We start from the raw sequence: 57,671 nt of genomic DNA, 5'->3' as shown, positions 1-57,671 counted from the left end.
TCTCCTCCCTGCCGGGCAAGCTGGCGGACTGTCAGGAACGTGATCCGGCAAAATCCGAACTGTTCATCGTCGAGGGTGATTCGGCAGGCGGCACCGCCAAACAGGGACGTGACCGGCGGTTTCAGGCGATCCTGCCGCTGAAGGGAAAGATCCTGAATGTCGAGCGCGCGCGCTTTGACCGTATGCTGGGGTCAGCCGAAATCGGGACGCTGATTACGGCACTGGGCACCGGCATCGGGCGTGGCGATGTGGAACATGGCGGCTTTTCGATTGAAAAGCTGCGTTACCACCGCATTGTCATCATGACTGACGCTGACGTGGACGGGTCGCATATCCGTACGCTGCTGCTGACCTTCTTCTTCAGGCAGATGCCCGAACTGATTGAAAAAGGATATCTGTATATCGCCCAGCCGCCGCTGTACCGCGCCAAGCGCGGCAATGACGAACGGTACCTGAAGGATGACGCGGCGCTGGAGTCCTACCTGCTGGACAAGGCGCTGGCCAATGCCTCGCTGCGTTATGCTGACGGGCGTGAGGTCGAGGGCGATGTCATGCGCGCCGATGTCATGTTCATCCGTGACGTGACCCGTGCGCTGTCGCGCCTGTCGGCGCGTGTGCCGGTGTGGGTTCTGGAACAGGCGGCCATCGCGGGCGTGCTGCGTGCCGATCCGCAGGCCGTGCCGGAACGGGTTGTCGACCTGCAGGCGCGGCTGGATGCGGTATCGCCCCCGACCGAACGGGGGTGGAAGGTTGCCGTCAGCGACAGCGGTCTGGAAATGGCCCGTAGCGTGCGTGGTGTGGGCGAAGTCTATCGCCTGGAGGCACAGGCGCTGCGCAGTGCGGAAGTCCGCTGGCTGGCGGACCGCCACGACCGTCTGGTGGCGGATTTCGCGGGGCCGGTTCATCTGGTGATCGATGGCAATGCACACGCCTTCAACGGGCCGGCATCGTTGTATGAACGGATTCTGGCGCAGGGCCGCAAGGGCCTGTCCATCAACCGCTTCAAGGGCCTGGGGGAAATGAATGACGAACAGCTGTGGGAAACCACACTCGATCCCGCCATGCGCACCCTGCTGCAGGTCAAGGTCGGGGATGTGGAAAACGCGGCGCAGGTCTTTTCCACCCTTATGGGGGATGTGGTCGAACCCCGCCGCGACTTCATTGTTGGCAATGCGCTGAAGGTTGCCAACCTCGACGTCTGACCCGGGCTACGCTGGTACCAGTTCATTGGCCAGATGAGCGACCTCGGAAATGGAATCGGCGCCAACCGTGGCCCCGGCTTCCATTTCGGGGCGCCCATATCCCCAGCGGGCGAAAATCGCGGGCACATGTGCCCCGATGGCCGTGGCCATGTCGTTATGGTGGTCACCGGTCATGACCGCGCGGTGCGGGTTGCCCTGCGCCATTGCAATTGTGCCCAGCAGGTGGCGCGGGTCGGGTTTGCGTACGCTGAAGCTGTCGCCCCCACCCACGGCCACGAACCATTTTTCCAGATCAAGGACACGCAGTATGTGGCGCGCGGCGGCAACGGGTTTGTTGGTGCAGACGGCCATGTGCCACCCTGTGGCGTGCAGGTCTTCCAGCATGCCTATCGTGCCGGGAAAGGGGCGGGACAGGTCGGTGGAATGAGGGGTGTAATCGGCCATGTACCATGCCGTGGCCTGCTCGGCATCAATGCCGGTGGCGGCCGAACCGGCATGGACCAGCAAACGGCTGACAAGGGCTGCAACGCCATCGCCAACCATGGGACGGACCTGTTCGGTGGCAATGGACGGCAGGCCGTAATGGGCCAGAAGCCGGTTGGCGCTGGCCGCCAGATCGGGGAGGCTGTCGATCAGCGTGCCGTCCATATCGAAAACGGCGAGGCGGGACGGGAGAGAGGTCATCATGAACGCCTTTGACGGTGTGAATGAAGTAGCAATCGGAAATTCTAAGTGATGGTATCGCACGCGCATAAGGGTTTGACAGGGTGTGCGGGTGCGGAGTACCCGCACACTGCCATGAATACCCAGACCGATACCGTAGTATCCGCCCCCGCACGCATCGTGTCGACCGCTGTCATCCTGGCGGCGGGGCGTGGTACCCGCATGAAATCGCAGCGGCCCAAGGTCATGCACCCGCTGGCGGGGCAGCCGATGCTGCGCTACCTGCTGGATAACGCGGCACAGGTCTTTGACCGGATTGTTGTGGTCGTGGGGCCGGACATGGATGATGTGGCAGCCCTTGCCGCCCCGCATCACGTTGTGGTGCAGATGGACCGCCTTGGCACCGGCCATGCCGCCCGGCAGGCCGAAGCTGCGTTCGGCACCGGGGATGTGGCGGTCCTGTATGGTGACAATCCGCTGATCACGCCCGGTACGATGCGGGCACTTCTGGACCAGCGCCGCAGTGGGGATACCGGTCTGGCCCTGCTGGCCATGGAACCGGCCGATCCCGCGCGGTACGGGCGCGTGGTGACGCGGGACGGGCGGGTTGAACGGATTGTTGAATGGGCGGACGCCACCGCGGATGAGCGGGCGATCCGGCTGTGCAACGCCGGTGTGCTGTGTGCCGATGCCGCTGATTTCCGTCGCTGGCTGAACGAAGTTGGCAATGACAACGCGCAGGGCGAATACTATCTGGGCGACGTGGTGGCCCGTGCCGTGGCGGATGGGCGTATCGTGCGGGCGGTCGTCGCACCGGAGGACGAACTGCGCGGCATCAATTCGCGTGCGGAACTGGCACAGGCGGAAGCATGCGTGCAGGCCCGGCTGCGACAGGCGGTCATGGATGGTGGCACCACGCTTGTCGCCCCCGATACCGTGTTCCTGTGCGTCGATACCGTGCTGGAACCCGATACGGTGGTGCACCCCAATGTGGTGTTCGGCCCCGGCGTACATGTAAAAACCGGCGCGGAAATCCATGCCTTTTCACATATCGAGGGGGCGACGGTCGGCCCGGATGCACAGATCGGCCCCTATGCCCGCCTGCGCCCCGGCAGCGACGTGGGGGCAAAGGCGCGTGTAGGCAATTTCGTGGAAATCAAGGCCACGACGCTGGGGGCGGGGGCCAAGGCCAATCACCTGACCTATCTGGGGAATGCTACGGTGGGCAGCGGGGCCAATATCGGTGCGGGTACCATAACCTGCAATTATGACGGTGTGTTCAAGCACCGGACCGAAATCGGCGCGGGCAGCTTCATTGGCTCGGATTCGGTTCTGGTGGCTCCCGTTCGGGTGGGCGCAGGCGTCATTACGGCGGCAGGCAGCGTGATTACCCATGACGTTCCCGATGATGCCATGGCCATTGGCCGGGCACGGCAGGCAAACAAGGCAGGACATGCCGCATCGTTTCGCGAACGGCTGAAGAACAGGAAGGAACGGGGCTGATGTGTGGCATAGTAGGGGTTGTCGGTAGCAATCAGGCCACGCCGGTCATTCTGGACGCCCTGCGCCGGCTGGAATATCGCGGCTATGATTCCGCGGGTATCGCCACGCTGGAAGAAGGCCATGTCGAACGCCGTCGCGCGGCGGGCAAGCTGGATCACCTGGCCACCCTCCTGGCGCGCATGCCGCTGCCGGGCGTGACCGGCATTGGCCATACGCGCTGGGCCACGCATGGCGCGCCCACCGAAAACAATGCCCATCCCCATGGGACGGAGCGCGTATCGGTCGTCCATAACGGCATTATCGAGAATTTCGAGGAACTGCGCCGTGAACTGGAGGCGGCAGGGCAGGTCTTCTCCACCGATACGGATAGCGAGACGATCGCCCAGCTGGTGGATTATCACCTGCAGCGCGGCCTGTCCCCGCAGGATGCGGCGCATGCCTGCCTCAGGCGGCTGGAAGGGGCCTACGCGCTCGCCATGATCTTTGCCGGGCATGACGGCATGGTCATTGGCGCGCGGCATGGCGCGCCGCTGGTGGTGGGCTTTGGCGATAACGAGATGTTCCTCGGTTCCGACAGCCTTGCGCTGGCGCCGCTGACCCGCCGGATCGCCTATCTGGATGACGGGGACTGGACCGTAATCACGCCTGCGGGCGCCGTCTTCTTTGACATGGCGGGCAACCCGGTCGAACGTCCGGTCAAGCTGACCGCGCTGATTGCGGCATCGGTCGGCAAGGATGGCTATCGCCATTATATGGAAAAGGAACTGCACGAACATCCCGTCGTGATCGGGCAGACCCTGCAGCGCCTGATCGACCCGGCGACGCGCCGCGTCATCATGCCCGACCTGCCATTTGACCTTGCCGCCATTCCTCGCGCAGTGCTGACGGCCTGCGGTTCGGCGTTCTATGCCGGCATGATCGGACGGTACTGGATCGAACAGTATGCGCGCCTGCCGGTCGATATCGATGTGGCGAGTGAAATGCGCTATCGCAATCCGCCGCTGGCCAGGGGTGGGCTGGGGCTGCTGATTTCCCAGTCGGGGGAGACGGCGGACACGCTGGCGGCCCTGCGTGGCATGCGGGCGGCGGGGCAGCATATCGTCTCGGTCCTCAATGTGGAACAGAGTACCATGGCGCGCGAAAGCGACGCCGTGCTGGGTACCGTGGCGGGGCCGGAAATATCCGTTGCCAGCACTAAGGCCTTTACCGCGCAGCTATCCGTTCTGGCCTGCCTGACCATTGCCTTTGGCCGTGCGCGCGGCCTGATCGGCGCGCAGCAGGAAGAAAGCATGGTGACCAACCTGCTGGACCTGCCCAGCAAGGCGACCGAGGTGTTTGAACGCCATGATGAAATCCGTCGTATGGCCGCCATCGTGGCCGAAGCACGGGATGTACTCTATCTTGGTCGTGGGTCCATGTTCCCCGTGGCGCTGGAAGGGGCGCTGAAGCTCAAGGAAATTTCCTACATTCATGCCGAGGCGTATGCGGCGGGGGAAATGAAGCATGGGCCGATTTCGCTGATCGACAGCACGGTGCCGGTGGTGGCGACCGTGCCGTCCGGCCCGCTGTTTGAAAAAACGCTGTCCAACCTGCAGGAAGCCAAGGCCCGTGGTGGTCGCCTGCTGGTGTTCACGGACATGGCGGGTGCGCCGCGCCTGCGTGAAATCGCGGAATGCGTGGTGGCAATTCCGACAGTGGATGAATTCGTGGCCCCGATCCTGCAGACGATCCCGGTGCAGATCCTGGCGTATGAGGTCGCGCTGCTGAAGGGCACGGATGTGGACCAGCCGCGTAACCTCGCCAAATCCGTGACTGTTGAATAGACACCCCGGGTATAACCGGCACACTTACCGTCAATAGCTATAATCGGGACAGGGGCACGACGCACATGGTAGCACAAACGGCAATCCCCCACGGGACGGGACCGTCTGTTCTTGTGCGGGGCGCGGGTGTGTCGGGCCTGACAGCGGCTGTGACGCTGGCCGAACGTGGCGCGCGGGTCAGTGTGCATGAATGCGGCGGGCGCGTGGGCTGGGGCGCGTCATGGAAGGCTGGCGGCATGCTGGCCCCTTGGTGCGAGGCGGAGTCCGCCACCCCGGAGGTCACCGCCCAGTCACTTGCGTCCCTTGACTGGTGGGATGCGCACGTTCCCGGCGTGGACCGCAATGGCACCCTTGTGCTGGCGCCGCCGCGCGATGTGCGCGAAATCATGCGTTTCGCCCGCAGGACATCACATTTTTCCACGATAGGCGAGGGTGAGATCGCGCAGATGGAGCCCGATCTTGCCGACCGTTTTTCCCGTGCGCTGTTTTTCGCGGGGGAGGGACATGTCAACCCGCGCGACGCCCTGAATGCCCTTGCCGCCCGGGTGGTGGAACTGGGGGGCAGCCTGCGGTTCAATGTGCCGGTTGACGCCGGTACGGCGGGGTATGACTGGGTGGTGGACTGTACCGGTATCGCGGCGCGTGACAGGATGACCGACATGCGTGGCGTGCGGGGGGAAATGCTGCTGCTGCGGTGTCCCGATGTCACGCTGCATCGCCCGGTGCGCATGTTGCATCCGCGCATTCCCATTTATGTCGTACCGAGGGCGGGGCATGTGTACATGGTGGGCGCGACCATGATCGAAAGCGAAAATGCCGGCCCCATGACCCTGCGGTCGATGGTGGAAATGCTGGGCGCGGTCTATGCCCTGCACCCGGCATTCGGGGAAGCCGAAATACTGGAGACCGGTACGGGTCTGCGTCCATCCTATCCCGACAACATGCCCGCCGTCAGGCGACAGGGACGGCATATCCATATCAACGGCATGTATCGCCACGGCTTCCTGCTTTCCCCCGTTCGCGCGGCCGAGGCGGCCGATATCGTATTTGGTGAAAGCTGATCCGACAGAAAGGGAGGATGGACATGCAGATTCTGGTGAATGACAAACACCACGACGTGACAGCCGCCAACCTTGCAGCATTGCTTGATGAACTGGGTTATGATGTCACGGCCCGCATCGCCACTGCGGTGGATGGCTGCTTTGTCGCGGCCGGCAGGCGCGCGACCCATTCCCTGCATGACGGGGCGCGGGTGGAAATTCTGGCCCCCATGCAGGGAGGATAACCGCAATGACCCTTTTCTATGGCACTGAACTGGCGTCGCGCCTGATGCTGGGCACGGCGCAGTACCCTTCGCCTGAAATCCTGAGTGACGCCGTCCGGCGGGCCGGGGCCGGGGTGGTGACCGTGTCGCTGCGGCGCGAGGCGGCAGGCAGTCGCGCGGGGCAGGCGTTCTGGACGCTGATCCGTGAACTGGATGTGCCCGTCCTGCCGAATACGGCGGGCTGTCATACCGTGCGTGAAGCCGTGACCACGGCGCAGATGGCGCGGGAGGTGTTCGGCACGGACTGGATCAAGCTGGAGGTGATCGGGGAATCCGATACGCTGCAGCCCGATATGTTCGCGCTGGTCGAAGCCGCCCGTATCCTGACGGAAGATGGTTTCAGGGTCTTTCCCTACATGACCGAGGATCTTGTCGGCGCTGAACGCCTGTTGCGCGCGGGGTGCGAGGTGCTGATGCCATGGGGGGCGCCTATCGGGTCGGGCAAGGGACTGAACAATCTGTTTGGCCTGCGTGCCCTGCGTGCCCATTTTCCGGACGTGCCCATGGTGGTCGATGCGGGGATTGGCGTGCCCTCCCACGCGGCACAGGCGATGGAATTGGGTTATGACGCCGTGCTGATCAATACGGCGGTGGCCAAGGCGGGCAACCCTGCGGAAATGGCGCGTGCCTTCGCCATGGCGGTGGAAGCGGGCCGCATGGCCTATATTGCCGACCCGATGGAAGAACGTGACATGGCCGTTCCCTCCACCCCCGTGATCGGGCAGGCGGTACTATGAGTTCCGTTCTGCCGTCACGCATCTATCCCGTCGTGGACGCCGCACACTGGGTTGGAAGCCTGGGGCAGGCTGGGGCACGGCTGATCCAGTTGCGGCTCAAGGACATGGCGATGGATGCCCTGCGTCATGAAATCCGCGAAGGCATCCAACTTGCCCGCGCGCATCATGTCTGCCTTGTGCTGAATGATTACTGGCAGCTTGCGATCGAGGAAGGGGTGGACTTCATCCACCTGGGACAGGAAGACCTGGACACGGCGGATCTGACCGCCATTCGTGCGTCAGGCCTGAAGCTGGGGGTCAGCACCCATAGTGATGCTGAACTGGAGCGCGCGCTGTCCGTCGCCCCCGATTATGTGGCGCTGGGGCCGGTCTGGCCCACAAAACTGAAGAAAATGCCGTGGGGGCCGCAGGGCACGGAAAAGCTGTCGATATGGAAACGGCGCATTGGCGATATTCCGCTTGTCGCGATCGGGGGGATTACCCTTGCGCGCGCGCCGCTGTGCATTGCGGCCGGAGCAGACTGTGTATCGGCGGTGTCCGATTTCATTCGCATGCCGGACCCGCAGGCACAGGTCCGGGCATGGCTTGCCGCCACGGCCCCTGTGGTCAGTGTGTGAAATACTGGAATATAATGTGATGCATCATGTGTTGTTGATGCAACGTTGGTGTGGCATTATTGATACGCAACATGCGGATATGCGAAGGAACGTCTTTTGCAGCCAGATGTTGGTTTTACAAGCTGGATTCTGTTGATCTGAAACGTATTGGACATAATCTGTTCATGGTCAGCCACTAGGATCGGTCTGTAAGCATGATATGGCCGGAAGTCGGGGATTTTGAATGGAGATAGCGGGTCTGGCAGCAATTCTGATGGCGATTGCCGTGCTGCTTGTCGTGGTCAGCGCGGTTCAGCCGCTTGCCCGCCGTCTGGAACTGTCCGAAACCGTTCTGCTTGCCATTGTGGGCATCGTGATCGGCGGTGCGGCCGACCTTGTACTGCGCAATTCCCATCTGGAAATCTTCAATGGCGCGGCGCAGACGCTGCTGGATTTCCCGCTTAACAGCGAAGCTTTTCTGCTGATTTTCCTGCCCATACTGGTGTTTCAGGGGGCGCTGGGCATTGACGTGCGCAGGCTGGCGCATGAAACCGCGACCGTACTTCTGCTGGCCGTGGTGGCGGTGGCGGTCTCAACTGCGGCCATCGGCTTCGCGCTGTATCCCTTTGCGGGCATGCCGCTGGCGGTGTGCCTCCTGCTTGGCTCCATTGTGGCGACGACCGATCCGTCGGCCGTGGCGGGGATATTCAAGGAAATTGGTGCTGCCAGCCGCCTGACCCGGCTGGTGGAAGGCGAGGCGTTGCTGAATGACGCTGCCGCTATTTCCATTTTCACCATCCTGCTTGGCTCCATTACGTCGCACCACAAGATCATGCTGGGCGGCGCGGTGCTGGAATTCCTTGTGTCCTTCATCGGGGCGCTGATCATCGGCATCGTCTTCGGCCGGTTGACCCTTATGGTGATTCCCGCGCTGGGGGCTGCCCCCGCGGCCGAGGTCACGCTGACGGTGGCGCTGCCGTACCTGTCCTATATCGTCTGTGATGAATTCCTGGGTTTTTCCGGCGTGGTGGCCACAGCTGCGTCCGGCCTGACGATTTCAATTTACGGGCCGTCCACTTTCCGGCCCCAGACATGGCGCTTTCTGAACGAGCTGTGGCAGCAGCTTGTGTTCTGGGCCGGGTCACTGGTGTTCGTGCTGGCGTCCATGCTGGTGCCGCGCCTGCTGGTGGGCATGACCAAATGGGACTGCGTGCTGATCCTGCTGGCAGCAGGTGCCGGGCTGCTGGCGCGCGGGGCGGTGGTGTTCGGCATGCTGCCCATCCTTGCCGCCACCAAGCTGTCCCCCCCCGTGCCGACCCCGTTCAAGGTGACGATGGTATGGGGTGGCCTGCGTGGTGCCATTACGCTGGCGCTGGCGCTGGCCGTGACGGAAAATGAACATGTTTCCAGCAGCATCGCCCATTTCATCGGGATCATCGCCACGGGGTTCGTGCTGATTACCCTGTTCGTGAACGGGATGTCGCTGCGGTACCTGGTGCTGTTCCTCAAGCTCGATCAACTGCCGCTGATCGATCAGGCGCTGCGTCATCAGATCCTTGCCATCGGGCTGGGTGAGGTCCGTGACCAGACGCGGGAGGTCGCGGGAGAACTGGGTTTTTCGAACAATGTCACCAATACGGTGGTCGAGGTCATAGACCGCCGCGTCCATTCGGAAGAACAGGCCAATACCTTCGACACGGCCCTGGGCGACCGACAGCGGGTGACGCTGGCGCTGATTGTCATTGCCAACCGTGAACGCTCCATCCTGCTTGACCTGTTCCGCATACAGGGGCTGTCGCGACGTGTGATGGAAACGCTGCTGCGGTCGGCCGAGGCCATGGTCGATGGTGCCCGACTGGAAGGGCGGTTTGGCTATGTCCGTGCCCTGCGCCGTCGCCTGCGTCCTTCGCTGCGTTTTCGTGTGGCGCAGGTGATCCATCACCGATTCAATTTCGATACGCCCCTCATGTATTGCATGATGGAACGGTTCGAGATGCTGATGATCGGCTATTTCGTCTCCCTGTCGCTGACCCGTTTCATGCGCCAGCGCATGGAGCCGACGCTGGGAACGCGTATCAGTGAAATCGTAGGTGAAGTGCTGGGTCGGCAGTGCAAGCTGCTGGATGAGGCATTGCAGACCCTGCGGCTGCATTACCATGGTTATTCCGAAGCACTGGAAAACCGCATGCTGCGCCAGATCGCGCTGCGGCTGGAAGAAGAGAAATACGATACCCTGATGTCCGAATCGCTGCTGAGCGAGGAACTGCACCGTGAACTGCACCGCGATGTGGAACACCGGCGTGAACAGCTGGATTTCAGACTGAAATTCAATATCCGGGCAGGGATTGAAAGCCGCATCCATAACTTCCCCCTGTTTGAAGGGGTGGCCGATGGCGTGCTGCATGACATTGCGATGAAGATGTCCATCCACTTTTCCTCTCCCGGTGAGCGGCTGTACCGCAAGGGGCAGAAGGTGCGCACGGTCTATTTCATCAGCGCGGGTCTGGCTGAAACCCATTATCCCAAGCACGACGTACGCTTTGGCGCGGGTGCGGTGCTGGGTGGGGAAGAAGCGCTGAAGGACGAGCGTGTCACGGCCACCAGCCGTTCCCTGCAGTTCGGGCATTTCATGACGATGAGCGCACGTAACTTCCGCAGGCTGGTGGAAGAATACCCGCGTATTGGCGATAATCTGGAACGTCTGGCACAGGCCCGCAGCAAGGGTGAACTGCCCGACGCCCAGCTTCTGCCGCAGGACGGACAGGATGCGCCGGAAAGCCCGCCATCATACGACGCCATTGACCTTGCCACCGCCCCCGTCACCCGCGCCATTCCGGTGCGTCAGGATAGTCAGGCGAGCGACGCCTGACCTATGCGGCCGGGTGCGCCTTGTGCGGGTAGGAGTCGGATCAGGGCAGTGACGCGCCTTCAGGTATGGACGGTCCTGATCCCGGGGGAGCAGAGGAACAATCGTCTTTCGTCTTTTTCAGAAAAACTGGCGTTTTGAGTGAAGCTTCCTGCAGGAGGCTTCACCAAAAAACCTTCTTTTCCCAGAGATCGGAAGCTGAGGACGGTAGGCCCATACGCCTGCTCTGACCGGTTCTGTGACAGCCATCTATGGTGGGTCGCAGACCCCGTTGCCCCCTGTTGTCCGGAGCGGATGGACCGCCTGTGTTCCGAAGGGCCGGTCAGGCTCTCCGGACCTTGCGTAGCATGCTTTAGAAAGCGCGAAGCAGCCGGTCGAGATATTCCAGTTCCTCTGGTGGACGGGTGCGGTCGGCATCGCGGCGGCGCAGTTCCTGCTCAATTTCACGCGCGCGTTCGCGGCTGACATTGTCAGGCACATGGGTGTCGTTATCCATGCCTGCATGGGTGCCACCGGTCTTGCGGCCCAGTGGGTCACGATCGCCCTTGCCCTCGGCCTGCTGGTCGGTGTCGTCCTCATCATCCTGGCCGCCGGGGTGGTTGCCGCCGCTGCCATGGCTGCCCTTGCCATTTTCCTGCGACATCATGGGCAGGAATACCGTCATGCCGCCATGCGTGCTCTGGTTACGCATGGACTGACGCATCTGCTGGTCGCCCTGCTGCAGGTCCGCCAGAACCTTTTTCTCGGCCGCCGCCGCATCTGGGTCCTTGCCCGCGCCCAGTGCTGCGCGCACGGCCTTCATGTCCGTCTGCGCTTTGTCCAGCGCGGGCATGTCCTTGCCGCTGGCCTGTCTGAATTCGCGTTGCAGTTCATGCAGCGCGCGGGACAGGGCATGCTGCATGGCCCGGTCGGCATGCTGCTGCGCCGTGTGGGCTTCCGGCGTCATGCTTTCCGGTGGCGGAGCGCTGGCCTGTGGCGGCTGGGGCGTACCGCCCGATGGCGTGATGCCAAGCTGGCGCAGCAGGTCGGCAGTGGACATGGAGGACAGATCGCCGCCTTCCTCATCCATATCGGTCTGGCGGCTGGCGGCGTCACGGTCCTGCTGGCGCTGGGTCTGGTCCATGCGGGACTGGGCATGGTCCAGCAACTGGGACTGGCGGCTGATCAGGTCACGCAGTGCGCGGCGCAGTTCCTTTGCCTGCTGGCGGGCCTGCATCTGCTGTGCCAGCTGCATCATGTCCTGTGGGGTGGCGTTGCGGATGCCGTTGGCCATGTCCTCCATCTGCTGCAGCTTCTGCATTGCATCGGCATTACGGCCATTGGCGGCGTCGTCCTGCAACTGCTGCATCATCCGGGCCATGTTCTGTTCACCGCGTGATGTCATTTCCGGCATGGCGGGAATGGCTGAATGGTCACGCATGGCCTGTTGCGCCAGCGCCTGCATCTTACGCGAAATCGCGTCCTTCAGCGCCTGCATGCGGTGCTGCAGTTCCGCCTGCTGTTCCGGTCCCTGTCCCCTGGAACCCATGTCGCGCATGTGTTCAAGCTGTTCGCGTACGGCATCCTGCGCCGCCTGAACGCCAAAGTCAGCCTGTTCGTTATTGATGTCCCGGCGGTTGTGTTCAATGTCCAGCGCAAGGAACCACAGCCGTCCGGTGGCCTGCGTAATGGCGTAGTCATCGGTCACGTCATCCGCATCGCCCAGCACGGCGGCCACGCTGGTCAATGCCAGCAGCAGGCCGACATGGTGGGTCAGCATGGTGTCGGCCTGACCCAGCGCCAGCAGTTCACGCGCTGCCTGTGCCCGGTTTTCGCGGTGCAGGGCCACGCGTTTGCGGATATCCAGTATCGCCTTGGCCAGCGGATTGCTGAAGGGCCGTGCCCCCATGCGCAGCCGGACCGGGACAGAGGTCGCGGTCATGCCGCTCGTGCTGGTGGCAACCAGGCGCGCGGTCACGTCCTCGCCCGCCCACGGATTTTGCGACAGGTCGGGTGTTGCCACGTCATCCGCAACGCGTGGGTGGCCATTCAGCGGGATCGGGACCGTCAGGACATCCTGCGGGCCGTCCGGCATGACCAGTTCCGCATGCATCGCGGCAATCCCGTAAGGCTGGGCCACGTGGTAGGGCAGGCGGGTGCGCCATTCACCTTCGCGGCTGCCGGGATCCTTGCCCCATGCAATCTCCGGCGCGGGATTGGGTGTTACGGTCAGGTTCCATTGCCCCAGCGTGCGTCCACGTCCGCGCAGGCGCAGCGTGCCACTGGCCAGAAGGGAGGCCTGCGCATTCCAGCTTGCATTGCCCAGGGCGTGAAAATCATGGGGACCGATTGCAGCCTGTGGTCCGCTGGCATGCATGCGCAGGGTGGGCCGGCCATTCAGCCCGTTCAGCGTGATGGTCAGTTGCGCGCCCGCGGGAACAGTGGCGCTGGTATGTGTTGCGTCCAGAAAGACCGGTGCGCCGGGTGCGTAGTCGGGCATGGTAATCCATGCATTGATCTGGGGCGCGGGGGTGTCGGCATCATCCGTGCCGGGCAGGAAGGCTGCCGTAACGCGGCTTGCGGCATGGTCGCCGCTCCATATCATGCCGCCAGCCAGCAGTATGGCAAGGACCGGGGTGGCCGCCCACCACGTGGCGCCACGCAGGTGCGGGCGCGGCCACCCACCCCGCAGGCGGCCCAGTGCCGCCGTGGTGCGGTGCAGGTGGACCTGCCACAGATAGGTGATTTCGGGCGTGATGGCGTTGGCGGGCCGGTCATGCAGCGTGCGCAGCGGCTGGCCGGTCAGGCCGGATGCCTGCTCCACCCGGCGGTCGGTCTCGGACGCGGTGGGGGGATGGATGCCACGCCACTGCCGCCACGTGGCGTAGAGCGTTCCGGCGCCTGCCCCGGTCAGGAGGGCGGCATGCAGGCTGTCGGGCATCTGCTGGGGCAGGCGCGTAAGCCCCAGCAGCGCAACCCCCATGGCGGCATCGACCGCAGGCAGCATGAGCGGCCATAGCTGTTCCACCCACAGGGCACGGCGCGCCTGCTGGCGGGCGCGGGCCAGGCGTCGCGGCAGGCTGCCGCCGGGCTGGGTGCTGTCCTGCCCGGCTGTCATAGGCCTCCGCCAGCGGGGAGGAGGGTTTCCTCCACCCACTCGGGAATACGGTCGGCTGCCCACAGATCCTCGGGCTGCTGGCGTTCGCGGATGACGGACCAGCGGTCGCCATCGACCATGACCTGTGCCGCCAGCGGACGGGCGTTGTAGGTGGAACTCATGACCATGCCATAGGCGCCACAATCCAGCAGCGCCACGCGCGCCCCGGCATCCATGTGCGGCAGGGTGCGGTCATGGCCAAAGGTATCACCGCTTTCGCATACCGGTCCCACCACATGCACCTGTTCGGTAGGGGCCGTGGCGGTCGTGGCGGACAGGGGCACGATACCATGCCATGCATCATACAGGCTGGGACGCATGAGGTCATTCATCGCGGCATCCAGCACAAGGAATGGCGGCATGCCGTCATATCCCGTCTTGCGCAGGATCACGGTGGACAGCAGCACGCCAGCGGGACCAGCAAGCCAGCGCCCGGGTTCAATGGCAAGCCGCGTGCCCAGGTCACCCAGTTCGGCATGGATGGCAGCGGCGAGGGCTTCGGGCGCACCTTCGGTTTCATCGCGATAGGAAATGCCCAGCCCCCCGCCACAGTCCAGGGCCTCGATCGCCAGCCCCCGCGCACGGATCGCGCGGACAAGGTCAGCGAGTCTGGCATAGGCGGTGCGGTAGGGTTGCATGCGCACGATCTGGCTGCCGATATGCATTGCCAGCCCGACGGGCCGGATACCCGGTAAAGTGGCCGCGCGGGCATAAAGTTCAACCGCCCGGTCATATGGAATGCCGAATTTGTTGGTGGCGAGGCCAGTCGTGATCTTGGCATGGGTGCCGGCATCGACATCGGGATTGATGCGCAGCGCCACGCGTGCCTCAAGCCCTTCGGCTTCCGCCACGGCTGAGAGAAGTTCAAGCTCCTCGGCACTTTCCACATTGATCTGCGCGATGCCCGCCTGCAGGGCAAGGCGCATTTCCTCCAGTGTTTTGCCAACGCCTGAAAACACGATTCTGGCCGCCGGGATGCCCGCCATCATGGCGCGGCGCAGTTCACCGCCGCTGACCACGTCTGCCCCGGCCCCTTCGGCGGCCAGCACGCGCAGCACCGCCAGGTGGTCGTTGGCCTTGACGGCAAAATGAATGGAAACCGGGCGACCTGTGGCCGCAAGAGCCGCGGCAAGCCTGCGGTACCGTGCGCGCAGGGTTCCCGCACTCATGACCCATGTGGGCGTGCCAAGGGCATCGGCAATGGCGTTGAGGGGAACGTCTTCCAGCACAAGTCCATCCATGGCATGCATGGATAGCGCCGGACGGACGGCCAGCAGGGCGGCAACGGACGGGTCCTGTCCACGACAGGTAGGGGTAGCATCAGCCATGATGTCCGCACGATACCGTCTTGCCCCGTTGCTTCCAAGGTGCTTGACGCATGAAAGAACGAGAAGGAGAAGCCGGTTATGAACAATGATCCCCTGATACAGGCTGCCGTTGATATCCGGCTGCGTGCCTATGCGCCGTATTCACGCTTTCTGGTGGGGGCGGCAGTGGAAACCACGGACGGCCAGATATATTCAGGCTGCAATGTTGAAAATGCGGCCTACCCCGAAGCTACCTGCGCCGAAGCGGGGGCCATCGCGGCCATGGTGGCGCAGGGCGGGCGGCATATCCGCCGTGTCGCAATATCTGGCGGCGTGGATACCGCCTGCCCCCCATGCGGGGGATGCAGGCAGAAGATCAGGGAATTCGCAAGCCCCGATACGCCCGTCACCATGGCGTCACCCACAGGGGAGATCCTGCTGGTCCGCACGCTGGCGGAACTGCTGCCGGACAGTTTCGGGCCCGATAATCTGGCCTGAATACAGGTATCAGCGCTGCGGGTTGGGGTAGGTCATGTAATAGTTCCGCGAACCCGCAGGCTGGTGCGGCGGCCCGATACGCCCGCACGCGCCAAGCGTGGAGGCGGCGACCAGCCCGAGCAGTGTCAGCAGCATGATGCTGCGCCCGCGCGTGCGAAGGTGGATGTTCATCTGTCGTTTCCTTCCGTCCCCAGGGTATCAAGCCAGCGCGCGGCCTGCGCACGCACGTTGCCTGCCGCCGTGCCGCCATGGCTGGTGCGCGAGGCGATGGAGGAATCGACATCCAGCACGGTGAAGATGTCGGCGGTGATGCCCGGCTCTTCCGCCTGCATTTCCTCCAGCGTCAGGTCAGACAGCCCCACGCCCTTCGCTTCTGCCTTGCCAACCAGGCGGCCGGTCACATGGTGGGCCGTGCGGAAGGGCACCTTCAGCACCCGCACCAGCCAGTCGGCCAGGTCGGTTGCGGTGGAAAAGCCCGATCCGGCATAGGCGCGCATCTGATCGGCATTGACGCTGAGGTCGCGGATCATGCCATCCATTGCCGCAAGGCTGAGGGCGGCGGCATCGGTCGCGGCGAAAACGGGTTCCTTGTCTTCCTGCATGTCCTTGGCATAGGCCAGTGGCAGGCCCTTCATCACGGTCAGCAGGCCAACCAGCGCGCCGGTAATCCGCCCGCCCTTGGCGCGGACCAGTTCTGCCGCGTCGGGGTTGCGCTTCTGCGGCATGATGGACGATCCGGTCGTGAACGCATCGGACAGGCGGATGAAGGAGAAGGGGGCTGAACACCAGACCACGATTTCTTCCGCCAGCCGCGACAGGTGCACGGCCATGATGGATAGCGCGGACAGGTATTCCAGCGCGAAATCACGATCCGACACCGCATCGAGCGAATTGGCCGTGGGGCGGTCAAAGCCCAGCGCCCGTGCCGTCATGACCCGGTCGATGGGGAAGGACGTGCCCGCAAGGGCCGCCGATCCCAGCGGGGATTCATTCAGCCTGCGCCGTGCATCCGCCAGCCTGCCGCGGTCACGCGCCAGCATTTCCACATAGGCCATCAGGTGGTGGCCAAAGGTCACGGGCTGCGCGGTCTGCAGGTGGGTGAAACCGGGCATGGGGGTTGCGGCATGTTCCGCCGCCCGCCGCGCCAGCGCACGCATGAGGGACGCGGCCTGCTGGTCCAGCCCGTCGATTGCGTCACGCACCCACAGGCGGAAATCGGTCGCGACCTGATCGTTGCGCGAACGCGCGGTGTGCAGGCGCTTTCCCGCCTCGCCAATCCGGTCGGACAGGCGGGCTTCGATATTCATGTGAATATCTTCCAGCGCCGTGCTGAATTCAAAGGTGCCCGCCGCGATTTCACGCCCGATCTGGTCCAGCCCCTCGGTAATGGCGCGGGCATCCGCATCGGAAATGATGCCGGTTTTCGCCAGCATGGCGGCATGGGCCTTTGACCCGGCGATATCCTGCCGCCACAGGGCCTTGTCAAAACCGATCGAGGCATTGATGTCCTGCATGATCGCCGCCGGCCCCCCGGCAAAGCGGCCGCCCCATTGTGCGTTCGCCTTCTGCGCGTCGTGATCGGTCGGCGTTTTTGCGTTCCCCGGCATCCTGTGTTCCAGCTACCCCAAGTGTGAAAAGGATCGTGTCTCGTGCATTGTGGCATAATGCCATCACATGCGGCGCACCCTACCCATCTGGCGCGGCAGATACAATCGTTCGCGTGGCGGGCTGCCCGTCCCGTGTGGTGGATGGGCGGCAGGGGTCTTTCACTCCCGCGGCGGGACCTGTAACATCAGGACGAACCCGCCCATGGCACAGGATGTCCCGCACAATGCAGCATACAGCCCTTGCGCAGGAGCCGTTACGGTTGCTGACGCAGGATGATCCGGCTCCCGTCATCCAGTATGGCACTTCCGCGCTTGATGGCGCCATGCCGCCGCCCGGCCTGCCGTTCGTACTGGTCAGTGATCATGCGGGGCGTGGCATTCCGTCTGCGCTGGGGGACATGGGGGTCAGCGCGGCTGATCACGCACGCCATATCGCCTGTGACCTGGGCATGGCCGAAACCGGGCGGCTGCTGGCGCGGGAACTGGACTGCGTGCTGATCGAACAGGCCTATTCACGCCTTGTAATCGACTGCAACCGCGCCCCGGGGCACCCGACGTCCATCGTGCGCGAAAGTGACGGGACGCGGGTTCCGGCCAACATCGACATCACGGCGGCGGAAGAAGGCAGCCGGGTGGAGGAAATCTTCCTGCCATACCACGACCGGATCAGCCGCGAGATCTCGACACGGCTGGAGGCCGGGCAGCCTGTGGTGCTGGTGTCCCTGCACAGCTTTACCGACCGCATGAATGGCATGGCGCGGCCATGGCATACGGGTGTGCTGCATAATCGCAATCCGGCCTTCGGCCTGCGGGTGCGTGACCTGCTGGCGGCGGAAGAAGGGCTGGTGGTCGGCAGCAATGAACCCTATGCCCTGACGGATGTCAGTGATTATACCGTGCCGGTCCATGCCGAAGGGCGCGGGGTACCCTATCTGGAAATCGAGATACGCCAGGACCTGATCGCCACTGCACAGGGGCAGGCGGAATGGGCGCAGCGCCTAGCACGTATCCTGCCGCAGGCATGGGAAGATTTCAGGCACTAGCCACCCCTATCAGCATATCCGGCATTTGATGGATTGGAAAACAATGGAACGCAGGCCACGCATTGACGGGCATACCCTGCTGGCCGGGGTGATCGGCTGGCCGGTGGCGCATTCGCGCTCGCCGCTCATGCATAATTTCTGGCTGGAACAGCGCGGGATCAACGGGGCATACGTTCCATTGCCCGTGGTGCCGGGTGCGTTCGATGTCGCGGTGCGGGGGCTGCAGGCGGCGGGCTTCCGTGGCGTGAACGTGACCATTCCGCACAAGGAATCGGCCTATCGGATCGTGGACCGTCTGGACCGTTCGGCCCAGCGTTCGGGATCGGTCAACACGCTGGTTTTCGCGCCCGATGGCAGGATCGAGGGATATTCCACCGATGGCGACGGGTTCGTGGCCAATGTGGAGGCGCATGGAATCCCGGTCAGAGGGGGGCGTGCCCTGCTGCTGGGGGCTGGCGGGGCCGCGCGTGCCATCGCCGCAAGCCTGCTGGACCGGGACGTGGACGTTGTCGTGGCCAACCGCACCCGCGCACGGGCGGACGCCCTGGCCGCGCAGCTTGCAGGCATTACCGTCATTGACTGGGCCGGGGCGGACGAGTTGCTGCCATCCTGCCGGTTTGTGGTCAACACCACGTCCATCGGCATGGAGGGAGGGGCGGACGCCACGCTTCCGCTGGACCTGTCGCGGGCGGATACCGGGCTGGTTGTCTGTGATATCGTTTATGTGCCGCGTCAGACCGCGCTGCTCAGGCAGGCGGCAGAACGTGGGCTGCGTACTGTCGATGGCCTGGGCATGCTGATCCATCAGGCCGGACTCGGGTTTGAAAAATGGTTTGGGGCGACACCGGATATCGGGCCGGAGGTTGAAGCCCTGCTGGATGCCGACCTGCATCGCGCGCACGCGGGCTGAACGGGGCTATCATGCGCGTACTGGGGCTGACGGGCGGGATCGGCATGGGCAAGTCCACGACGGCCGCCCTGCTGAAACGGGCGGGCATGCGGGTGTTCGATGCCGATGCTGCTGTTGCTGCCCTGCAGGCCCCGCATGGGGCGGCCCTGCCTGCCATCGGGCGGCTGGTGCCCGGTTCGGTGCATGACGGCGTGCTGGACCGCGCGGTGCTGCGGCAGGCGGCGTTGTCCGACCCTGTGGTCATGCGTGGTCTGGAGGGGATTATCCACCCGCTGGTGCGTCGGGCGCGTCAGCGGTTTCTGGCGCGCGCCCGGCGCGATGGCTGCCGGTGGGTCGTGCTGGATGTCCCGCTTCTGTTTGAAACCGGAACCGACCGGATATGTGACCGCGTGGTGGTGGTCAGCGCGCCAGCGTCCATACAGCGTCAGCGCGTGCTGCGGCGGGGGCGGATGACGCCGGCGCAGATCGATGCGGTCATTGCCCGCCAGATGCCCGATGCCGAGCGCCGACGGCGGGCCGACGTGATTATTGAAACCGGCCTGTCGCGCCACGAAACGGTGCGGCAGGTCAGGCGTTTGCTGTATGCACTGCGTGAAGGACGTCCCGCCGCATGGGCGGCAGCCGGGGGAAAACCTGCATGAAACGTACCATTCTGTTTGATACGGAAACCACAGGCCTTGATCCGCTCAAAGGGGACCGGGTGATTGAAATCGCGGCCCTGGAACTGGTGGGTGACCTGCCCACGGGGCGCAGTTTCCATGTCCTGATCGACCCGGAACGCGACGTGCCGGAAGAAGCGTCGCGTGTGCATGGCTTCACGCGGGCAGATCTGGAAGGAAAGCCGAAATTCGCGGAAATTGCCCCGGATTTTCTGGAATTTGTCGGTAATGACCCCCTGATTGCGCATAATGCCCGCTTCGATTTTGGCTTCATGAACGCGGAACTGTCGCGCGCGCGCCTGCCGGAACTTGATATGGGGCGGATGGTCGATACGCTGGATATGGCGCGGGAGCGTTTCCCGGGTATGCCCAACAGCCTTGATGCCCTGTGCCGCCGTTTTTCCATCGACCTGTCGGAACGTACCACCCATAACGCGCTGCTCGACTGCAAACTGCTGGCGGCGGTCTATCTGGAACTGACCGGAGGCAGGCAGCGCGGCTTCAGCCTGGCGGTGGATGATAATGGCGGGGGGATCGCCACCTATACCTATGCCCGGCCTGCCGGCCATGTGCCGGTGCGCGTCAGGCCTGATCCGGCAGAACTTGAAGCCCATCAGGCGTTTGTCGGACACCTGTCGGACCCGCTGTGGATCGCCTGAATGGGCGGTATGTAACAAAGGGAGTGGTCCCACCGGGACGTTTGGTCTAACCTGCCACGTATTATTCATACCTGACGTATTGAAACAGGAAGAGAGCATTGGCCACGGACGAGATTGTCGATCCCACGATTGCCCCTTCCGACCAGTTCAGACGCTTCCTGTTTCATATCGGCATTCCGGTGGCCGGTGTGGTTTCGGTCATTGCCGTCATTGCTGGTGTGGGGTGGCATTCCTACCGGACTGTTCGCACTGGCGCATTGACCCTGACGCATGACCTGCTGGTTAGCCAGCAGGATTACGTCGCAAAGGAAGTCAGTTCCTTTCTTATGCCTGCCTCTGCCGGGGCGATCGTGGCGCGCGACATGCTTGAACATGGCGCGCCGGAGGTGGAGCAGAAGATCTTCACCGGCTACAGCAGCACCATGATGCGGAATGTTCCGCAGATCCAGTCCTTCTACATTGCCGACAGCGACGGCAATTTCAGCACGCTGGAACATGGGGAAAAGCAGGGCGAGACCGCGCTGACCACCCTGCATGGCGTCGGCACGCCCCAGGCCATTTTCACCCATGAACTGCGTGACGACAACGGCAAGCTGCTGAAACAGTGGCAGACGCCTGCAGGGACGTACGATCCCCGCGGGCATGGCTGGTTTGCCGATACGGTCAAGGCAGGGCAGGAATTCTGGACCCGTCCCTATATGGTGGAGGTGACCAAGCAGGTCACCATCACGGCTGCGGTTCCGTACAAGGGCAGTAATGACAAGACGTATGTCTATGCCATCAACATGTCCCTTAATCATCTCAACAGTTTTCTCAATTCACTGAAAATTGGTGAAAGCGGTACCGCGATCCTGCTTGATCAGGACGGGCATGTCGTCGCTGGCCACGGCATGCAGGAAACGCAGACCAAGGCGCATGGCGATCCGTCCAAGATGACGCTGGATCCGGAAAAATTTCCGGTCATGACCAAGGCGTTCGATGAATATCGCGTCCATGGCTATGGGGCCCGCACGGTCAGGGTAAAGGGTCGGCAGTATGTCACCATTACCGCCAACCTGCCGGTTGGCAAGGATAGCTGGGTTCTGCTGCTGGTAGCACCCGAGGACGATTTTTCGCGCTTCGCCATGGCGGACGGGCGGCAGAACCTGCTGTTCTTTGTCCTGGTGGTGATCATGGCGCTGGGTTTCGGGCTGCTTCTGTTCCTGCAGGCGCGGCGCAGTGACCGTCTGCGCAACAGGATCCGCCAGAGCGAGGCCGTCGCCAACTACGAAAGCCACGCCCTGCAGTCGGTCGCGGCCTATCCCGACCTGTTCAATCCGGAGGACAATGCCCTTGTCCTGACCGAGACGCTGGCCGATCAGTCCCATGCCCGCCGCGCCGCCATATGGCGTATCCTGCACGATGGGCATACGCTCATGTGCATCGATTCCTATGACAGGCAGCAGGACGTGCATTCCGGTGGCTTCGAAATGGCGACCACGGATCTGAAAAAGTTCTTTGATGCCGTTTCCCATGGTGATGCGCTGGTCGCGACCAATGCATCGACCGATGACCGAACGACAGCCTTCTACCGCGTTTACATGCGGGCCTTTGGCAGCAGTTCGCTGTTCTGCAGCCCGATCCAGGGCAGTAGCGGTCCCGTAGGCGTCATTACGCTGGAAGATGCCCCCCGTGCGGAAATGGTCTCCCACTTCGTAGACATGATCGCAGGTGTCGCGGCGGCCCGTTTCTCCGCACAGCATTATACGGCGGTCGCCGCCGCGCGTGAGGAACTGGAATCGGAACCCGCCGCAGGCGAGGAGGAGCCCCAGGACCCCAGTCAGGGCTTCCTGCTGTCGCCCGGTGCGCTGTCCATTAACGGGCAGGCCGGCAGTGTGGACCTGACCAAGCTGGACGGGTTCTATCCTGCCGTCACCATCATGGTCATCAGCCTGTCCGACATGATCATGACGGCCCAGAATGATCCGGCTGCCAATATCAAGCTGATCGATACGATGGCCGGCACGCTGCAGGATATCGCCCACCAGTGCGGGCTGTATTCCATCCGCATGCTGGGGCACCGGGTTGTCTGTGTCGCGGGCTGTTCGCGTACGCCGGACAAGGGGGCGGTGTTCCGTATGGCGAATGCCGCGCTCATGATGCGTGAAAACGTGCTGGCCATGCTGTCGCAGGCCGACCTTGACCCGGTCTTCCGCATCGGCATCGACGTGGGACCGGTATTCGGCGGCATGCTGGGCAAGAACCCGCAGGCGTTCAACCTGTGGGGCGATGCGATGGGCATGGCCGAGATGATGGCGCAGGGCGCGCCGGATGTCGGCACGATCCAGGTGTCTGAAAATGTCTATCAGCGCCTGCGTCAGTATTTCCTGTTCCGTGAACGTGGCCGGTTCTTCATTCCCGGCATGGGGCTGACACGGACCTATGTGCTGGCCGGACGGCGATGACCGATACGTCACCCCCAGCCCCTGACCACACGGCACCGCAGACGAACCCGTTTTCCGGTCCGCAGCCGGACGATGCCGGTCGCTTTGTCCATCTGTTGCGCCGTTTCGCGCCTTGGCTTGCCGCCATCGGGCGCCTGACGCGCCACCAGATCCGGTTCACCCTGCTGGTGATCGGGGCGGGATGGGGCACGATCCGCGAAAGCCTGCGGCCCAATTCATGGCGCAGGCCGGTTATCTATGAATTCCGCGCATCACTGAGGCAGGTTGTCAGTGGCGGGTTCCTGAGCATCGTGGTCACCGCGACGCTGACGGGCCTCATGGTGGTGTCGCAGGCCGCGTACTGGCTGGGGTTCGCGGGCATGGCGCAGATGACGGGGTCCATCCTCGTATCCGTGCTGGTGCGTGAAATCTCGCCCATCCTTGTCGGTATCATCCTGATGGGGCGCAGCGGCATGCTGTCCCTGACGGAAATCGGCATGATGGTGCTGGGCGGGGAGGTGCGTGCCCTGCAGGCGCGTGGTATCGACCCGTTCCTGGCGCTGGTCATGCCGCGTACGTTCGCCTTCACGCTTGGTGGCTTCACGCTGGGCATGATCTTTGCGGTCGTGTCGCTGCTGATGGGGTTTGTCATCGCGCATTCCACGGGGGCGATCACGACATCGGTCTGGACGTTCTTTTTCAATGTCCTCGCGGCGATGACCACGTGGGATTACCTGATCATTCCGCTTAAATTCGTGCTGGTTGGCTTCTTCGTCGGGCTGGGGGCCTGCATTTCGGGGCTGACCGTCAGCAGTAATGATACGATGGCCACCATCATGCCACGCGGGTTCGCGCGCGGGATCATGCTGGTGCTGGTGGTCAACGTCCTCTTCATGCTGGATTTCTGACCATGACAGCCAACGCTCCCCTGCTGGAACTGCGTGATGCCGTCCCGTCATTCGAGGAAAGCGGGCTGATGCCCGCGCCCTATAACCTGCGTATCATGCCCGGTGAGTGCGCGGTGATCGACTGCCGTGATTTCGAACGCGCCGCCATGTTCGCGGACCTGTGTTCGGGCATGATTTCGCTGACGCAGGGCAGCATCAAGTTCATGGGACTGGACTGGAGCACACTGCGCGACCGGCAGCTGAACGCGCTGCGTGGGCGTATCGGCCGCATTTCGCGCAGCAGCAGCTGGCTCAACCTGTTTGGCACGCATCTCAATATCATGCTGCCGCACCTGTATCATACAACGGACCCGTTTGATCATGTGGTCCTGTCCGCCACGGAACTGGGGCACCGGTTTGGTTTTCCCGGGCTGCCCACATCGACGCCCGACCGGCTGTCGGGGGCGGACCTGGCGCGGGCGGCATGTGTGCGGGCCTTTGTGGGGCGGCCGGACCTGCTGGTGCTGGAGGATATTTCCGACACGCTGCCAGAGGAGAACATCCTGCCGTTTCTTGAAATGATGACCGCGGCGCGGGATCGCGGCTGTGGCGTGTTATGGTTCGTGCGGTCAGCAGCAGCGTGGCATGAATATCGCAAGGCGGTGAATATCCACATGCGCCTTCTTGATGAAGGTCTTTTTCCCATGCGGGTGGTGTAATGGTCCAGAAACAACAGTCAGACGGAATCCGGCAGCTTGTGCGTGTCCGTTACGCCGATGAATGGGTGGGGATACTTGTCCTTGTGTCCCTTGTCATCCTGCTTGGGGCGGTGATCGAAGCTGGCGTGCTGCGTGACTGGCTGACCCCTGCGGGCAAGCTGCGGATTGTCCTGCCTGAAAACGGGGTCAGTGGCCTGTCGGTCGGTGATGATCTTCAGGTGATGGGCATTCATGCGGGCACGGTGCGGCGCGTGCGGATCAACCCGGCGGGCGGCATGTACGCCATTGCTGAAATCGATCCCGATATCGAACCCTATATTCGCCGTGACAGCACGGCCATCATCCGCAAGCAGTTCGTCGTGGCCGGGGCCAGCTACATCGATATTTCACGCGGGACAGGGGACAAGCTGGACTGGAGCTATGCGGTGCTGAGCGCCACCAACGCCCCGAACCCGGCTGATACCATTACCCAGACCTTCAGTGACATCCGCGATCGTGTCATCCCGGTTCTGGATAACGCGCAGCACATGATGGCAACGCTGGACGCAACCATTACGGACATGCATGCGGGCAAGGGATCCATCGGGCGGCTCATGACCAATGATGACCTGATCCGCCAGGCGGAACAGATGATCACCAGCCTGAACGCGACGGTCAGCCAGTTGACGCCGATTGAAAAACAGCTTGCCGGCGTGATGGACAAGGCCAGCGCCAGCATGACCAACGTGCAGAAAGCGACAGGTGATCTGAGCAACGCCTCCCCGGCCATTACCCAGAACCTGAAGGATGCCAGCCAGCAGCTGCCAGTGCTGCTGGTGCAGGCACAGACGACTGCCAGCAGCCTGCAGAAGCTGGTCGATCAGATGCGTGGCCTGTGGATACTGGGCGGCAACGGCAACAAGACGGCGAAGCATGCCCATGCCCGTCTTCCGGCGCAGAAGGTGCAGCCATGAAAATGAAGAAGGAATACGCGACCCTCGGCCTTGCCCTGGTGCTGGCAGGATGCGGCGGGGGGCAGGCTGTCACCCAGCCGGGCGATACCACCCTGTCGCAGGATATGGATACTGCGAAGGATGCCGTGGGACTTGAGCGCCTTGCCGTGGCGGAACAGCAGTACCGCGCAGCTGGCCAACGCGCCGTTGCACGCGATGATGTCACGGCCATAGGCGATGCTGGCTACAACCTTGCGACGGTGCAACTGGATGAAGGCAAGCCACAGGATGCGCTGTCCACGGTAACCGCGACACGTTCGGCCCTGGCGATGCGTGGCCAGACGGGCGATGATTCCGGTCTGGATCTGGTGCAGGCAGGCGCGCTGCACCGGCTGGGGCGGGAGACCGAAGCTGCTGCAGCGGCATCACGCGCCGCAGGTGCGCAGGACACCGATATCGTCGAGAAAGCCCAGCTGATCCGGGGGCTGATTGCCGATGACAGCGGGGATCAGGCCACGCTGGCTTCTGTTGATGCCTATTTCGCCAACCTCACCGGAAAGCTCCCGGATAGCTGGACGGCGGATGCGAAGGAAATCGCTGCCCGTAACCTGCTGGTCACCGGTGGCAGCACGCAGACCGCAATGCAGGATGCAATGCAGGCGGCGACCATTCGCCAGACACAGGTGGATTACCGTGATATGGCCCGCGCCCTTGGCGTTGCCGGTCGTGCCGCGGCCAAGGCAGGAAATGCACAGGCCGCTGCCCAGCTTTATGCCCGTGCCAGCCAGAGCGCGCTGCAGGCGGGTGACAAGACGACAGCCGCCCAATGGGCAAAACTGGCGGGTACCACCTCTGCTGTTGATCCCTTTGCGCTACCCGCGACAGCAACGACGAAGAAAAAATAAGGGTCAGGCCACAGCCGTGGGCTGATCCGTTCATGGGCGGGCGTCAGGGCTGGGAAACAGTGGGCTGTTGGACCGCGCATCTGCCTGAAACACTTTTCCGTATGAGTCCGCACGCAGGTTTCAGGGCTGCGTCTTGACCCGTTCCGTATCCCGATCAATGTTGGGATATGGAACAGGAGCAGATGAAGGGCGTGCGGTTGCCGGTACTGGAAACACCACGTCTGTATTTACGGCCGCTGGGAATGGAAGATGTCCCTGCGCTGCAGCAGACCTTTCCCCGGTGGGAAATTGTAAAGTATCTGTCCCGTCGCGTTCCCTGGCCTTATGGGCCGGATGCAGCGTTAACTTATATACGGGATATTTCGCTGCCCGCCATGGCGTGTGGCGAACTGTGGGAATGGTCAATCCGTCCGCGCGTGGCTCCTGAAACGCTGATTGGCGTGATTACCCTGATGAAAAGTGAAAAAAACCCGCAGGGGGATAACCGGGGGTTCTGGCTTGCACCGGAATGGCAGGGACAGGGCCTGATGACCGAAGCAGTCGAGGCCGTAACCGATTACTGGTTCACCGTGCTGGCGCAGCCAGTCCTGCGTACTGCCAAGGCTGGGGAAAACCGGGCATCGAGCGCAATCTCACGCAAGACGGGCATGCGGCTGGTCGAGCGGTTTCACCGTGATTTCCTGTGTGGCGACCAATTGCCAGCCGAACGATGGGAAATAACCCGTGAGGAGTGGCTGACCCGAAAAAAACGCCTGAAGACAGTCTGACTATGGATCTAATGAACGTTTCTGGTGAAGCTTTTTTCAAAAAGATTCGGGAAATGGCGCCTTTTTGAAAAAGCGCTCCAGACTTTTATTATTTTTTATCAATTCCTTATTCGGAACGGTTACTTGGGTTCCCTCCGCATGGGAACCTGGCTTTGCCGGAACCATACACTGAACGCCTGATCGGTGGTCGCCAGATACGACCACCATCGCGTTTTCATTCTGCTGGCTGCAGGCGGGTATGGCGTGCCAGCAGTTTTGTGCTGGCACCGTTCAGGCCGATCAGCTGCACGTCCTTGCCCTGTGCCTCCATCTTGCCGATCAGTTCCTCCAGCATGCCGGCAGCCGTCATGTCCCATATATGGGCATGCGTCAGGTCGATCGTGATGTGACGGGCCGTATCATGCAGGTCGAACGCATCGGCAAACCCGTCGGATGATGCAAAGAAGACCTGTCCGTTCACGATATAGGTGCGTCGCGTGCCGTCATCGGACAGCGTGCTGCTGACCGACAGCATGCTGGATACCTGAAAGGCAAAGAACAGCCCGTTCAGCAGCACACCCACGGCCACCCCGGCGGCAAGGTCATGCGTACCAACGACGACAGCCACCGTTGCCAGCATGATGACGCTGGTGGTGCGTGGATGATGGACAAGGTCGCGCAGGGAGGACCAGGAAAACGTACTGGCCGAAACCATGATCATGATGGCCACAAGGGCGGCCACCGGCACCTGCGCAACCCACGGACGCAGCGCCACCATAAGCAGCAGCAGGAAAGCGCCCGCGACAAAGGTGGACAGCCGCCCCCGTCCGCCATAACGCAGGTTGCCCACTGTCTGTCCGATCATGCCACAGCCCGCAATCCCGCCAAACAGGCCGACCGCGATATTGGCAACCCCCAGCCCCATGCATTCCTGCCGCTTGCTGCTGTGGGTTTCCGTCAGGTCATCCACCACGCGCGCCGTCATCATGGATTCCAGCATGCCCACGCTGGCCATGGCCAGTGCATAGGGGGCGATGATGTTCAGGGTATCCAGTGAGAACGGTACATCTGGCCAGACCAGATGCGGCAGACTGTCAGGCAGGCGGCCAAGATCCGCCACCGTGTGCAGCGGCATGGGGCACAGCACGGATATGACCGTCAGGATCACGATGCAGATCAGTGGCGACGGGATGGCCGAAAAAAGACGGGGCAGGGTATAGATGATCGCCAGCCCCAGCGCGATCATGGCGTAGGTATGCCACGTCACATGCAGCATGTGCGGAACCTGTGCTGAAAAGATCAGGATCGCCAGCGCATTGACAAACCCGGTCCGGACCGGACGGGAAACATAGCGCATCAGCACATGCAGGCGCAGGAGGCCGAAGATGACCTGTAGCAGTCCACACAGAAGGGTTGCCGCCAGCAGGTACTGAACACCGTGGCCACGCACCAGGGCTGCCGCCACCAGCGCCACGGACCCGGCCGCGCCCGAAATCATGCCCGGCCTGCCGCCGGTAAAGGCAATGACCACGCTTATGACAAAGGATGCATAAAGCCCGACCGCGGGATCGACCCCGGCGACAAAGGAAAATGCAATGACTTCGGGGATCAGCGCAAACGTGCCGACCATGCCGGCCAGGGTATCACGCGTGATGTTGCCGAACCATTCCTGACGGTAGCGGGCGAGTGCAGACATGAAGGAAACCGGGCCTTTCAGGGCGAGGGGGTCATCAGGTATCGGACAAGGTCATGTCCGGCCGCCGCCACCAGCATTGCGGGGCGGGACGGGGGCAGGGCAGGACCGCCAGCGGGTCGCCACTGTAACGGACCGTGTTGGTGGGTGTTTCCTCGATTTCGATGCTGGCGCAGGTCAGCGCCCCGCCATCGGCTGCAAGGAAGGCATTGAGCTTGGCCATGAGCAGACAGGCCAGAAGCTCCGTCGTGGGGTCGCCCGGCGTGACCAGTATCCGCTGCGCGCGCTGGGGCTCGTTATGGGTAAACCACGCAAGCAGGGGATCATCTTCGGCCAGTTGCAGGGCATGATCGACATGATCGTCGATAAAACCGTGCCAGACACCCTTCGCGCGCTGGAAGGGCATGACCATGTTGGCGTGGCCATCCAGCGCTGCGGGGGCAGTGGCGCGCAGGTGTGCGCGGATATATTCATTATGGCCGTGGGGCAGGGCGCAGCGTTCGCTTTCACCGGCCAGCAGCCGGTGCGCCATGGAAAAGCGCCGGGTAAAAACCAGTTCAAACATGCTGGCGCGCCGCCATGAACTGCTCCCACCCTGCCTTGCGCAACTGGCAGGCGGGGCAGGTGCCGCAGCCGTGTCCCCATGCATGCAGCGTGCCGCGCGTGCCAAGGTAGCAGCTGTGGCTTTCACGGTTGATCAGGCGGACAAGCGCGTTACCGCCCAGCTGGCGGGCCAGTTCCCATGTCTGCGCCTTGTCGATCCACATAAGCGGCGTGTGCAGAACGTAATGGCTGTCCATGCCCAGGTTGAGCGTGACCTGCAGGGATTTGATCGTATCGTCGCGGCAGTCCGGATAGCCGGAATAATCCGTTTCGCACACGCCGGTCACGATATGGCGGATATGGCGGCGCGCGGCCAGGGCTGCCGCAAATGTCAGGAAAATCAGGTTCCGACCGGGCACGAATGTATTGGGCAGGCCGTTTTCATTCATCGTGATTTCGGCTTCGCGCGTCAGCGCCGTGTCCGAGACGGTGCCAAGGGCGGCAAGGTCGAGCGTATGGTCCGCGCCCAGGCGCTGCGCCCACTGGGCATTTTCCGTAGCCATTCCGTCCCGCAGCGCATCACGGCATTCCAGTTCGACCGCGTGGCGTTGCCCGTAATCGAACCCCAGTGTTTCCACCCGGCCAAAACGCGACAGCGCCCATGCCAGACAGGTGGCTGAATCCTGTCCACCGGAAAACAGCACCAGCGCCGCTTCGTTTTCAGGATGGGATGGGGGAGGGGGAACGCTCATGTCAGGGGATCCCGATCAGCTTGTGGGTCTGCAATGACAGTCGCCATTGCGGGTGGTGCATGCAGTATGTGACCGCATCAACGGTGTTCTGGGTCCTGAGGGCGTTGTCCATGGGTTGAAGCCAGAACTGCCGGAAATCAAGCCCTGCCACCTGGTCGGGCATCAGGTCGGGTTGGGGAAAGACCAGCTTCAGTTCATGCCCGCGCGTCTGGACCAGTGGCGCACCGGATTTCGGACTGACGCATATCCAGTCGATACCATCGGGCGCGGGCAGAGTGCCGTTGGTTTCCACCGCAATTTCAAAGCCACGCGCATGAACAGCCGCGACCAGCGCGTCATCCAGCTGCAACAGGGGCTCGCCGCCGGTAAAGACGACAAAGGCGGCATCCCTGTCCGGTGCCGGCCACTGCTGCGCAATGGCGTCGGCCAGATCGTCCGGGGTGGCGAAACGGCCCCCACCGGCACCATCCGTGCCAATGAAATCCGTATCACAGAAGCGGCATGTCGCCCGCTCCCGGTCGCGTTCCAGGCCGGACCACAGGTTGCAGCCTGTAAACCGGCAGAATACCGCCGTACGGCCTGCCTGTGCGCCCTCACCCTGCAGGGTGGGGAATATTTCCTTTACGGTATAGGACATGTTCCAGATTTCATACTGCACGCGGCCGGCAGCGGACCCCGCGTGGGAACTGCCCCAGCCGGTCCCGCGCCCGGCTGCGTCGGGTTCAGCCCTGCCTGTGTGATGTATGCATGCCCAGGCGGTCAAGCAACTGCCGGTCACGCAGGGCGGCGGGATTGGGTGTCGTCAGCAGGCGTTCGCCATAGAAAATGGAGTTGGCGCCAGCAAGGAAGCACAGTGTCTGGGCCTCATCGGTCATGTCCTCGCGGCCTGCGGCAAGACGCACGCGGCTGGCGGGCATGGTGATGCGGGCGGCGGCAATGGTGCGGACGAATTCGATCGGGTCGACCGTTTCGTCAGACCTGTCCGCCAGCGGCGTCCCCTCCACCCGGACCAGCATGTTGATCGGCACGCTTTCGGGGTGGCGGGGCAGGCTGGCCAGCGCCGCGATCATGCCAGCGCGGTCCGTGCTGTCTTCCCCCATGCCGACAATGCCGCCACAGCAGACATTGATCCCGGCATCGCGCACGTTTTCCAGCGTGTCCAGCCGGTCCTGAAAGGTACGGGTGGAAATGATGTCGCCATAATATTCGGGCGAGGTGTCGATGTTGTGGTTGTAGTAATCCAGCCCGGCGGACTTCAGTTTGTGTGCCTGCGTGTTGTCGAGCATGCCCAGCGTCACGCAGCTTTCCAGTCCCAGCGCCTTGACGCCTTCGACCATGGCGCACACGGTATCCAGGTCATGGTCCTTGGGGCTGCGCCATGCGGCCCCCATGCAGAAGCGCGCGGCCCCGGCAGCCTTTGCCGCACGGGCTTCCTTCAGCACTTCTTCCACCGCCATCAGGCGGCTGGCCTTGACGCCGCCATCTTCATGCATGGCGCTCTGCGGGCAGTAGGCACAGTCTTCGGGGCATCCGCCGGTCTTGATCGACAGCAGGGTGGAAATCTGCATTTCCGTGGGATCGAAGCGGGCGCGATGTACCGTCTGCGCCCGATAGATCAGGTCCGGGAACGGCAGGGCCATAAGGGCCGCGACTTCATCACGCGTCCAGTCTGTCCTTATGGGGGGCAGGCTGGTGGCCCCGGCGTGCATGGACAGGGTGTCCGGGCTGCTCCCATCGGGCATCGGTCTGGATCCTCTGGTGGTCAGGTGGAAAACGCTTCCGGCTGTGCCATACAAAACCGGCGATGACCATACTTTTATTATTATGGGGCCATCGCCGGAACGGGGGATCAGCCCAGCACGCGCGCCAGTGTCGTGCCCAGTTCGGCGGGGCTGGGGGCGACATGAATGCCCGCTTCACGCAGGACCTCGATCTTGGCGCTGGCGGTTTCGTGTCCGCCGGTAATGACGGCGCCCGCATGGCCCATGCGGCGGCCCGGGGGGGCGGTGGCGCCTGCAATGAAGCCCACCACCGGCTTGCGTGTGCCGCTGGCGCGGATCAGTTCGGCACCCTCGATTTCGGACGTGCCGCCGATTTCGCCGATCATGACGATGGAATGCGTATCCGGGTCCGCGATCATGCGTTCCAGCACATCGGTAAAGTCCATGCCCTTGACCGGGTCACCGCCAATGCCGACGCAGGTGCTCTGCCCCTGCCCGATGGCGGAGGTCTGGGCCACGGCCTCATAGGTCAGGGTGCCCGAGCGCGAGACGATGCCAACATGGCCCCGGCGGTGGATCGGACCGGGCATGATGCCGATCTTGCATTCATCGGGGGTGATGATGCCGGGACAGTTCGGACCGACCAGCAGGCTGTCGGAACGTTCAAGGGCGGCACGCACGCGCACCATGTCCTGCACCGGAATGCCTTCGGTAATGCACACGATCAGCGGGATACCGGCGGCGATTGCCTCAAGGATCGCATCCGCCGCACCGGCGGGCGGCACGTAGATGACGGAGGCGTCGGCCCCCGTGGCCTCACGCGCCTGCGCCACGGTGTCGAATACCGGCAGGCCAAGATGCAGGCTGCCGCCCTTGCCCGGCGTGACGCCGCCGACCATGCGGGTGCCATAGGCAATGGCCTGTTCGGTATGGAAGGTGCCCTGCGCGCCGGTAAAGCCCTGCGTGATCACCTTGGTGGACTGGTTGACGAGAATGGACATTCACTCAGGCTCCCGCATTACGGACGGCGGATACGATCTTGCGGGCGGCATCGCCCAGATCATCGGCGGGGATGATGGTCAGGCCGGATTCAGCCAGCAGCGCCTTGCCGCGTTCGACATTCGTGCCGGCCAGGCGCACGACCAGCGGCACGTTCAGCCTGGTTTCGTGCGATGCGGCGATAATGGCCTCCGCAATCACGTCGCAGCGCATGATGCCGCCGAAGATGTTGACCAGAATGCCGCGCACCTTTGGGTCACCGATCAGGATACGGAAGGCTGCCGCCACCCGTTCCTTGGACGCGCCGCCACCGACATCAAGGAAGTTGGCGGGTTCCTCGCCTTCCATCTTGATGATGTCCATCGTTGCCATGGCCAGGCCCGCGCCGTTGACCATGCAGCCGATATTGCCATCCAGCCCGACGTAGGCCAGCCCGTATTCGGCGGCTTCACGCTCACGCGGGTCTTCTTCATGCACGTCGCGCAGTCTGGCAAGGTCAGGGTGGCGGAACAGTGCGTTCTCATCGAACGACATCTTGGCGTCCAGCGCCAGCAGGTCGCCCGCCCCGGTCACGACCAGCGGGTTGATTTCCACGATCGCGGCATCAAGGCCGGTAAAGGCGTTGTAGGCGGAACGCACGACGTTCTGGAACGCTCTGATCTCGCGCCCCTTCAGGCCAAGGCGCACGGCCACGTCGCGTGACTGGTAATCACACAGGCCCTTGGCCGGGTCGATATATTCCTTGAGGATGCGTTCAGGCGTGCGGGCCGCCACGTCCTCGATCTCCATGCCGCCATCGGGGGAGGCAACAATGACGATCTGGCCGGTGCTGCGATCAACCAGCATGGAAAAATACAGTTCGCGCGCGATGTCGCAGCCGGATTCGATATACAGCGTGCGGACAAGGCGGCCCGCGGGGCCGGTCTGCTTGGTGATCAGCACTTCGCCCAGCATGGCCTGTGCCGCGTCAGTCACGTCGTCTGCGCTGCGGGCCAGGCGCACGCCGCCCTTGCCCTCGGGCTTGCCCGCGAAATGCCCGGCGCCGCGGCCACCGGCGTGGATCTGCGCCTTGACCACGGTAACGGGCGCGTCCAGGGCGCTGGCGGCGGCGGCAGCTTCCGCAACGGTGGTGGCGGCACGTCCTTCAGGCACGGGCATGCCGTAGGAGCGCAGAAGCGCCTTTGCCTGATATTCGTGAATATTCATTTTGGCGACCCAATCTGTCGTTCTTATTGGCGGTGTCGGGCTACGCCCCTAGCACGATATGGCCCCGGAATGACAGGGGTGGGATGGATGCGGGATTGGCGTAATCATGAAACATGTGTCATGTCCTCTCCAGCAGTGGCACGCGCGGCGCGCCGTCATGGAGAAAATGCAGAAGACAGGTAGCGATGAAACACTGGCGCATTGAACAGATGAACTGGGACCGTTTCGATCCGCGACGTGTGGACCCTGACATTGTCCCCTTGGTCAAGGCCGCATCGGTCGTGGAACGGAATGGCCTGGATTATGCCTGTTATCTGAAGAACGTGTTCGCCGATGACCCCGATTTCAGCAGGGCGGCGGATAACTGGGCGCAGGAAGAGGTCCAGCATGGCGACGCGCTGGGCCGGTGGGCCATGCTGGCGGACCCGTCATGGGACTACATGGCGGCGTTTGACCGGTATCGGCAGTCCTACAGGCTGGATCTGGATGTCGATGCCTCCATCCGCGGGTCGCGCACGGGGGAACTGATTGCGCGCTGCATGGTGGAAACAGGAACATCGTCATTCTATACCGCACTGGCTGATGCGACGGACGAACCGGTGCTCAAGGCGATATGCCGCCAGATTGCGGCGGATGAATACCGCCATTTCAAGCTGTTCTATGACCATATGCACCGCTACCTGCGGCGCGAGCACCTTGGGGTATGGCAGCGCACGCGCATTGCGCTGGGACGGGTGACGGAAAGCGAGGATGACGAACTGGCCTCTGCCTTCCATACCACCAATGAACCCAGCACCGTGCCCTATGACCACAAGCGCTGCATTGCCGCCTACATGTCGCGCGCGCTGCGGTTTTACCAGCCGCGCCATGCCGTGCGGGTGACGGGCATGATCCTCAAGACCATCGGCTGGACGCCGCACGGGCGGCTGCATGCGCTGATCGCGCGGGCGGTGTATCGCCTGCTCATGATGCGCCAGCGCAAATTTGCGCGGGTCATGGCCTTGGCCTGAGCGCATCCACACGACAGACAGGAATGAAGACAGACATAATGAAGTTTCGGGACATGAAGACGGGGTATCTTGCCCTTCTGGCGGCAGGCTGTCTGCTTGTGGCGGGTACGGCGCGGGCGGATGCACCCGCCGCCCCCGATACGGCGGGGACGGATACACCGCCCGAAGCCCAGATCAGCGACGCCGCCCATGCCGAGAGGCTGATCGCATCCCAGGTCGGACTGCTGCACTTCACGGCACCCACGTTCCATCAGGGCACGGTGCGGCATATCGTCATGTTCCGGTTCCTGCCCACCATTACCGATGCCCAGCGCGCAGAGGTCGTACGCCGCTTCATGGCGCTGCGCCAGATTTCCCGGCGCAGCGATGGCAGCCCCGTCGTCACCTCCATCGAGACGGGGGCGCAGATGAGTGGTGAAGGTCTGGATGAAGGGCTGCAGCAGGCCTTCGTGGTCACATTCCGTTCGGAAGGCGACCGCAATTATTATGTCGGCCGTCCCGTCGTGACCGATCCGGCCTATTTCGATCCTGCGCACGAAGCCTTCAAGAAATTCGCGGCCCCCTTCATCGTCAGCACCCTCGTGTTCGATTATGCCCTTCCTTCCGCGCATCCCCAGCCCAAGGCCCCGGTCCGGACCGGTCGCCTGCGCGTGCCCCTGCAGCAGGGCTGACACGCCGGGCACATTCCCATCAATGGAGTAAGATTACATGACAACCGTGACCCTGGGTCATCTGGACAACACCCTGCAGCAGGCATCGGCGGCGGCCGTGGCGCGCGTGCTGGAAGCCTATGAACTTGAAATCGAATATGTCGTGTCTGCCCGTGACGAAATGGTGGAACACATGCGCCGTGGCGACGTGGACCTGTTCGTGTCCGCATGGCTGCCGGATGTCGATGCGGCCTTCCTTGCCCCCGATCTGGGCATGGAGGCGTTTGGCCAGCTCTACCGTCCCGCCTTTGGCTGGTGCGTGCCCGAAGCAGCGGCAACCGGCATCACGTCGGTGGCCCAGCTGGCGGGCGAGGGCTGCCCCATCGGCCGTGAGATCATGACCCCGGAATCCATCCTTGACCGCGTGCGTCAGGTTGTCGCCGCCTACAACCTGACGGAAGCGGGATACACCATCGCCAGCCGTCCCGACGCGGAAGCCTGTGACCACGCGGCCCATATCCTTGCCGGTGGCCTGCCCGAAATCATCCCGACCTGGCAGCCGTCCTTCTTGCATTACGGGCAGCGCCTTGTGCAGCTGGATGACCCGAAGGGGACGTTCGGGGCTGAACAGGACGCCCGCATCCTGCTGCGTTCCGCCATCAGGGGGGACATGGATCAGGATCTGCTGGACGAACTGGATGAACTGACGCTGGGGAACAAGGTGGTCAGCGCGCTGGATCATGCCATGCGTTTTGACGGCATGAGTGCCGATGAGGCGGCCGAGGCATGGCAGCGCGGCAAGCTGCTGCCGCGCTGAGGCCCCGTCATGAGCCAGCATGAAACCGATGCCCTGCCCGCCCATGATGCACGTGATGCAGGCCTTCAGGCCCAGTACGAGCAGTATCCCTATCCCGCCCGCGACCCGCGTGAGGAAAAGAGCCGTCTGCTGATCGGCAGTCCCAGCCACCTGCGCGAAATCGATTACTGGGTGTTCGGGGCCACCCGGCCGCAGTCAGTGCCCCTGCGGGTTCTGGTGGCCGGGTGTGGCACGGGGGACGGGGCCATCATGCTGGCCACCCACATGGCGCGCGCGGGACGGGCGGGGGAGGTGCTGTGCCTGGACCGTTCCACCGTGGCGCTGGAAACGGCGCGGGCACGGGCGCAGGTGCGTGGTCTGGAAAACATGCGCTTCGTGCGTGGCGACCTGACCAGCCTTGCTTCGGTTGCGCCCGGACCGTTCGACTATATCGACTGCTGTGGCGTACTGCATCACCTGCCTGACCCGGATGCCGGGCTTGCGGCGCTGGAGGGCGTGCTGGCCCCCGGTGGGGGGATGGGCCTCATGGTCTATGCCCCATACGGGCGTACGGGCGTGTACATGCTGCAGGACGCGCTGGAGCGGCTGGCCCCGGTGGCGGATGCGCCGGGGCAGCGGTTGGACGTGGCGCGCCGCGTCATGCGGCACCTGCCCGCCACGGCATGGCTGCGGCAGAATGGTAATTTTGGTGATCATCTGACCGGGGGGGATGCGGGGCTGTATGACCTGCTGCTCAACCCGCGTGACCGTGCCTATGACATCACGGCCTTCCATGGCCTGCTGGACCGCGCGGGGCTGGCTGCCACGTGCCTGATGGAACCGGCCCGTTACGATCCCGCCCTGCTGCTGCCTGACCCGCGCCTGCGCGACCGGATTGCGGCACTGCCCGAACGCGCACGTCAGGCCGTGGCGGAGGACGTGGCGGGTAACATGGCCACCCATGTCGCCTATGTCCGCCGTGCGGGCGAGCCCGTGACCCGTGCTGACGCCATGGCGGCGGATGCGGTGCCCGTCATGCGTGAAATCCCGGGCATCGAACTTGCCCGTATGATCGGCGGCAACGACCGGCTGCCGTTTGCTTTTGGCACGTTGCAGGTTGCAATCGCCGTGCCGCCGCAGACGCGCGGTATCCTGCCCCTGATCGATGGGGAGCGCACGGTGGGCGAGATCGGAGCGATCATGGAAACGCGCGGCCTGTCCGCCAGCCGCTTTGCAAAGGTCTGGGAACAGGTCTTCACCACGCTGGAATCGCTGAACCGGGTGCTGCTGCGCGCACCGCGCTGACCATGGTGGACCATGCGCTGCCGGTCGTCATATTCGGCGCGAAGCTGAAACCTGACGGCACGCCCACGCGCACGTTGCGGCTGCGGGTGGCGGCGGCGCATGCCTTTGGCACGCGGCAGGGCAGGGTGATGTACGTGCCCACAGGAGGTCCCTCACCACCCTCGGGGCGGAGGGAGGCGGCCGTCATGGCCGATATGCTGCATGCCGCTGGTGTCCCGCCTGACAGCGTGGTGGTGGAGGATACGGCACCGGATACGCTGGCCTCGGTCATCCGGTGTTCGGCGCTGTTGCGGCGGCGGGGACATGCAGGGCCGGTGGCCGTGGCCAGCAGTGCCTACCACCTGCCGCGCTGCCTGCTGCTCATGCGTATGATGGGATGGCGTGTGGTGCGTGTTCCCCCGCCCCCCGTGCCTGCTGCCCGTGGTGTGGGCAGGCGGTGGTTCTGGCGGCTACGCGAAGGGGCGGCGCTGCCTTGGGATGCGCTGCTGCTGGCCGGTTACCGGCTACGCGCATGGCGGGATGGTGATTGACACTGCCTGCCGCAACCCGCATCACGCGGATGAACCGAAAAACAATATGAGTGTGGATGGAAGTCATGCCTGTGCAAGCCTTTGTTTTCCCCGGTCAGGGAAGTCAGTCTGTTGGAATGGGACGCGATCTGGCCGAGGCATTCGCCCCTGCGCGGGAAGTGTTCCAGGAAGTGGATGACGCGCTGGGACAGCATCTCTCGAAACTCATGTTCGATGGCCCGATGGAGGACCTGACCCGCACTGACAATGCCCAGCCCGCGCTCATGGCGGTCTCGCTTGCCGTCCTGCGGGTGCTGGAGCGCGAGGGGGGCGTGGACCTTAAACGGGACGTAGCGCTGGTAGCCGGGCATTCGCTGGGCGAATATTCGGCCCTTGCGGCGGCAGGCGCGCTGGGTGTGGCCCAGACGGCCCGCCTGCTGCGCCTGCGCGGCAATGCCATGCAGAAGGCCGTGCCGCCGGGCATGGGGGGCATGGCGGCCCTGATCGGTGTGGGCATGGATATGGAACGCGCCACCAGCCTGTGCGCGGAAGCCGCGACCTTTACCGATGACGCGGGGAAGGTCCATACGCAGGTACTCGAGGTCGCGAACGACAATGGCGGCGGCCAGGTGGTCGTGGCGGGGGAAATGGCGGCAATTGACCGCGTGATCGCGCTGGCCAAGGCGCAGGGTGTCAAGCGCGCGCTCAAGCTGCCGGTGTCCGCCCCGTTCCACTGTTCGATGATGGCCCCTGCGGCGGAGGAAATGCGCGCGGCGCTGGCCGATACCGACATCAAGGTGCCGGTCGTGCCCGTGGTGGCGAACGTGACGGCGGCCAAGGTTACGGATCCGGCCACGATCCGCGACCTGCTGGTGCGTCAGGTGACCGGCACCGTGCGCTGGCGTGAAAGCGTGGATGCGATGGTGGCCATGGGTGTCGACAGCTTTGTCGAAATCGGTTCGGGCAAGGTGCTGTCGGGTCTGGTGAAGCGGATCAATGGCAATATGGCCACCCGCCCGGTCGGAACCCCGGCCGATATCGAAGCCTATCTGGCCGCGCGCTGAGAGAGGCGTCTGTCCTGCGGCCCCGGCCGTGGGATCGTGTTTTGTTGATGGATACCGAAGGGAACGGACAGGTCATGTTCAGGCTGGACGGAAAGGTTGCTCTGGTTACCGGGGCATCGGGTGGAATCGGGCGCGAGATAGCGCGCGCACTGCATGCACAGGGTGCGGTCGTGGTGCTGTCGGGCACCCGGCAGGCGGTGCTGGAAGACGTGGCGGCATCCATCGGCGCGGAAGGTGGCGCGGACCGGCTGCATGTCTGCCCCGCTGACCTGTCGGATGCGGCGGCGGCTGACGCGCTGGTCGCCTGCGCCGAGGAAAAGGCCCGTGCGCCACTGGCCATTCTGGTCAACAATGCCGGGCTGACGCGTGATACGCTTGCGATTCGGATGAAGGACGAGGACTGGAGCCGTGTGCTGGACGTTGATCTGGCCGCCCCCTTCCGGCTGTGCCGCGCGGCCCTGAAGGGCATGCTGCGCCGCAGGGCGGGGCGGATTGTCAACATCGCTTCCGTCGTGGGGGTGACGGGCAATGCGGGGCAGGCCAATTACGCCGCCGCCAAGGCCGGGATGATCGGCATGGGCAAGTCGCTGGCGCAGGAAGCGGGCAGCCGTGGCGTGACCGTCAATACCGTGGCGCCGGGCTTCGTGCAGACCGCCATGACCGATGTCCTGCCGGATGCGCAGAAGGAAAAGCTGGTCGGATCCATTCCCCTTGGCCGCATGGGCCAGGCGACGGACATCGCCCCGGCCGTGGTTTACCTTGCCTCGGACGAGGCCGGGTGGGTCACCGGGGCCACAATCCACGTCAACGGCGGCATGGCGATGGTCTGACAGATGTGATATTTTGCTGGACAGCAGGCCGGAAGTGACAAAAAAGATAGTCCTGACAGCCGCGCTGTCCCCTTAATTGCGGGGCAAGCAGACAGGAAATGCATTCGCCGCCTTGGCGATCGCATCAAAACCGTGCTAATCGCCCGCAGCTTCGTCCGAAGCGGGCTGGTGTGCAACACTGGTTTGCAGGGACGTTACACGACGAACACGTTTCGAACCGCCCGTTTCTTTCAGGGGCAGACAGGAAGCAGAGACAGATGAGCGAAATCGCCGATAAGGTTAAGAAGATCGTAGTCGAGCACCTTGGTGTGGACGAAAGCAAGGTTACCCCCGACGCCTCTTTCATCGATGATCTGGGCGCGGACAGCCTGGACACGGTTGAACTGGTCATGGCGTTTGAGGAAGCGTTCAGCGTCGAGATCCCCGAAGACGCAGCCGAAAAGATCACGACCGTGAAGGACGCGATCGACTACATCGAGAAGCAGAAAGCTGCCTGATCGGTCTGTTTCCGATCATAATTACACGAATTCAGTCAGGTATCGTTACTTTCAGGAGCAGGACGGGTTGATGCAGTCTACCGGATTAACGTCTGGACAGCGGCGCGTTGTCGTAACCGGTATGGGCATTGTCAGCCCTCTCGGACTGGGTGTGGAGCGGAACTGGTCACGCCTTGTGGCCGGGGAAAACGGCTTTGGCCGCATTTCTTCGTTCGACGCGTCCGACCTGCCGGCACAGGTTGCGGGTGAAGTGCCCGCAGGGCCAACGGAAAGTGGCGGCCTGACCCTTTCGGACTGGATACCGGTCAAGGACCAGAAAAAGATGGATCGTTTCATCCATCTTGGTCTTGTCGCCGCGACCGAGGCGGTCGAGGATTCGGGCTGGAAGCCGGAATCGGAAGAAGACCGCTGCCGCACCGGCGTCATGATTGGCGCGGGTATCGGTGGTCTACAGACCATTTACGAGGCATCCGTGACGGTGAAGGAAGGGCGGGCGCGTCGCCTGTCGCCTTTCTTCATTCCGTCCGCCCTGATCAATCTGGTCTCGGGGCATGTCTCCATCAAATACGGATTCAAGGGACCGAACCATTCGGTTGTTACGGCCTGCGCCACGGGTGTGCATGCCATTGGCGACGCGGCCCGCATGATCATGCTGGGTGATGCGGACGTCATGGTTGCCGGTGGCGCCGAAGCCGCCGTGTGCCCCCTGGGCATTGCGGGTTTCTGCTCCGCCAAGGCGCTGTCCACCCATTTTAACGACACCCCGGAAAAGGCATCCCGTCCGTGGGACCGTGACCGCGACGGTTTCGTGATGGGTGAAGGTGCCGGTATCGTGGTGCTGGAAGAATACGAACACGCCAAGGCTCGTGGCGCCAAGATCTATGCCGAGGTCATCGGCTACGGTATGTCTGGTGACGCGCACCATATCACGGCCCCGGCAGCAGGGCATGAAGGTGCCTTCCGCGCCATGCAGAACGCCATGCGCAGCGCGGGCCTGACGCCTGCTGATATCCAGTATGTCAACGCCCATGGCACATCAACCATGGCCGATGACCTGGAACTTGACGCGGTTGAACGCCTGTTTGGTGATGACGCGCGCAATCTGGCCATGTCGTCCACCAAATCTGCCACGGGGCACCTTCTGGGTGCGGCTGGTGCTGTGGAAGCGATCTATTCCATCCTGGCCATTCGCGACAATGTCGCGCCGCCAACGCTCAATCTGGATAATCCGTCGCGTGAAAGCGTGATCGACCGGATTGCGCACACGGCACAGGAACGCAGGATCGATACGATCCTGTCCAACAGTTTCGGGTTTGGCGGAACCAATGCCAGCGTGATCCTGCGCGGCGTGTGAAACCGGGGCGCCTGCGGCGCCCTTTTCATTTCAGGAATATCTCAGGAGTAAGGAGAGGGCGTGCGCAGGGTTCTGGCTGCACTTGGACTGGTATTTCTGGTGCTGGTCGTGTCTGCTCTGGGTATCGTCTTTGTCGGGGTGCGACAGTATGAAGCCCCGGGTCCCCTGATTGAACAGCGTACGGTCGTCATTCCGCACGGTGGCACGGAACAGGTCCTGCTAACATTGCAGCAGGCGGGTGTTCTGGATACCGGAATGCTGACCCGGAACGTGTTTGAAGCCGCAACGGCCCTGACCCGCGTGGATGGGGCATTTCATGCTGCCGAACTGGTTTTCCCCGCCCATGCGTCCATACAGCAGGCGTTGTTCGTGCTGCGTCATGGCAGGCCGGTGGTGCACAGGCTGACGGTGCCCGAAGGCCTGTCCGCGATCCAGATTGCAAACCTGCTGGAACATGCACCGTATATGGATGGCAGCTTTCCGTTTCCTGCCGAAGGGTCGGTCATGCCGCTGACCTATGATTATGAATGGGGCATGCCGCGGGCGCAGATGCTGTCCCGTATGCAGCATGCCATGGATCGTGCGCTGGATCAGGCATGGGAGGGGCGGGACGTGGACCCCACCATCATGAACCGCCAGGACCTGCTGGTTCTGGCTTCCATGATCGAACGGGAGACAGGAAACCCGGCGGAACGACCAATGGTGGCGCGCGTATTCCTGAACCGCCTGCATCAGGGCATGAAACTGCAATCCGACCCGACCGTGGTGTACGGGCTGAATCAGGGGGCCGGACCACTGGGCCATGCCCTGTCACATGCCGACCTTATGCAGCCTACGGCTTATAATACGTATGTGATTGCGGGGTTGCCGCCGGGGCCCATCTGTTCACCGGGGCAGGCTGCGCTACAGGCGGCAGCCCACCCGGCGCCTGGTGATCAGTTGTATTTTGTGGCGAATGGCCATGGTGGCCACGATTTTGCGGCGACGCTGGGGGATCATAACCGCAATGTATCCGCATATCGGGCCGGCAGGCATGCGCAGGCAGTTGCCCCCCGGTAAGGGGGGCTGCCTGGCTGTTGCGATGGCTGTTACTGGGGCGGCAGGCTCTGGCTGCTGACCGATCCGGACGGGGCCGTGGCGACAGGCTGTGTCTGGGTGGTGGTATTCGTGGTGGTGGTCTGGCCGCTGGTCTTGTCCGGGCGGCTCTGGGCCGTGGTCAGGACTTCACTCAGGGCAGAGCGCAGCGGGTCCGCGCCGGAGTTGTTGACGCGCATGGAGACCACGATATCTTCCGGCCCGACAATCTGGTTGTAATAGGCCCGGTTGGCGGCACTGTTGACCCGCATCTTGGACCCGCCAAGGGCCGCACCGGCAAACAGCCCCTTGGATTTCTGCACACCCTTGATGCTGGTATTGTGCTCGCCCGCCGTGCCGCTTTCCAGTCCGGACCCGGAGGACGCGAATGACGTGCCGACATCCGCGCTCAGCTTCATCTGGCTGTCCAGCAGGGACTGCACGCCATCGTCAGTCATGACGAACAGCATGACCTCGACATCCTGCATGCCCAGCTGGAGGCCGAAATTGGCCGACGACATACGGTAGAACGCCGGGTCGGACCATGATCCATGCGCATCACGCGTCAGGAAAACACAGCCCCCCCCACCGCCGCCAAAGGCGATCGACATACGGAAGACGGACGGGCAGACAATGACCCCGCGCGCTTCGGCAAGGTAACGGGTCACCTTGCTGCCTGCTGTTGCGGTGGAAAACATGTCACGAACGGTCAGGGTGGCGCGGTCCACCAGGCTCTGTTCTTCTTCCATGCTGGCGGCCATGGCCGTGTGCAGCGGTATCATCAGGGCCAGGGTGGCGAGTGATGTCCTGATGAGATGAAACTTGTGCAAACCCATGCTCCCTTTCCGATTCGTAACGGCAGATCCACCAAAACGGCCCGTGCCTTGGAGTGGTCCGTTTTCATGGCTGAATCATGGTCCATAAGGCAAGCCCATGTGGCACGATACAGCCATATATTGCGGTTATTTAAGGGAGACCCCGACTGCGTTCGACAGTGCATCGGCAATGCCCGGTGCGGCTGCCAGGATACAGACGCCTCCCGTCAGTCCGCCGTCGCGCAGGAAGGGCGATACACGCGCCCCGGCTTCATCCAGCAGCACGAGGGCGGCGGCCACATCCCACAGGTTGATGCAGATTTCCAGATACCCGTCCTGACGCCCGCACGCGACTTCTGCCAAGGCGATGGCACCGGACCCGCCCGACCGCGGCATGGCGCCAAGGTTCAGGATCGCGTCGATTTTCTGCTGGAATACGCCGGGGGGCACACGGTTGCTCCATCCCATCTCGATCAGGGAGGATGCGGTGTCGGTAACCGGGGATGCATGGATGCGCTGACCGTTGAGGAACGCGCCATGCCCCCGCACCGCCGTATAGGTTTCGCCCAGCATGGGGGCTTCGATAATGCCGGCAACAGGCATGTCGCCATCCATCAGGCCGAGCGAGATGCACCACCGGTTGCGACCGCGCGCGTAATTGGATGTGCCATCAATCGGGTCCACCACCCAGCGCAGGGTGCCGGTGCGGGTGCGACCTTCCTCCTCGCCCTGGAAGCCGTCTTCGGGGAACAGCATGCCGATTCGTTCGGATATGAAGGCCTCCACCGCGCCGTCGGTTTCCGTCAGCCAGTCCTGCGCGCTTTTCTGCGTGCCCTTGGGGCCGCCGGGCGCCGGGCGCATTTTCATGGCGAGGTCCGCGGCATCACGTACCACCGAGCGGGCGGCTTCAAAACGGGTCAGAATGGCCTGTGTCATGGGGTAACTTTCTTTTGGGGTATGAAAATCCTAGTCCACGCGTAACGCCGTTTTCACCGCGCGGTCCACTTGGGGCGTTTCCATCCTGCCTAACCGTTCAGCGGCCTGCATGGCAAACTGTAACGTAAGTTGCTTTCGTCGCGCAGGGGCCAGCGTGGCCAGCGGGGAGGGACGGAGGATGGCACAGTCAACACAGGCAGCCATCCCGTCCACGCCGTGATCCGTCGCGGCCATGATCAGGCCGGTGTCCTGTGGCAGAACGGCCTGGGGAAAGTCCTGATTGACGGCAAAATACATCTGGTCGCACCACTGCATGTAATCCTGCCATTTCTGGTCGGCACGGAAATCGGGCAGTCCGGATTTGATCTCGATACAGATGAAATGGCCCTTGGGCGTCAGGGCCATGATATCGGCGCGCCTGCGGTCCGGCAGGCTGAATTCATGCAGCACCGCCCAGCCATGCAGCCTGCACATCCGGTTTGCGCCGGTGCGGATGGCGGACTGGACCTGTGGCGCGGGCGGGCGGGGCATGGGCCGTCCGGACCGGTCAGGCGGCCGGGGTGGCGGAGAGCAGCCGGGTCACCAGTTCCAGGTCGGCGGGTTTATCCACATCGACCGCGGCACGCCCGTCCGGCAGGGGGATCATGACGACCCGCGCATGTGACAGTTGCCCGATGCGTCGGCAGACATCTGCCCGCGTCAGGCGACGAAGGACGAACCGCAGCAGGATTCCCGCCCCCAGGGTGCGCGCCATCCTGAACGGGTGCTTGCGGTCGGCTTCCAGTTTCTGCCACAGCCTGATTACGCCACCGGCGGCAGGCGTACGGAACAGGAACATGTTGCAGCCCGAAAACGCGCCATCCGCCAGCCGGATCATGGTGCGTCTGGTACCTGGCACATCGCGCAGGATATCCGGCTCCATCGCGATTCCGGCGGCGACGTCACAGCCACTGTCCTGCGCCCCCTGCACGAAGGCGTGGACCCAGCCGGGTTGCAGCAGGGCATGGTCGGCAGTGGTGACCAGCAGGGGCGTGCCCAGCGTGTCCAGCGCCCGCATGACACTGGCGCTGGGGCCTGCTGCGGGGGGAATGAAGGTCACATTGTCCGGGACGGCGCCGGAGAGCACCTCAGGCCGTTCGATACAGACGGCAATCCTGCCGATGCCTTCGACCGCCTGCAGGGCCGTAATGACCCGATTGATCATGGGAATGCCGCATACCGGCAGCATGGCCTTGTGGGAAATCCCTGCCGCCTGCGCCATGGGGTCGGGACGACCCGGCCGACTGCCCGCCAGTATGAGAACATTCAGCCCCATCTGCGCGTTCACGCCGCGTTACGGGTGGTGTTTGCGCCATCAGGCCGGTCACGCGGGGGGGAACCGGTTTCCTCCATTACCCACGGATACTGCTTGGCCTCTTTCACGTCATAACCGAGGTTGAACACCGTCGGGCTGCGGGGGCATCCACGGGCATCGGTGTAATAGCTACGGAACAGGCGGTCCGCCACAAAGCTGGTAATGCCGTAATTGCCGTTTTCGTTATGGAAGTGATGCAGTACGTGGCGCTGCTTCATCCGCTGGATCCAGCCCATGCGCGGCTTGTAGTTCAGGTGCTGGATGCAGTGGAAGAATTCATAGATGCACGTAATGGTCAGCCCCGCGCCAAAGGCCGCCGCCGCCCCTGCCGTGCCGCCAATGGCATAACCGATGGGAATGGTGACGATGGCGATCGTGGGAATGGTGTTCAGCGGGGAACCGAACAGCACATCAAGCAGGTGGGGATCCTGGTGGTGATCGAAGTGGATGCGCTTCCACAGCGTGGCGCTCCATTTCATGCGATAGAGAAACCGTCCGTGCAGGATGAAGCGATGAATGGCGTACCACACCAGCGGGTAGACCAGTATGACGGACACGATGCTGATCGCAACCGGTGCCAGCGACGTGAAATTATAGACCATCAACGCATAACTGGCGATTGCCAGCGCAAAATACAGCAGGATGGTGGGGTAGGTCAGGTAGGCAATCCAGAGCTGACGCAGGTTCATCTTGCCCAGGTCGAAACTGCGTCCTGTTCGGATGGAACTGTTTTTGAGGGTATTCGTAATCATCGCTCTTCGATCCTCAGTAGCACGGTGATGACGCCAAGGATGAAAATCAGGATCCCGACGAATATCGCCATAAGCGAGGGCAATGTTCCCGCATTTCCCAGTGCGCGCAATAGCCCCTGAAATACGATAAATAGCAGGCCCGCGCCCAGACACCAGATTGGCAGCCAACTGCGCGTTCCGGCCCGCGGTGGGATATAGACCACCGGCACGGCCAGTAACAGCATTACCGTGAACGTCACGGGTAACATGATGCGTCCCAGTATTTCCGTCAGGAAAAAGGACGGGGACTGGCTGGAAGGCAGCGCGCCACGCTGTTCCTCCAGCATTGTGTTGATGGACTGTGTATAGCTGACCGTCAACTGGATGAGGTATTCCGGCGTCAGGGACGCAGGCCAGTCCAGACGTATGCTCTGCCCGGGCGGGGTATCCAGCAGGTCCACGCGCGTGGGGCTGACCACGCTGAGGATGCGGGTCGGCGTACCATACCAGCGACCGTGGATATAGTGCACATCAGCCAGCGTCGTGACTTTCTGCAGCAGGTTGCGGTGATCGCGGTGATAGACGGTCACCTGCTTCATCATCGCGCCGCCAGCACTGAGAAAGTTTACGTTTATCAGGTCATTGTTCGCCCTGATCCAGTAGTTGTGCCAGTCATTCGGCGCATTGGGGGACGTGGCGTTCCACCATTGCGCCAGGGCCTGTTCCGTTCTGGGGGTGACCTGGTCATCGACAATGCCGCACAGAACGCCCAGGGCGATGACAGTGGGCAGCAGCAGCTTGATCAGTCCCGGCGTGGACAGGCCGGCTGCGCGCATGATCGAAATCTCGTTCGACGTGGTCAGTTGCAGCAGCGTCAGCAGCGTACCGATCAGCACCGCAATCGGCATGGCGTTGCCAAACAGCAGCGGCATATGCATCACCGCGTAGTACAGCACCCCCGTCAGGCCAAGGTGGCGGTGCATGATTTCCGTCACCTGCTCCAGCAGCGCCAGGATTTCCATAAGTGCCACCACGATAATGGTGGTTGTCATCACCTTGGACAGCAGTTCACGCGACAGGTAGCCCAGCAGGACCGTGCCGCTGGCCAGGCGTAGCCGGAATTTCATGCTCCGGCTTCCGTAATGCGTCGCGGCAGCCCATCGGCCGACAGTTCGCGCGGCGGCAGGGCGGGACCACGGGTCAGCAGGACACGGATGCCACCTGCCTGATGGATCAGCATGCAGACGCAGATCACGGCGAATGCCAGCGTGGGCAGCCAGATCACCAGCAGCGGGGACGTATGCATGTTGGCGACAAAACTCATTCCCATCTGCAGCGTATGGTCAAAGCCGACCAGCGTGATCGCGGCGATGGCAAGGCCGGGGTTGCCCTTCTGCCGCTTGCGCACGCCGGCCAGTGCACAGGCAAGGATGGGGATGAACGGGATCGCCGCCGTACGGGCCAGACGGAAATGCAGTTCGGCAATCATGTAGGAATGGCTGATGGACGGGTTGCCGTGCCGTATGCCGTAATACAGCTCCGGCACGGTCAGTTCGCGTTCTGTTTCACCACGGCGGCGATAGGCTTCGTCATCCAGCTTGGCTTCGGGCGAGATGAGGCGGGTGGTACGCGTGAACTCCGTAATGGAGGGAGACTTGTCGGCGCTGTCCGTCACGATCGTGCCATCGACCAGGTCAAGGCGTATCTTCGAACCATCCGCAGGGATATAGATATATCCTTTCTGTGCAGAAATAAGGCGGACATGCGCCTTGTCCGTCTGGTCGCGGATAAAGACATTCCACAGGCGTGATCCGGCGTGATCGACCGTTTCCGCCGTCAGCAGGATATTGTCCGATTCCGCGAACATCTTGGACTGCAGATGCGGCGTCCAGCCCGCATGGCTGGCGAAATAGAAGGCCGAGCGGTAATCGTAACGCGCGTATGGCTGTATGAACCCATACAGCGAAAAGGCCAGCAGGCCGAATATGGCCCCCGTCAGGACAAAGGGCTGGCATATGCGGAAGATCGACACCCCGCCCGCGGTCAGCGCGTCGATTTCATGGTTGGCGCTCATGCGCCGGATCACGGAAAATACGCTGACGCACATGGCGGCAGGCAGCGCCAGGCCCAGATAATGGGGTACGAGATCGCTGAGCAGCGCGACGAAGGTTTTCATCGAACTGCCATTGGCCGCCAGCAGGTCGAACAGGACCAGCAGCCGCTCCAGCAGCAGGGCCGCCATGACCACGCCCAGCGCAATGGCAAAGGGCGGCACGACCTGACGCAGCAGGTAGCGGTCCATTGTGTTGGGACTGAGTTTCCCTACAATCCGATGTGGCAAGGACATGCGACTCATGCAGGCGTGCTTACACCGGAACCACACTGTGATGGAGAGGGCAGGTCAAAAATAGTTTCCTGCCCCGTGCCTGTCGTCGCATCAGCCATGAAGAAACGACGCACGACATGCAGGCTGTAACCCGCGTCATGCGGGGTGACCGAAATACGGTTCCATCCCGCCGCGCGCAGTGGATCACACGAACGTGCCGAAGCCGATGCGATCCCGACGACCGGCACCGGTCCCATGCGACCGGGAAGGGAGGACAGGGTCGATGTATGGGTATGGCCGTGCAGGATCATCTCCGCACCTTCGGCAGCGATGCAGGAGTCAAAATCCTGTATGTCCGTCAGGGCTTTACGGCGTATGGCCAGTCCCGATACCGGCGGGTGATGGATCATGACGATGCGGCACAGTCCCTGCCTGCCGGTGTCCCGCAGGATATCACGCAGCCGGGCTGCCTGCCGCGTGCCAACGGTTCCGGTCGCCATGAACCATGGTGTGGGTACTGCCGAACTGACCCCGATCAGCGCCACGTTTCCCACCCGCCGAACGAAGGGAAACGGCAGGGGACCCATCCATGGCTGCCACAATCCCAAGGTCTGGGGCCATCTGTCATACACAAGGGTGTCATGATTCCCCGGAATGACTGTACACGGTGCAGGCATCTGCTCCAGCCAGCGTCGTGCCTGCCTGCATTCCCCCGGCAGGCCCATATTGGTCAGGTCGCCCGTTACGGCGATCATGCTGACCGGACAGGTTGCGATATCCGCCATGACCTTGGCCAGGATTTCCGGGCGATGGAGATGGCGGCGGCGGCCTTTCCACGAAAAATAGCTGAACATGCGCTTGTTAAGTCGTTCCCCCACGCGCGGCGGCACCATTTCGGTGGGCAGGTGGGGGTCGGATAAATGCGCGATGGTGATGGTGTTCAAGCTGACCTCTTTCCTTGCCTCATGCCTGCCGGTACCGCTGTCGACATGTGTTATGGCTGCGTGCGCGGGAGGGCGCTCCATCTTTTCGTGCCTTGCAATAGAAGGCAGATGGTTGCTTATGGCCTGTAAGTCAAATTTCAGACAGGGATGGAATGATCAGTGACCGGACGATTTGCGCTTGTTTATAACCCGCGCAGCCGGCGGAACATGGGCGACAGGAGCTTATACGCCCAGACAGCCCGTGATCTGCTGGGAGAAAACTTCGTTGATCCGGCTGACCGTTCCCGTCTGGATGCCAATATTGCGGAATTCGCGTCGCGCGGGACCGACTGTATCGTCATAGATGGAGGGGACGGGACCGTCAGTGACGTCCTGACCGCCATCCACCGGCATTATCCAGCGGACAGGCTGCCTGCCCTGGCCATCCTGCCATCCGGCAATACCAATCTGATTGCGGGGGATGTCGGTTTCGGGCTGCGTGGCATCAAGGCGCTGGAACACCTGCAGCGCCTGGACGCATCGGGCCTGCTGCGTCGGAACGTGCGTCGGCGCTGCGGGCTGGTTGTGGAATGGCCGGAACCAGACGGTCGCGCGCCCGTCGTGGGCATGTTCCATGGGGCTGCCGCGTTTACGCGCGGCATCGAACTGGCCCACCAGCCGGCGATCCTGAACAATTATTCGCATGAAATGGCGGTTGTCGTTTCGTTCCTGTCATCGGTGGCGCATCTGCTGACACGGCGCTCCCGGCAGGAATGGATGCGCGGCAACGCGCTTGTCATGCGGGCCGGGGCGCATATCCAGCGTCAGGGCAACTGCTTTCTGTTCCTGTCAACGACGCTGCAGCATCTGCCCCACGGCATATGGCCGTTCTGGACCGCGCCTGGCACGCGTGACGATGTCATTAACTTCCTTCATGTTGCAGGCCAGCCTTCGCGACTGGCGGCGGCGGCATGGGCGCTGCTGCGTGGACGGCACCCGGCATGGCTGCGACAGGATCCGGATTATTGCAGCGGGTGTGAGGACCGCATTGAAATGCTGCTGGAATCTGATTTTGTACTGGATGGGGAGGTGTTTTCACCCGGGCCAGCTGGCCGGATCGTACTGTCCGCGACGGCCCCGATAGATTTCATTCACGCGTAAGGAAGGGTGACCATGCCCCAGTCCAGTCCTTCAGACCGCACTGCCGCAGCCGGTCGGGTTGCCCACCTGCTGGCCCATGATCTGGTTCAGCCGGTCGCCCCCTTTGTGACCGGGTTTGTGGCGCGCCTGCTGGGCGGGACGCAGCCGCTGGGTGTGATTTTTTATGGGTCCGCCCTGCGCGCGCCAGACCCGGAAGGTATCCTGGATTTCTATGTGATTGTCGAACGGCTGGAAGACTGGACTGCTGGCACGCTGTCACGTGAAGCCAACCGTATCCTGCCGCCTAATGTGGAATATCACGAAATTACGATTGAGGGACGCGTCATCCGGGCCAAGGTGGCAATCCTGTCGATTGCACAGTTCCGGCGCATGACTGGGCGCGCCACATTGGATACGACGGTCTGGGCGCGCTTCTGCCAGCCTGTGCGACTGGCATGGGTGAGGGGACCGGAGGCGGCGGATGCCATTCTGGCCTGCATCATCCGCGCGGTGGCGCAGGCCGGGCGCTGGGCTGCGGCACTTGGTCCTGCACACGGGACGGCGGATGATTACTGGCTGGCCCTGTTCGCACACACCTATGGCGCGGAACTGCGTGTCGAGAACGGGCACAGGCCCAGGAGTCTGCTGCAGGGGCAGGAGGCGCGGTACAGGGCCCTGTTACCTGATATATGGCGGGCCGATGGCCTGCCCTTTACGTGCACGGGGGACGAACTGTCGCCCCGGCTGACACCAGAACTGCGTCAGGCCATGCGTGAAGGCTGGTGGCTGCGCGGCCGGTTGGGCCGTGTGCTGAATGTCAGCCGCCTGTTCAAGGCCGCGTTTACGTTTGAAGGCGGAGCACGCTATCTTGCATGGAAGATCAGGCGCCATTCCGGCATTGAACTGCCGCTGGGGCCATTTTCGGAACGGCATCCGCTGATCTGCCTGCCGTATCTGTTATGGAAATTACGGCAGGCAGGTTTTTTCAGGCGGCGCGATTGATACCCATCTCGCCCGCTACAACGGCGAAGATTTCGACCGCCCTGTCTATCTGCTCCGGCGTGTGCGTCGCCATGACGGACGTCCGCAGCAGCGGATGCTGGTCAGGCGTTGCGGGCGGCAGGCTGAGGTTGACGTAAACCCCCAGATCCAGCAGCCGGTTCCAGAAAGCGACCGCAACCGCCACATCATCCAGAATGACGGATACGACGGGGCTGGCCTGCGGGCCGGTGCGTAGCCCGGCAGCCTGCAGCCCGGCATGAAGCCTGCGGGCGTTATCCATAAGGCGCACACGCAGTTCCGGCCTGTTCTCCAGTTCCGTTAGCGCGGCCATGGTCGCGGCGATGACTTCAGGCGGCAGGGATGCTGTGAACATGTAGGGACGTGAACACAGCCGGATCAGGTCCAGCCCGTCGTGGTTGGACACACAGTAACCGCCGACCGTGCCAAGGCTTTTTGAGAAGGTGCCGACAACGAAATCGACATCATCCTCCACCCCGTCGGCTTCCGCCACGCCACGGCCATGTTCGCCCATTACACCAACGGAATGCGCCTCATCCGCCAGCAGCCACGCACCGGTTTCCCGCTTGACGGCCGCGAATTCCGCCATGGGCACGACATCGCCCATCATGGAATAGATGCCCTCGACCACGATCAGTTTCGATCCTGGTGTCCCTTCAAGGCGGCGCAGGCGTTTGTGCAGGTCATCGGCATCGTTATGACGGAAGCGGATGACCTGTGCATGGCCAAGGCGGCTGCCATCATAAATGCTGGCATGACTGTCCGCATCCAGCAGGAGGTAGTCGTCCTTGCCCGCAAGCGCAGAAATCGTGCCCAGATTGGCCTGATACCCGGTGGAAAACACCATGCAGTGCCTGCGGCGGAAGAAGGCGCACAGCCGTTCTTCCAACTGACGGTGCAGCCCCTGCGTACCATTGGCGATACGCGAACCGGTTGTGCCGACGCCATATGCCTTGGCGGCTTCCACCGCAGCTTCGATCGCGGCGGGGGACTGGCTCAGCCCGAGATAGTTGTTGGTACCGAACAGAAGCGTCTCACGTCCTTCGATCAGCCCGACCGTGGAGGAAATGGGCTTTTCGATCACGACGTTGAAAGGATTGCGTCCGCCGCCAGCCGTCACGGCCGACAGGGCGGACGCGAGACCTTCATATTTCGAGAAAATTGACATGGTGTATCAGGATGCCTGCTTGAGAGAGACGATGCAGGCCGCCAGATCATCAATCGTGCGGATATCCGCCAGCCGGTCAAGCGGCACGGAAACGTCGAGGGTATCCTCGATTTCCATGACAAAATTCATGACGGCCAGTGAATCAAAGGCCAGATCCTCGACGATCTTGCTGCTGCCATTGATATCACGGGGAACCTTGGGGTTCGCCAGCAGCGTCTTCACGATCAGCGCGGAGACGCTCGCTACCGTTTCACTCATTCCTACATCCTTATGGCATGTCCTGCCTGCTTACAGGCAGGGGATCAGCATGAATGGCCTGCCCCACAGTCCATGACCGGGGGAGCGGGGACTGCAATCGGTCCCCTGATCGGAAGTCTTATGATCGAAAAACAGGTTTTTGGCCAGTCCTGCTTTACATTCTTGCCCGACCGGACGGGAGCCGTGCGGCTCCGCTCCATCAGGCCACGGAAACCGACGATGTTTCCAGCGGCTGGAACGCACCAGACAGCAGCATGGCCTTTGCACACGCACGCGTCAGCTTGCCCGATGACGTCTGCGGCAGCGTATGGGGGGGCACCAGAATGACGGAGACATCCACCCCATGCTGCCGGCGGAACAGGTTGGCTGTTTCGGTTTTAAGTGTTTCACGCGCTTCGGGGGAAGAGGCACGGCACTGGACCAGTGCCACGATTTTCTCGCCTTCATCCTCGTCAACCGAAAAGACAGCGACATCGCGGCTGCGCAGGCTGCTGATTTCGGTCTCGGCAGACCATTCCAGATCCTGCGGCCAGATATTGCGGCCGTTGATGATGATCAGGTCCTTGGCGCGGCCGGTTATGACAACCTGTCCATCCAGCATGTATCCCAGGTCGCCGGTATTCAGCCAGCCATTGGCATCCACCACGCGGGCGGTTTCCTGCGGGCGGCGAAAATACCCCTGCATCAGGCTGGGGCCGCGTACGAATACGGCCCCGATCTGGCGGTCATGCAGCACGTTGCCCTGCGGATCGCGGACTTCCAGTTCATGGCGCGGCAGGACTTCACCGCAGATGACAAAGGTGCGCAGGGCGCGCGTGGGATCATTGGATGGAATGGCTTCGCCCCGCGTTTCCAGTGCGCGCAGGTCGATCGTATCCGTCCTGATGCCCGAACCAAGCGGCGCGAAACTGATGGCCAGCGTGGCTTCGGCCATGCCATAGCTGGCGGTAAACGCGCCGCTGTCAAACCCGACCGAGGCAAAGCGCTGGGCAAAATCCTCAAGGATATGATAGCGGATCATGTCACCGCCAATACCCGCCACGCGCCATGACGACAGGTCAAGCTCGATGGAGGTGGCGCGACGTGCGCACAGTTCATAGCCAAAGGACGGGCTGTAGGAAATCGTGCCACGGTTGCGGCTGATCAGATCCAGCCAGACATGCGGGCGCCGCGCGAATTCGCGGGTGGGCAGCATGTCGACACTCAGTTGACATGTCATGGGGGTCAGGAAAAAGCCCACCAGACCCATGTCGTGATAAAGCGGAAGCCATGATACGCAGCGATCGCCCGTTTCCCGGACCTTCAGTCCGTTCAGGGCGATGGCATGGGCATTTGCCATGCCGGAACGCTGGGTAACCGCGATTCCCATAGGGAAACGGGTGCTGCCCGAGGAAAACTGCAGGTAGGACAGGTCATCAGGCTGGACCGAGGGCAGCGTTTCGACCGTAATGGGCGTTTCCAGCAGTTCCGCTGGCGTGCCGGAGAATTTCAGATCCAGCCCGGCGGTGATCTCATCCGTCCATGATGAAATGATGGAGGCAATGACCACGGCGGAGGCTGCGGCCCCTTCGATCATTCCACGCAGTGTGCCCACATAACCTTCACGCCCACCAAATGCGACGGGCAGCGGCAGGGGGGCAGGAACAAGGCCTGCATACTGGCAGCCAAAGAAAATACGGGCGAAATCCCCATCGCTTTCGGCGACGATGGCGACACGGTCACCCGGTTCCAGCCCCAGCGACAGCAGGCGCCTGGCCGTCTCGATCGCCTGTTCGCGCAACGTGCTGTAAGGCAGCGTTTCGAGCAGTACGCCCTTGCCAGAGTAGATGTTGAAGCCGCTCTTGCCCTGTGCGGCATAATCCAGCGCTGCCGGGAACGTCGGAAAATCGCCGTAACGACGCGGCAAACCAGAATCGGAGGGGGTCGGGAGGCTTATCATTTCCGGTAATGTGACTTCCACAGACGTAACTTGAAACGGCGAATGGGCGGTGTTCAACCAATTAACCTCAAAAAGTCAATAATCGATTTCGCGCCTTTGGCCGCCGTATCTTCCGGAGCCGCAAACCCGAACGTATCGCGTATATACTCTTTTTGTCGATCAAGGAAATTTGCATGCGTGAGGAAGGCCCTGTCAAGGGTGAGGGCAAATTCATCCATGCTTGAAACAACGGGGCCAAGGGTCCAGTTTTCGTAATTCGGGTTGCCACGCCATTGCACCCGATGTGTATTCAGAAAAATGCAAGGGCGCGGTTTTGTCAGGAATTCACTGACCTGGCTGCTGACATCTCCAAGATACAGGTCTGCTGCCAGCGTATAGCTCATGTCCACGCTGCGGTCGCTGCCTGGATCAATGATCATATGCGGATGCATCCCATATCGCGCCAGTATACCATTACTTTTCAGGCGATGGGTATCAAACAAACGGTAATGCGGTGCGAAGATCAGATTGTATTTTTCCTGGTGGGCAAAATAATCAAGAACTGCCATGCCAGACCGGTGCCATGATGACAGGCGCGGGCTGAAATGGGGATTGTAGAGAATGGTCGGACGGGTATTGGGGAATAATGGCAGACCATGGGCGTGCAGCCGGCGCACCATATCGAATTTTGCATATATGCCAGTGGTATAATGGCCGGGGCGCAAAACACCGGCCCGGGTCAGTCGTTCCTCTATTTTGTGTCCCGCCATAAGTATGAAATCGAACTGGCGCGTATCATGAGTGAATCCAATGGCCCGGTCACCCGCACCATGACGGGTCCAGATTAGGCGGGGGGAAGAGACCCCCATCTTGCGTAAATACAGGGATGTACGTTCGGGCACGACAATTGCCTGAAATCTGTTGAAATAATTTCTGTTCAGCAAAAGGACTGCCATTTTACCCAGCGGGGTCTGCCCGTGCTGCCTGATGTGGTGCCGAAGCCATCCGGGCATCTGTAAAATATCAAAGGTGACCGAAGATTCGGGGTATAATCTGCAAAGAGAGCGGATACGGGAGTCGCGTTCCGGGGTCAGGCTGGCAATATGAACCTTAATTCCCGGATAAAGCCGTGCCATTTCCAATGCGATTGGAAGAGAATGGAATTCCTGATGCGGCTGGGCAATATAGGGAAACAGGATGTGAAGCATTTACGGTTGGCCTGAGGATCCTTGGTAGATGATGCCATGGAAAAATATCTCATCAGAATTTACAATAAATTTAAGAAGATGATACTGTGATATATTGTATATGAATATCGTATATTTATGAGCCCATCTTGGGGTTGTCTCGTGTTCTTTTGAAATACATGGGGAACGAAGGAGGGGGTATCGCTCGCATGCTGTGAGGCCTGTTCCTTTTGGTGGATTGAAATTTCCAGCGTGTCGGCAGCTTGCGAGGGGGAATAGCTGTACCTTCCATCGTGCCTGTCTGCGCAGAAAGAAAAATCGCTGAGGGGGGGGCTGCCTTTCCCCAGCGATTTCCGCAGTCTGGGTGCGCAATCGGGCACGGCGAAGTGTCTGCATAAACCGAGCGCATACTTCTCAGGCGCGCGTTTCTGATTGAACGCAGGCGCACTGACGTAATCTCCTGGATGCATATGGATTGGAATGAAGTCATATACGTGTCTCTGGCACGTTTTCAGAAGGAATGATCATTCTGGATGTGGCCATGCCTGTTCCATTCATGGCCTTTTATCTGGCTACCAACAAGGAGGGAGGAAACGACACTCCTGAGTGGACGAGCTAATCCTTATGCCGTGGCATCTGTGATCTGTCCTGCTCGGCTGTCATGGAAATGGCCGAGCATCGAACTGAGATGAAAATCGCGTCTGATTGACCATATATATTATGCCGACTGATTCTGGCGATCGGCAT

Annotated in this window: 55 protein-coding genes (1 of these 55 running past the window's edge); 31 read left to right on the top strand and 24 right to left on the bottom strand. The window is 62.4% G+C overall.

What is annotated here, in order from left to right; translation table 11 throughout:
* On the top strand, positions 1-1,202 hold the final stretch of the coding sequence (gyrB, locus tag HNO79_RS09310) for a DNA topoisomerase (ATP-hydrolyzing) subunit B (protein ID WP_010514570.1). Its footprint begins 1,267 nt before the window's first position; 1,202 of the gene's 2,469 nt are visible here — the last part of the coding sequence; the start codon falls outside the window, past its left edge; its stop codon occupies positions 1,200-1,202.
* A 6-nt stretch (positions 1,203-1,208) separates the two neighbouring features.
* On the opposite strand, the gene HNO79_RS09305 is transcribed toward gyrB, so the two are convergent.
* On the bottom strand, positions 1,209-1,889 hold the full coding sequence (locus HNO79_RS09305; protein WP_010514569.1) for an HAD hydrolase-like protein: 681 nt from the start codon (positions 1,887-1,889) through the stop codon (positions 1,209-1,211).
* A 111-nt stretch (positions 1,890-2,000) separates the two neighbouring features.
* On the opposite strand from HNO79_RS09305, the gene glmU reads away from it, so the two are divergent.
* From glmU to HNO79_RS09270, 7 genes are all read left to right on the top strand, one after another.
* Positions 2,001-3,368 (top strand): bifunctional UDP-N-acetylglucosamine diphosphorylase/glucosamine-1-phosphate N-acetyltransferase GlmU, encoded by a 1,368-nt coding sequence (gene glmU, locus HNO79_RS09300; protein WP_214165203.1) that lies wholly within the window; start codon positions 2,001-2,003, stop codon positions 3,366-3,368.
* A complete protein-coding gene (glmS, locus tag HNO79_RS09295; protein ID WP_214165202.1) occupies positions 3,368-5,191 on the top strand; it encodes a glutamine--fructose-6-phosphate transaminase (isomerizing) in 1,824 nt (607 codons plus the stop codon). Before glmU ends, glmS begins: the two co-directional genes overlap by 1 nt.
* A 65-nt stretch (positions 5,192-5,256) precedes the next feature.
* Positions 5,257-6,252: an FAD-dependent oxidoreductase gene (locus tag HNO79_RS09290; protein WP_042658862.1), complete on the top strand. Its 996-nt coding sequence runs from the start codon at positions 5,257-5,259 to the stop codon at positions 6,250-6,252.
* Between the two features lie 23 nt (positions 6,253-6,275).
* Entirely contained in the window at positions 6,276-6,476 is a 201-nt protein-coding gene (thiS, locus tag HNO79_RS09285; RefSeq protein ID WP_029329493.1) for a sulfur carrier protein ThiS, read from the top strand.
* Positions 6,477-6,481: 5 nt separating this feature from the next.
* A complete protein-coding gene (locus tag HNO79_RS09280) occupies positions 6,482-7,252 on the top strand; it encodes a thiazole synthase (RefSeq protein WP_010514564.1) in 771 nt (256 codons plus the stop codon).
* Positions 7,249-7,869 carry a thiamine phosphate synthase gene (locus HNO79_RS09275; protein ID WP_200408951.1) on the top strand — a complete coding sequence of 207 codons (621 nt, stop codon included), beginning with the start codon at positions 7,249-7,251 and terminating at the stop codon, positions 7,867-7,869. The genes HNO79_RS09280 and HNO79_RS09275 overlap by 4 nt, the downstream gene beginning before the upstream one ends.
* 223 nt (positions 7,870-8,092) lie before the next feature.
* Entirely contained in the window at positions 8,093-10,717 is a 2,625-nt protein-coding gene (locus tag HNO79_RS09270; protein WP_048855298.1) for a cation:proton antiporter, read from the top strand.
* Positions 10,718-11,066: 349 nt separating this feature from the next.
* On the opposite strand, the gene HNO79_RS09265 is transcribed toward HNO79_RS09270, so the two are convergent.
* Both HNO79_RS09265 and lysA read right to left on the bottom strand, forming a co-directional pair.
* The gene (locus tag HNO79_RS09265) at positions 11,067-13,811 is read right to left on the bottom strand and encodes a DUF4175 domain-containing protein (RefSeq protein ID WP_214165201.1); all 2,745 of its coding nucleotides are present in this window, start codon (positions 13,809-13,811) and stop codon (positions 11,067-11,069) included.
* On the bottom strand, positions 13,808-15,178 hold the full coding sequence (gene lysA, locus HNO79_RS09260; protein ID WP_010514560.1) for a diaminopimelate decarboxylase: 1,371 nt from the start codon (positions 15,176-15,178) through the stop codon (positions 13,808-13,810). Before lysA ends, HNO79_RS09265 begins: the two co-directional genes overlap by 4 nt.
* 78 nt (positions 15,179-15,256) lie before the next feature.
* Between lysA and HNO79_RS09255 the strand changes: the two genes are divergently transcribed.
* Positions 15,257-15,655 carry a cytidine deaminase gene (locus HNO79_RS09255; protein WP_039735169.1) on the top strand — a complete coding sequence of 133 codons (399 nt, stop codon included), beginning with the start codon at positions 15,257-15,259 and terminating at the stop codon, positions 15,653-15,655.
* 9 nt (positions 15,656-15,664) lie between these two features.
* Here HNO79_RS09255 and HNO79_RS09250 read toward each other — a convergent pair whose 3' ends face one another.
* Entirely contained in the window at positions 15,665-15,826 is a 162-nt protein-coding gene (locus HNO79_RS09250; RefSeq protein WP_010514558.1) for a hypothetical protein, read from the bottom strand.
* The gene (argH, locus tag HNO79_RS09245; protein ID WP_214165200.1) at positions 15,823-17,262 is read right to left on the bottom strand and encodes an argininosuccinate lyase; all 1,440 of its coding nucleotides are present in this window, start codon (positions 17,260-17,262) and stop codon (positions 15,823-15,825) included. The genes HNO79_RS09250 and argH overlap by 4 nt, the downstream gene beginning before the upstream one ends.
* Positions 17,263-17,486: 224 nt before the next feature.
* Between argH and HNO79_RS09240 the strand changes: the two genes are divergently transcribed.
* From HNO79_RS09240 to HNO79_RS09195, 10 genes are all read left to right on the top strand, one after another.
* Positions 17,487-18,305, top strand: a complete 819-nt coding sequence (locus HNO79_RS09240) for an N-formylglutamate amidohydrolase (RefSeq protein ID WP_029329492.1) — start codon at positions 17,487-17,489, stop codon at positions 18,303-18,305.
* A 43-nt stretch (positions 18,306-18,348) separates the two neighbouring features.
* Positions 18,349-19,215, top strand: a complete 867-nt coding sequence (locus HNO79_RS09235; RefSeq protein ID WP_214165199.1) for a shikimate dehydrogenase — start codon at positions 18,349-18,351, stop codon at positions 19,213-19,215.
* Between the two features lie 11 nt (positions 19,216-19,226).
* Entirely contained in the window at positions 19,227-19,856 is a 630-nt protein-coding gene (gene coaE, locus HNO79_RS09230; protein WP_214165198.1) for a dephospho-CoA kinase, read from the top strand.
* Positions 19,853-20,533: a DNA polymerase III subunit epsilon gene (dnaQ, locus tag HNO79_RS09225; RefSeq protein ID WP_029329491.1), complete on the top strand. Its 681-nt coding sequence runs from the start codon at positions 19,853-19,855 to the stop codon at positions 20,531-20,533. The genes coaE and dnaQ overlap by 4 nt, the downstream gene beginning before the upstream one ends.
* Before the next feature lie 98 nt (positions 20,534-20,631).
* Entirely contained in the window at positions 20,632-22,977 is a 2,346-nt protein-coding gene (locus HNO79_RS09220; protein WP_048855305.1) for an adenylate/guanylate cyclase domain-containing protein, read from the top strand.
* A complete protein-coding gene (locus HNO79_RS09215; RefSeq protein ID WP_048855306.1) occupies positions 22,974-23,864 on the top strand; it encodes an MlaE family ABC transporter permease in 891 nt (296 codons plus the stop codon). The genes HNO79_RS09220 and HNO79_RS09215 overlap by 4 nt, the downstream gene beginning before the upstream one ends.
* Before the next feature lie 2 nt (positions 23,865-23,866).
* Entirely contained in the window at positions 23,867-24,562 is a 696-nt protein-coding gene (locus tag HNO79_RS09210) for a P-loop NTPase family protein (protein WP_010514547.1), read from the top strand.
* Complete coding sequence (locus HNO79_RS09205) at positions 24,562-25,515, top strand: MlaD family protein (RefSeq protein WP_010514546.1); 954 nt, start codon at positions 24,562-24,564, stop codon at positions 25,513-25,515. The genes HNO79_RS09210 and HNO79_RS09205 overlap by 1 nt, the downstream gene beginning before the upstream one ends.
* Positions 25,512-26,399, top strand: coding sequence for a hypothetical protein (locus tag HNO79_RS09200; protein WP_010514545.1), 888 nt, complete (start codon positions 25,512-25,514; stop codon positions 26,397-26,399). The genes HNO79_RS09205 and HNO79_RS09200 overlap by 4 nt, the downstream gene beginning before the upstream one ends.
* A gap of 182 nt (positions 26,400-26,581) precedes the next feature.
* A complete protein-coding gene (locus HNO79_RS09195) occupies positions 26,582-27,166 on the top strand; it encodes a GNAT family N-acetyltransferase (RefSeq protein ID WP_234448142.1) in 585 nt (194 codons plus the stop codon).
* A gap of 214 nt (positions 27,167-27,380) precedes the next feature.
* Here HNO79_RS09195 and HNO79_RS09190 read toward each other — a convergent pair whose 3' ends face one another.
* The 7 genes from HNO79_RS09190 to sucC all read right to left on the bottom strand — a co-directional run bounded on the left by HNO79_RS09190 (position 27,381) and on the right by sucC (position 34,059).
* Entirely contained in the window at positions 27,381-28,841 is a 1,461-nt protein-coding gene (locus HNO79_RS09190; RefSeq protein WP_214165197.1) for a SulP family inorganic anion transporter, read from the bottom strand.
* Between the two features lie 34 nt (positions 28,842-28,875).
* Entirely contained in the window at positions 28,876-29,403 is a 528-nt protein-coding gene (locus tag HNO79_RS09185) for a 6-pyruvoyl trahydropterin synthase family protein (protein ID WP_048855309.1), read from the bottom strand.
* Positions 29,396-30,133: a 7-cyano-7-deazaguanine synthase QueC gene (queC, locus tag HNO79_RS09180; RefSeq protein ID WP_214165196.1), complete on the bottom strand. Its 738-nt coding sequence runs from the start codon at positions 30,131-30,133 to the stop codon at positions 29,396-29,398. Before queC ends, HNO79_RS09185 begins: the two co-directional genes overlap by 8 nt.
* Position 30,134: 1 nt before the next feature.
* On the bottom strand, positions 30,135-30,770 hold the full coding sequence (gene queE / locus HNO79_RS09175; RefSeq protein ID WP_214165195.1) for a 7-carboxy-7-deazaguanine synthase: 636 nt from the start codon (positions 30,768-30,770) through the stop codon (positions 30,135-30,137).
* A gap of 85 nt (positions 30,771-30,855) precedes the next feature.
* A complete protein-coding gene (gene bioB, locus HNO79_RS09170) occupies positions 30,856-31,875 on the bottom strand; it encodes a biotin synthase BioB (protein ID WP_010514538.1) in 1,020 nt (339 codons plus the stop codon).
* A gap of 107 nt (positions 31,876-31,982) precedes the next feature.
* On the bottom strand, positions 31,983-32,855 hold the full coding sequence (sucD, locus tag HNO79_RS09165; RefSeq protein WP_214165194.1) for a succinate--CoA ligase subunit alpha: 873 nt from the start codon (positions 32,853-32,855) through the stop codon (positions 31,983-31,985).
* Positions 32,856-32,859: 4 nt separating this feature from the next.
* A complete protein-coding gene (gene sucC / locus HNO79_RS09160) occupies positions 32,860-34,059 on the bottom strand; it encodes an ADP-forming succinate--CoA ligase subunit beta (RefSeq protein ID WP_010514536.1) in 1,200 nt (399 codons plus the stop codon).
* A 185-nt stretch (positions 34,060-34,244) separates the two neighbouring features.
* Between sucC and HNO79_RS09155 the strand changes: the two genes are divergently transcribed.
* The 10 genes from HNO79_RS09155 (at position 34,245) to mltG (ending at position 43,133) form a co-directional block, all read left to right on the top strand.
* Positions 34,245-35,069 (top strand): acyl-ACP desaturase, encoded by an 825-nt coding sequence (locus tag HNO79_RS09155; protein ID WP_010514535.1) that lies wholly within the window; start codon positions 34,245-34,247, stop codon positions 35,067-35,069.
* Positions 35,070-35,122: 53 nt separating this feature from the next.
* Positions 35,123-35,740, top strand: coding sequence for a Dabb family protein (locus tag HNO79_RS09150; RefSeq protein ID WP_048855311.1), 618 nt, complete (start codon positions 35,123-35,125; stop codon positions 35,738-35,740).
* Between the two features lie 37 nt (positions 35,741-35,777).
* A complete protein-coding gene (locus HNO79_RS09145; protein ID WP_214165193.1) occupies positions 35,778-36,536 on the top strand; it encodes a glycine betaine ABC transporter substrate-binding protein in 759 nt (252 codons plus the stop codon).
* 9 nt (positions 36,537-36,545) lie between these two features.
* Positions 36,546-37,820, top strand: coding sequence for a class I SAM-dependent methyltransferase (locus tag HNO79_RS09140; protein ID WP_048855313.1), 1,275 nt, complete (start codon positions 36,546-36,548; stop codon positions 37,818-37,820).
* Positions 37,821-37,822: 2 nt separating this feature from the next.
* On the top strand, positions 37,823-38,350 hold the full coding sequence (locus HNO79_RS09135) for a YdcF family protein (RefSeq protein ID WP_214165192.1): 528 nt from the start codon (positions 37,823-37,825) through the stop codon (positions 38,348-38,350).
* Positions 38,351-38,415: 65 nt separating this feature from the next.
* Positions 38,416-39,393 (top strand): ACP S-malonyltransferase, encoded by a 978-nt coding sequence (gene fabD / locus HNO79_RS09130; protein WP_214165191.1) that lies wholly within the window; start codon positions 38,416-38,418, stop codon positions 39,391-39,393.
* A 74-nt stretch (positions 39,394-39,467) separates the two neighbouring features.
* Positions 39,468-40,223, top strand: a complete 756-nt coding sequence (gene fabG, locus HNO79_RS09125) for a 3-oxoacyl-[acyl-carrier-protein] reductase (protein ID WP_214165238.1) — start codon at positions 39,468-39,470, stop codon at positions 40,221-40,223.
* A 257-nt stretch (positions 40,224-40,480) separates the two neighbouring features.
* On the top strand, positions 40,481-40,720 hold the full coding sequence (locus tag HNO79_RS09120; RefSeq protein WP_003618476.1) for an acyl carrier protein: 240 nt from the start codon (positions 40,481-40,483) through the stop codon (positions 40,718-40,720).
* Positions 40,721-40,790: 70 nt separating this feature from the next.
* The gene (gene fabF / locus HNO79_RS09115; RefSeq protein WP_082071038.1) at positions 40,791-42,074 is read left to right on the top strand and encodes a beta-ketoacyl-ACP synthase II; all 1,284 of its coding nucleotides are present in this window, start codon (positions 40,791-40,793) and stop codon (positions 42,072-42,074) included.
* Positions 42,075-42,134: 60 nt separating this feature from the next.
* Positions 42,135-43,133 (top strand): endolytic transglycosylase MltG, encoded by a 999-nt coding sequence (mltG, locus tag HNO79_RS09110; RefSeq protein ID WP_214165190.1) that lies wholly within the window; start codon positions 42,135-42,137, stop codon positions 43,131-43,133.
* A gap of 29 nt (positions 43,134-43,162) precedes the next feature.
* Here mltG and HNO79_RS09105 read toward each other — a convergent pair whose 3' ends face one another.
* From HNO79_RS09105 to HNO79_RS09070, 8 genes are all read right to left on the bottom strand, one after another.
* Entirely contained in the window at positions 43,163-43,984 is an 822-nt protein-coding gene (locus tag HNO79_RS09105; protein WP_010514522.1) for a lipid-binding SYLF domain-containing protein, read from the bottom strand.
* Between the two features lie 126 nt (positions 43,985-44,110).
* Positions 44,111-44,899, bottom strand: a complete 789-nt coding sequence (locus HNO79_RS09100; protein WP_010514521.1) for an inositol monophosphatase family protein — start codon at positions 44,897-44,899, stop codon at positions 44,111-44,113.
* A 30-nt stretch (positions 44,900-44,929) separates the two neighbouring features.
* Positions 44,930-45,430, bottom strand: a complete 501-nt coding sequence (locus HNO79_RS09095; RefSeq protein WP_048855317.1) for an MmcB family DNA repair protein — start codon at positions 45,428-45,430, stop codon at positions 44,930-44,932.
* A 16-nt stretch (positions 45,431-45,446) separates the two neighbouring features.
* Entirely contained in the window at positions 45,447-46,214 is a 768-nt protein-coding gene (locus HNO79_RS09090; protein WP_214165189.1) for a nucleotidyltransferase family protein, read from the bottom strand.
* Between the two features lie 8 nt (positions 46,215-46,222).
* The gene (locus HNO79_RS09085; protein WP_010514518.1) at positions 46,223-47,005 is read right to left on the bottom strand and encodes a sterol desaturase family protein; all 783 of its coding nucleotides are present in this window, start codon (positions 47,003-47,005) and stop codon (positions 46,223-46,225) included.
* On the bottom strand, positions 47,002-48,111 hold the full coding sequence (locus HNO79_RS09080; protein WP_214165188.1) for an LptF/LptG family permease: 1,110 nt from the start codon (positions 48,109-48,111) through the stop codon (positions 47,002-47,004). Before HNO79_RS09080 ends, HNO79_RS09085 begins: the two co-directional genes overlap by 4 nt.
* Entirely contained in the window at positions 48,108-49,286 is a 1,179-nt protein-coding gene (locus HNO79_RS09075) for an LptF/LptG family permease (RefSeq protein WP_010514516.1), read from the bottom strand. The genes HNO79_RS09080 and HNO79_RS09075 overlap by 4 nt, the downstream gene beginning before the upstream one ends.
* 50 nt (positions 49,287-49,336) lie before the next feature.
* On the bottom strand, positions 49,337-50,254 hold the full coding sequence (locus HNO79_RS09070; RefSeq protein ID WP_200408970.1) for a metallophosphoesterase family protein: 918 nt from the start codon (positions 50,252-50,254) through the stop codon (positions 49,337-49,339).
* Between the two features lie 159 nt (positions 50,255-50,413).
* Here HNO79_RS09070 and HNO79_RS09065 point away from each other — a divergent pair, with 159 nt between their 5' ends.
* Both HNO79_RS09065 and HNO79_RS09060 read left to right on the top strand, forming a co-directional pair.
* Complete coding sequence (locus HNO79_RS09065; RefSeq protein ID WP_010514514.1) at positions 50,414-51,394, top strand: diacylglycerol/lipid kinase family protein; 981 nt, start codon at positions 50,414-50,416, stop codon at positions 51,392-51,394.
* Positions 51,395-51,406: 12 nt separating this feature from the next.
* Complete coding sequence (locus tag HNO79_RS09060; RefSeq protein ID WP_214165187.1) at positions 51,407-52,375, top strand: protein-tyrosine phosphatase family protein; 969 nt, start codon at positions 51,407-51,409, stop codon at positions 52,373-52,375.
* On the opposite strand, the gene spt is transcribed toward HNO79_RS09060, so the two are convergent.
* The 4 genes from spt to HNO79_RS09040 form a co-directional block, all read right to left on the bottom strand.
* Positions 52,359-53,561, bottom strand: coding sequence for a serine palmitoyltransferase (gene spt / locus HNO79_RS09055; RefSeq protein ID WP_010514511.1), 1,203 nt, complete (start codon positions 53,559-53,561; stop codon positions 52,359-52,361). The genes HNO79_RS09060 and spt overlap by 17 nt on opposite strands.
* A 6-nt stretch (positions 53,562-53,567) precedes the next feature.
* On the bottom strand, positions 53,568-53,819 hold the full coding sequence (locus HNO79_RS09050) for an acyl carrier protein (protein WP_007400085.1): 252 nt from the start codon (positions 53,817-53,819) through the stop codon (positions 53,568-53,570).
* Positions 53,820-54,018: 199 nt separating this feature from the next.
* Positions 54,019-55,758, bottom strand: coding sequence for a fatty acyl-AMP ligase (locus HNO79_RS09045; RefSeq protein WP_214165186.1), 1,740 nt, complete (start codon positions 55,756-55,758; stop codon positions 54,019-54,021).
* 53 nt (positions 55,759-55,811) lie between these two features.
* Positions 55,812-56,945: a hypothetical protein gene (locus HNO79_RS09040; RefSeq protein ID WP_048855322.1), complete on the bottom strand. Its 1,134-nt coding sequence runs from the start codon at positions 56,943-56,945 to the stop codon at positions 55,812-55,814.
* Positions 56,946-57,671 lie beyond the last annotated feature (726 nt).

Source organism: Komagataeibacter oboediens (assembly GCF_018491655.1).
GTDB classification, from domain to species: Bacteria; Pseudomonadota; Alphaproteobacteria; order Acetobacterales; family Acetobacteraceae; genus Komagataeibacter; species Komagataeibacter oboediens.
The sequence above is the reverse complement of the archived record's forward strand: the minus strand, read 5'-3'. Positions and strand labels throughout refer to the sequence as shown.

Bases quoted from the DNA above. Each gene is read 5' to 3' on its own strand.
- HNO79_RS09305 (WP_010514569.1), bottom strand. From the start codon at position 1,889: ATGATGACCTCTCTCCCGTCCCGCCTCGCCGTTTTCGATATGGACGGC.
- glmU (WP_214165203.1), top strand. From the start codon at position 2,001: ATGAATACCCAGACCGATACCGTAGTATCCGCCCCCGCACGCATCGTG.
- glmS (WP_214165202.1), top strand. From the start codon at position 3,368: ATGTGTGGCATAGTAGGGGTTGTCGGTAGCAATCAGGCCACGCCGGTC.
- HNO79_RS09290 (WP_042658862.1), top strand. From the start codon at position 5,257: ATGGTAGCACAAACGGCAATCCCCCACGGGACGGGACCGTCTGTTCTT.
- thiS (WP_029329493.1), top strand. From the start codon at position 6,276: ATGCAGATTCTGGTGAATGACAAACACCACGACGTGACAGCCGCCAAC.
- HNO79_RS09280 (WP_010514564.1), top strand. From the start codon at position 6,482: ATGACCCTTTTCTATGGCACTGAACTGGCGTCGCGCCTGATGCTGGGC.
- HNO79_RS09275 (WP_200408951.1), top strand. From the start codon at position 7,249: ATGAGTTCCGTTCTGCCGTCACGCATCTATCCCGTCGTGGACGCCGCA.
- HNO79_RS09270 (WP_048855298.1), top strand. From the start codon at position 8,093: ATGGAGATAGCGGGTCTGGCAGCAATTCTGATGGCGATTGCCGTGCTG.
- HNO79_RS09265 (WP_214165201.1), bottom strand. From the start codon at position 13,811: ATGACAGCCGGGCAGGACAGCACCCAGCCCGGCGGCAGCCTGCCGCGA.
- lysA (WP_010514560.1), bottom strand. From the start codon at position 15,178: ATGGCTGATGCTACCCCTACCTGTCGTGGACAGGACCCGTCCGTTGCC.
- HNO79_RS09255 (WP_039735169.1), top strand. From the start codon at position 15,257: ATGAACAATGATCCCCTGATACAGGCTGCCGTTGATATCCGGCTGCGT.
- HNO79_RS09250 (WP_010514558.1), bottom strand. From the start codon at position 15,826: ATGAACATCCACCTTCGCACGCGCGGGCGCAGCATCATGCTGCTGACA.
- argH (WP_214165200.1), bottom strand. From the start codon at position 17,262: ATGCCGGGGAACGCAAAAACGCCGACCGATCACGACGCGCAGAAGGCG.
- HNO79_RS09240 (WP_029329492.1), top strand. From the start codon at position 17,487: ATGCAGCATACAGCCCTTGCGCAGGAGCCGTTACGGTTGCTGACGCAG.
- HNO79_RS09235 (WP_214165199.1), top strand. From the start codon at position 18,349: ATGGAACGCAGGCCACGCATTGACGGGCATACCCTGCTGGCCGGGGTG.
- coaE (WP_214165198.1), top strand. From the start codon at position 19,227: ATGCGCGTACTGGGGCTGACGGGCGGGATCGGCATGGGCAAGTCCACG.
- dnaQ (WP_029329491.1), top strand. From the start codon at position 19,853: ATGAAACGTACCATTCTGTTTGATACGGAAACCACAGGCCTTGATCCG.
- HNO79_RS09215 (WP_048855306.1), top strand. From the start codon at position 22,974: ATGACCGATACGTCACCCCCAGCCCCTGACCACACGGCACCGCAGACG.
- HNO79_RS09210 (WP_010514547.1), top strand. From the start codon at position 23,867: ATGACAGCCAACGCTCCCCTGCTGGAACTGCGTGATGCCGTCCCGTCA.
- HNO79_RS09205 (WP_010514546.1), top strand. From the start codon at position 24,562: ATGGTCCAGAAACAACAGTCAGACGGAATCCGGCAGCTTGTGCGTGTC.
- HNO79_RS09200 (WP_010514545.1), top strand. From the start codon at position 25,512: ATGAAAATGAAGAAGGAATACGCGACCCTCGGCCTTGCCCTGGTGCTG.
- HNO79_RS09195 (WP_234448142.1), top strand. From the start codon at position 26,582: ATGAAGGGCGTGCGGTTGCCGGTACTGGAAACACCACGTCTGTATTTA.
- HNO79_RS09190 (WP_214165197.1), bottom strand. From the start codon at position 28,841: ATGTCTGCACTCGCCCGCTACCGTCAGGAATGGTTCGGCAACATCACG.
- HNO79_RS09185 (WP_048855309.1), bottom strand. From the start codon at position 29,403: ATGTTTGAACTGGTTTTTACCCGGCGCTTTTCCATGGCGCACCGGCTG.
- queC (WP_214165196.1), bottom strand. From the start codon at position 30,133: ATGAGCGTTCCCCCTCCCCCATCCCATCCTGAAAACGAAGCGGCGCTG.
- queE (WP_214165195.1), bottom strand. From the start codon at position 30,770: ATGTCCTATACCGTAAAGGAAATATTCCCCACCCTGCAGGGTGAGGGC.
- bioB (WP_010514538.1), bottom strand. From the start codon at position 31,875: ATGCCCGATGGGAGCAGCCCGGACACCCTGTCCATGCACGCCGGGGCC.
- sucD (WP_214165194.1), bottom strand. From the start codon at position 32,855: ATGTCCATTCTCGTCAACCAGTCCACCAAGGTGATCACGCAGGGCTTT.
- sucC (WP_010514536.1), bottom strand. From the start codon at position 34,059: ATGAATATTCACGAATATCAGGCAAAGGCGCTTCTGCGCTCCTACGGC.
- HNO79_RS09155 (WP_010514535.1), top strand. From the start codon at position 34,245: ATGAAACACTGGCGCATTGAACAGATGAACTGGGACCGTTTCGATCCG.
- HNO79_RS09150 (WP_048855311.1), top strand. From the start codon at position 35,123: ATGAAGACGGGGTATCTTGCCCTTCTGGCGGCAGGCTGTCTGCTTGTG.
- HNO79_RS09145 (WP_214165193.1), top strand. From the start codon at position 35,778: ATGACAACCGTGACCCTGGGTCATCTGGACAACACCCTGCAGCAGGCA.
- HNO79_RS09140 (WP_048855313.1), top strand. From the start codon at position 36,546: ATGAGCCAGCATGAAACCGATGCCCTGCCCGCCCATGATGCACGTGAT.
- HNO79_RS09135 (WP_214165192.1), top strand. From the start codon at position 37,823: ATGGTGGACCATGCGCTGCCGGTCGTCATATTCGGCGCGAAGCTGAAA.
- fabD (WP_214165191.1), top strand. From the start codon at position 38,416: ATGCCTGTGCAAGCCTTTGTTTTCCCCGGTCAGGGAAGTCAGTCTGTT.
- fabG (WP_214165238.1), top strand. From the start codon at position 39,468: ATGTTCAGGCTGGACGGAAAGGTTGCTCTGGTTACCGGGGCATCGGGT.
- HNO79_RS09120 (WP_003618476.1), top strand. From the start codon at position 40,481: ATGAGCGAAATCGCCGATAAGGTTAAGAAGATCGTAGTCGAGCACCTT.
- fabF (WP_082071038.1), top strand. From the start codon at position 40,791: ATGCAGTCTACCGGATTAACGTCTGGACAGCGGCGCGTTGTCGTAACC.
- HNO79_RS09105 (WP_010514522.1), bottom strand. From the start codon at position 43,984: ATGGGTTTGCACAAGTTTCATCTCATCAGGACATCACTCGCCACCCTG.
- HNO79_RS09100 (WP_010514521.1), bottom strand. From the start codon at position 44,899: ATGACACAGGCCATTCTGACCCGTTTTGAAGCCGCCCGCTCGGTGGTA.
- HNO79_RS09095 (WP_048855317.1), bottom strand. From the start codon at position 45,430: ATGCCCCGCCCGCCCGCGCCACAGGTCCAGTCCGCCATCCGCACCGGC.
- HNO79_RS09090 (WP_214165189.1), bottom strand. From the start codon at position 46,214: ATGGGGCTGAATGTTCTCATACTGGCGGGCAGTCGGCCGGGTCGTCCC.
- HNO79_RS09085 (WP_010514518.1), bottom strand. From the start codon at position 47,005: ATGATTACGAATACCCTCAAAAACAGTTCCATCCGAACAGGACGCAGT.
- HNO79_RS09080 (WP_214165188.1), bottom strand. From the start codon at position 48,111: ATGAAATTCCGGCTACGCCTGGCCAGCGGCACGGTCCTGCTGGGCTAC.
- HNO79_RS09075 (WP_010514516.1), bottom strand. From the start codon at position 49,286: ATGGACCGCTACCTGCTGCGTCAGGTCGTGCCGCCCTTTGCCATTGCG.
- HNO79_RS09060 (WP_214165187.1), top strand. From the start codon at position 51,407: ATGCCCCAGTCCAGTCCTTCAGACCGCACTGCCGCAGCCGGTCGGGTT.
- spt (WP_010514511.1), bottom strand. From the start codon at position 53,561: ATGTCAATTTTCTCGAAATATGAAGGTCTCGCGTCCGCCCTGTCGGCC.
- HNO79_RS09050 (WP_007400085.1), bottom strand. From the start codon at position 53,819: ATGAGTGAAACGGTAGCGAGCGTCTCCGCGCTGATCGTGAAGACGCTG.
- HNO79_RS09045 (WP_214165186.1), bottom strand. From the start codon at position 55,758: ATGATAAGCCTCCCGACCCCCTCCGATTCTGGTTTGCCGCGTCGTTAC.
- HNO79_RS09040 (WP_048855322.1), bottom strand. From the start codon at position 56,945: ATGCTTCACATCCTGTTTCCCTATATTGCCCAGCCGCATCAGGAATTC.